Origin of the sequence: Gordonia sp. UCD-TK1 (assembly GCF_001691435.1) — a bacterium.
Classification (GTDB): domain Bacteria; phylum Actinomycetota; class Actinomycetes; order Mycobacteriales; family Mycobacteriaceae; genus Gordonia; species Gordonia hongkongensis.
On record NZ_LZMP01000015.1, the window covers coordinates 1 to 57,182 of the forward strand.

At 65.6% G+C, this 57,182-nt stretch carries 56 protein-coding genes and 1 pseudogene; 35 read left to right on the top strand and 22 right to left on the bottom strand.

The window, feature by feature from the left end:
• Positions 1–579 precede the first annotated feature (579 nt).
• From A9310_RS10440 to A9310_RS25130, 6 genes are all read right to left on the bottom strand, one after another.
• Positions 580–1,368, bottom strand: coding sequence for a DUF1883 domain-containing protein (locus A9310_RS10440; protein ID WP_065630550.1), 789 nt, complete (start codon positions 1,366–1,368; stop codon positions 580–582).
• Between the two features lie 506 nt (positions 1,369–1,874).
• The gene (locus tag A9310_RS10445) at positions 1,875–2,567 is read right to left on the bottom strand and encodes a DUF3800 domain-containing protein (protein WP_065630551.1); all 693 of its coding nucleotides are present in this window, start codon (positions 2,565–2,567) and stop codon (positions 1,875–1,877) included.
• Positions 2,568–3,024: 457 nt separating this feature from the next.
• Positions 3,025–5,514, bottom strand: a complete 2,490-nt coding sequence (locus A9310_RS10450) for a DEAD/DEAH box helicase family protein (RefSeq protein ID WP_065630552.1) — start codon at positions 5,512–5,514, stop codon at positions 3,025–3,027.
• 1 nt (position 5,515) lies between these two features.
• Entirely contained in the window at positions 5,516–7,507 is a 1,992-nt protein-coding gene (locus tag A9310_RS10455) for a site-specific DNA-methyltransferase (RefSeq protein ID WP_065630553.1), read from the bottom strand.
• A gap of 127 nt (positions 7,508–7,634) precedes the next feature.
• Positions 7,635–7,934: a DUF4839 domain-containing protein gene (locus A9310_RS26580; RefSeq protein ID WP_139104590.1), complete on the bottom strand. Its 300-nt coding sequence runs from the start codon at positions 7,932–7,934 to the stop codon at positions 7,635–7,637.
• Between the two features lie 484 nt (positions 7,935–8,418).
• Positions 8,419–9,210, bottom strand: a complete 792-nt coding sequence (locus A9310_RS25130; protein WP_065630554.1) for a hypothetical protein — start codon at positions 9,208–9,210, stop codon at positions 8,419–8,421.
• On the opposite strand from A9310_RS25130, the gene A9310_RS25870 reads away from it, so the two are divergent.
• Genes A9310_RS25870 through A9310_RS10475 form a run of 3 tightly spaced genes read left to right on the top strand, consistent with a single transcriptional unit; the run spans position 9,209 to position 11,864 of the window.
• Positions 9,209–10,465, top strand: coding sequence for an SMP-30/gluconolactonase/LRE family protein (locus tag A9310_RS25870; RefSeq protein WP_302621811.1), 1,257 nt, complete (start codon positions 9,209–9,211; stop codon positions 10,463–10,465). The two genes, A9310_RS25130 and A9310_RS25870, sit on opposite strands and share 2 nt — an antisense overlap.
• Positions 10,466–10,506: 41 nt before the next feature.
• Positions 10,507–11,196 (top strand): helicase associated domain-containing protein, encoded by a 690-nt coding sequence (locus A9310_RS10470; RefSeq protein ID WP_065630556.1) that lies wholly within the window; start codon positions 10,507–10,509, stop codon positions 11,194–11,196.
• A complete protein-coding gene (locus A9310_RS10475; RefSeq protein WP_065630557.1) occupies positions 11,196–11,864 on the top strand; it encodes a helicase associated domain-containing protein in 669 nt (222 codons plus the stop codon). Before A9310_RS10470 ends, A9310_RS10475 begins: the two co-directional genes overlap by 1 nt.
• A 179-nt stretch (positions 11,865–12,043) precedes the next feature.
• On the opposite strand, the gene A9310_RS26135 is transcribed toward A9310_RS10475, so the two are convergent.
• Positions 12,044–13,360 carry a DUF3883 domain-containing protein gene (locus A9310_RS26135; protein ID WP_217492964.1) on the bottom strand — a complete coding sequence of 439 codons (1,317 nt, stop codon included), beginning with the start codon at positions 13,358–13,360 and terminating at the stop codon, positions 12,044–12,046.
• A 49-nt stretch (positions 13,361–13,409) separates the two neighbouring features.
• Here A9310_RS26135 and A9310_RS10485 point away from each other — a divergent pair, with 49 nt between their 5' ends.
• From A9310_RS10485 to ligD, 3 genes are all read left to right on the top strand, one after another.
• Positions 13,410–14,039, top strand: coding sequence for a DUF6308 family protein (locus A9310_RS10485; protein WP_065630559.1), 630 nt, complete (start codon positions 13,410–13,412; stop codon positions 14,037–14,039).
• 458 nt (positions 14,040–14,497) lie between these two features.
• Entirely contained in the window at positions 14,498–15,580 is a 1,083-nt protein-coding gene (locus tag A9310_RS10490; RefSeq protein ID WP_065630560.1) for a DUF1524 domain-containing protein, read from the top strand.
• 310 nt (positions 15,581–15,890) lie between these two features.
• The gene (gene ligD, locus A9310_RS10495) at positions 15,891–16,826 is read left to right on the top strand and encodes a non-homologous end-joining DNA ligase (RefSeq protein WP_302621812.1); all 936 of its coding nucleotides are present in this window, start codon (positions 15,891–15,893) and stop codon (positions 16,824–16,826) included.
• 102 nt (positions 16,827–16,928) lie between these two features.
• On the opposite strand, the pseudogene A9310_RS26290 reads toward ligD, so the two are convergent.
• Positions 16,929–17,127: pseudogene (locus tag A9310_RS26290) on the bottom strand (hypothetical protein).
• On the bottom strand, positions 17,124–17,450 hold the full coding sequence (locus tag A9310_RS10500; RefSeq protein WP_065630562.1) for a hypothetical protein: 327 nt from the start codon (positions 17,448–17,450) through the stop codon (positions 17,124–17,126). Before A9310_RS10500 ends, A9310_RS26290 begins: the two are co-directional and overlap by 4 nt.
• Positions 17,451–17,783: 333 nt before the next feature.
• On the opposite strand from A9310_RS10500, the gene A9310_RS10505 reads away from it, so the two are divergent.
• Complete coding sequence (locus tag A9310_RS10505) at positions 17,784–18,266, top strand: hypothetical protein (protein WP_139104580.1); 483 nt, start codon at positions 17,784–17,786, stop codon at positions 18,264–18,266.
• 87 nt (positions 18,267–18,353) lie between these two features.
• Here the strand turns inward: A9310_RS10505 and A9310_RS10510 are convergent, their stop codons facing one another.
• The 3 genes from A9310_RS10510 to A9310_RS10520 are packed head-to-tail and all read right to left on the bottom strand — an operon-like array spanning position 18,354 to position 19,799.
• Positions 18,354–18,623 (bottom strand): hypothetical protein, encoded by a 270-nt coding sequence (locus tag A9310_RS10510; protein WP_065630564.1) that lies wholly within the window; start codon positions 18,621–18,623, stop codon positions 18,354–18,356.
• Positions 18,624–18,677: 54 nt separating this feature from the next.
• Complete coding sequence (locus tag A9310_RS10515; protein ID WP_139104581.1) at positions 18,678–19,121, bottom strand: hypothetical protein; 444 nt, start codon at positions 19,119–19,121, stop codon at positions 18,678–18,680.
• 6 nt (positions 19,122–19,127) lie between these two features.
• Entirely contained in the window at positions 19,128–19,799 is a 672-nt protein-coding gene (locus A9310_RS10520; protein WP_065630566.1) for an MspA family porin, read from the bottom strand.
• A gap of 398 nt (positions 19,800–20,197) precedes the next feature.
• Here A9310_RS10520 and A9310_RS10525 point away from each other — a divergent pair, with 398 nt between their 5' ends.
• A complete protein-coding gene (locus tag A9310_RS10525; protein WP_139104582.1) occupies positions 20,198–20,830 on the top strand; it encodes a type IV toxin-antitoxin system AbiEi family antitoxin domain-containing protein in 633 nt (210 codons plus the stop codon).
• 88 nt (positions 20,831–20,918) lie between these two features.
• Here A9310_RS10525 and A9310_RS10530 read toward each other — a convergent pair whose 3' ends face one another.
• The 4 genes from A9310_RS10530 to A9310_RS25145 all read right to left on the bottom strand — a co-directional run bounded on the left by A9310_RS10530 (position 20,919) and on the right by A9310_RS25145 (position 26,823).
• Positions 20,919–21,821, bottom strand: coding sequence for a DUF2637 domain-containing protein (locus A9310_RS10530; protein WP_065630568.1), 903 nt, complete (start codon positions 21,819–21,821; stop codon positions 20,919–20,921).
• Positions 21,822–22,246: 425 nt separating this feature from the next.
• Positions 22,247–23,032 carry a ParA family protein gene (locus tag A9310_RS10540; RefSeq protein WP_065630570.1) on the bottom strand — a complete coding sequence of 262 codons (786 nt, stop codon included), beginning with the start codon at positions 23,030–23,032 and terminating at the stop codon, positions 22,247–22,249.
• A gap of 429 nt (positions 23,033–23,461) precedes the next feature.
• On the bottom strand, positions 23,462–25,474 hold the full coding sequence (locus tag A9310_RS10545; protein WP_254661223.1) for a hypothetical protein: 2,013 nt from the start codon (positions 25,472–25,474) through the stop codon (positions 23,462–23,464).
• A gap of 500 nt (positions 25,475–25,974) precedes the next feature.
• Positions 25,975–26,823, bottom strand: a complete 849-nt coding sequence (locus A9310_RS25145; protein ID WP_083207342.1) for an alpha/beta fold hydrolase — start codon at positions 26,821–26,823, stop codon at positions 25,975–25,977.
• A gap of 106 nt (positions 26,824–26,929) precedes the next feature.
• Between A9310_RS25145 and A9310_RS10550 the strand changes: the two genes are divergently transcribed.
• Complete coding sequence (locus tag A9310_RS10550; protein WP_065630572.1) at positions 26,930–27,460, top strand: ImmA/IrrE family metallo-endopeptidase; 531 nt, start codon at positions 26,930–26,932, stop codon at positions 27,458–27,460.
• A complete protein-coding gene (locus tag A9310_RS10555) occupies positions 27,457–28,650 on the top strand; it encodes a DUF6545 domain-containing protein (RefSeq protein ID WP_065630573.1) in 1,194 nt (397 codons plus the stop codon). The genes A9310_RS10550 and A9310_RS10555 overlap by 4 nt, the downstream gene beginning before the upstream one ends.
• Here the strand turns inward: A9310_RS10555 and A9310_RS25570 are convergent.
• The 3 genes from A9310_RS25570 to A9310_RS10570 all read right to left on the bottom strand — a co-directional run bounded on the left by A9310_RS25570 (position 28,633) and on the right by A9310_RS10570 (position 30,678).
• Positions 28,633–29,067, bottom strand: coding sequence for a hypothetical protein (locus A9310_RS25570; RefSeq protein WP_139104583.1), 435 nt, complete (start codon positions 29,065–29,067; stop codon positions 28,633–28,635). The genes A9310_RS10555 and A9310_RS25570 overlap by 18 nt on opposite strands.
• A gap of 11 nt (positions 29,068–29,078) precedes the next feature.
• A complete protein-coding gene (locus A9310_RS10565) occupies positions 29,079–29,759 on the bottom strand; it encodes a helix-turn-helix domain-containing protein (protein WP_254661224.1) in 681 nt (226 codons plus the stop codon).
• Between the two features lie 400 nt (positions 29,760–30,159).
• Entirely contained in the window at positions 30,160–30,678 is a 519-nt protein-coding gene (locus A9310_RS10570) for a helix-turn-helix transcriptional regulator (protein ID WP_083207343.1), read from the bottom strand.
• A 610-nt stretch (positions 30,679–31,288) separates the two neighbouring features.
• On the opposite strand from A9310_RS10570, the gene A9310_RS10575 reads away from it, so the two are divergent.
• The 25 genes from A9310_RS10575 to A9310_RS26315 all read left to right on the top strand — a co-directional run bounded on the left by A9310_RS10575 (position 31,289) and on the right by A9310_RS26315 (position 52,741).
• The gene (locus A9310_RS10575; protein WP_139104591.1) at positions 31,289–32,878 is read left to right on the top strand and encodes a cutinase family protein; all 1,590 of its coding nucleotides are present in this window, start codon (positions 31,289–31,291) and stop codon (positions 32,876–32,878) included.
• A 60-nt stretch (positions 32,879–32,938) separates the two neighbouring features.
• On the top strand, positions 32,939–33,832 hold the full coding sequence (locus A9310_RS10580; RefSeq protein WP_254661225.1) for a hypothetical protein: 894 nt from the start codon (positions 32,939–32,941) through the stop codon (positions 33,830–33,832).
• Positions 33,833–33,953: 121 nt separating this feature from the next.
• Entirely contained in the window at positions 33,954–35,174 is a 1,221-nt protein-coding gene (locus A9310_RS10585) for a hypothetical protein (protein ID WP_254661226.1), read from the top strand.
• 40 nt (positions 35,175–35,214) lie between these two features.
• Complete coding sequence (locus A9310_RS10590; protein WP_065630577.1) at positions 35,215–36,060, top strand: hypothetical protein; 846 nt, start codon at positions 35,215–35,217, stop codon at positions 36,058–36,060.
• The gene (locus A9310_RS10595; protein ID WP_065630578.1) at positions 36,057–36,659 is read left to right on the top strand and encodes a DUF6668 family protein; all 603 of its coding nucleotides are present in this window, start codon (positions 36,057–36,059) and stop codon (positions 36,657–36,659) included. Before A9310_RS10590 ends, A9310_RS10595 begins: the two co-directional genes overlap by 4 nt.
• 19 nt (positions 36,660–36,678) lie before the next feature.
• A complete protein-coding gene (locus A9310_RS10600) occupies positions 36,679–37,014 on the top strand; it encodes a hypothetical protein (protein WP_065630579.1) in 336 nt (111 codons plus the stop codon).
• 15 nt (positions 37,015–37,029) lie between these two features.
• Positions 37,030–37,278: a hypothetical protein gene (locus A9310_RS10605; protein ID WP_065630580.1), complete on the top strand. Its 249-nt coding sequence runs from the start codon at positions 37,030–37,032 to the stop codon at positions 37,276–37,278.
• A 149-nt stretch (positions 37,279–37,427) separates the two neighbouring features.
• Complete coding sequence (locus A9310_RS10610; RefSeq protein WP_254661227.1) at positions 37,428–37,901, top strand: hypothetical protein; 474 nt, start codon at positions 37,428–37,430, stop codon at positions 37,899–37,901.
• A 36-nt stretch (positions 37,902–37,937) separates the two neighbouring features.
• A complete protein-coding gene (locus tag A9310_RS10615) occupies positions 37,938–38,348 on the top strand; it encodes a hypothetical protein (RefSeq protein ID WP_065630581.1) in 411 nt (136 codons plus the stop codon).
• Entirely contained in the window at positions 38,348–39,193 is an 846-nt protein-coding gene (locus A9310_RS10620) for a hypothetical protein (RefSeq protein ID WP_065630582.1), read from the top strand. The genes A9310_RS10615 and A9310_RS10620 overlap by 1 nt, the downstream gene beginning before the upstream one ends.
• On the top strand, positions 39,184–40,731 hold the full coding sequence (locus tag A9310_RS10625) for a hypothetical protein (protein ID WP_065630627.1): 1,548 nt from the start codon (positions 39,184–39,186) through the stop codon (positions 40,729–40,731). The genes A9310_RS10620 and A9310_RS10625 overlap by 10 nt, the downstream gene beginning before the upstream one ends.
• The gene (locus A9310_RS10630; RefSeq protein WP_065630583.1) at positions 40,728–41,036 is read left to right on the top strand and encodes a hypothetical protein; all 309 of its coding nucleotides are present in this window, start codon (positions 40,728–40,730) and stop codon (positions 41,034–41,036) included. The genes A9310_RS10625 and A9310_RS10630 overlap by 4 nt, the downstream gene beginning before the upstream one ends.
• A complete protein-coding gene (locus A9310_RS10635) occupies positions 41,033–42,523 on the top strand; it encodes an SCO6880 family protein (RefSeq protein ID WP_065630584.1) in 1,491 nt (496 codons plus the stop codon). The genes A9310_RS10630 and A9310_RS10635 overlap by 4 nt, the downstream gene beginning before the upstream one ends.
• Positions 42,524–42,536: 13 nt before the next feature.
• The gene (locus A9310_RS10640) at positions 42,537–43,829 is read left to right on the top strand and encodes a hypothetical protein (RefSeq protein WP_254661228.1); all 1,293 of its coding nucleotides are present in this window, start codon (positions 42,537–42,539) and stop codon (positions 43,827–43,829) included.
• On the top strand, positions 43,777–44,406 hold the full coding sequence (locus tag A9310_RS26295) for a hypothetical protein (RefSeq protein ID WP_254661229.1): 630 nt from the start codon (positions 43,777–43,779) through the stop codon (positions 44,404–44,406). Before A9310_RS10640 ends, A9310_RS26295 begins: the two co-directional genes overlap by 53 nt.
• The gene (locus A9310_RS10645) at positions 44,403–44,714 is read left to right on the top strand and encodes a transposase (protein ID WP_065630585.1); all 312 of its coding nucleotides are present in this window, start codon (positions 44,403–44,405) and stop codon (positions 44,712–44,714) included. The genes A9310_RS26295 and A9310_RS10645 overlap by 4 nt, the downstream gene beginning before the upstream one ends.
• Positions 44,711–46,744, top strand: coding sequence for a transglycosylase family protein (locus tag A9310_RS26460; RefSeq protein WP_065630586.1), 2,034 nt, complete (start codon positions 44,711–44,713; stop codon positions 46,742–46,744). Before A9310_RS10645 ends, A9310_RS26460 begins: the two co-directional genes overlap by 4 nt.
• A gap of 10 nt (positions 46,745–46,754) precedes the next feature.
• Complete coding sequence (locus tag A9310_RS10655; protein ID WP_065630587.1) at positions 46,755–47,354, top strand: hypothetical protein; 600 nt, start codon at positions 46,755–46,757, stop codon at positions 47,352–47,354.
• Positions 47,351–48,091: a hypothetical protein gene (locus A9310_RS10660; RefSeq protein WP_065630588.1), complete on the top strand. Its 741-nt coding sequence runs from the start codon at positions 47,351–47,353 to the stop codon at positions 48,089–48,091. Before A9310_RS10655 ends, A9310_RS10660 begins: the two co-directional genes overlap by 4 nt.
• Positions 48,088–48,792: a hypothetical protein gene (locus tag A9310_RS10665; protein WP_065630589.1), complete on the top strand. Its 705-nt coding sequence runs from the start codon at positions 48,088–48,090 to the stop codon at positions 48,790–48,792. The genes A9310_RS10660 and A9310_RS10665 overlap by 4 nt, the downstream gene beginning before the upstream one ends.
• Positions 48,792–50,606 carry a type IV secretory system conjugative DNA transfer family protein gene (locus tag A9310_RS10670; RefSeq protein ID WP_065630590.1) on the top strand — a complete coding sequence of 605 codons (1,815 nt, stop codon included), beginning with the start codon at positions 48,792–48,794 and terminating at the stop codon, positions 50,604–50,606. The genes A9310_RS10665 and A9310_RS10670 overlap by 1 nt, the downstream gene beginning before the upstream one ends.
• Positions 50,603–51,076, top strand: a complete 474-nt coding sequence (locus tag A9310_RS10675; protein WP_065630591.1) for a DUF4913 domain-containing protein — start codon at positions 50,603–50,605, stop codon at positions 51,074–51,076. The genes A9310_RS10670 and A9310_RS10675 overlap by 4 nt, the downstream gene beginning before the upstream one ends.
• Positions 51,069–52,004 (top strand): hypothetical protein, encoded by a 936-nt coding sequence (locus tag A9310_RS10680; RefSeq protein ID WP_065630592.1) that lies wholly within the window; start codon positions 51,069–51,071, stop codon positions 52,002–52,004. Before A9310_RS10675 ends, A9310_RS10680 begins: the two co-directional genes overlap by 8 nt.
• Positions 52,005–52,034: 30 nt before the next feature.
• Entirely contained in the window at positions 52,035–52,442 is a 408-nt protein-coding gene (locus A9310_RS10685) for a hypothetical protein (RefSeq protein ID WP_065630593.1), read from the top strand.
• Between the two features lie 38 nt (positions 52,443–52,480).
• On the top strand, positions 52,481–52,741 hold the full coding sequence (locus A9310_RS26315) for a hypothetical protein (RefSeq protein WP_065630594.1): 261 nt from the start codon (positions 52,481–52,483) through the stop codon (positions 52,739–52,741).
• A 101-nt stretch (positions 52,742–52,842) separates the two neighbouring features.
• On the opposite strand, the gene A9310_RS10695 is transcribed toward A9310_RS26315, so the two are convergent.
• The 3 genes from A9310_RS10695 to mobC form a co-directional block, all read right to left on the bottom strand.
• Positions 52,843–53,838 carry a PASTA domain-containing protein gene (locus A9310_RS10695; protein WP_065630595.1) on the bottom strand — a complete coding sequence of 332 codons (996 nt, stop codon included), beginning with the start codon at positions 53,836–53,838 and terminating at the stop codon, positions 52,843–52,845.
• 743 nt (positions 53,839–54,581) lie between these two features.
• The gene (locus A9310_RS10700) at positions 54,582–56,639 is read right to left on the bottom strand and encodes a relaxase (RefSeq protein ID WP_065630628.1); all 2,058 of its coding nucleotides are present in this window, start codon (positions 56,637–56,639) and stop codon (positions 54,582–54,584) included.
• 5 nt (positions 56,640–56,644) lie between these two features.
• Positions 56,645–57,142: a plasmid mobilization relaxosome protein MobC gene (gene mobC / locus A9310_RS10705; RefSeq protein WP_065630596.1), complete on the bottom strand. Its 498-nt coding sequence runs from the start codon at positions 57,140–57,142 to the stop codon at positions 56,645–56,647.
• Positions 57,143–57,182 lie beyond the last annotated feature (40 nt).

Here is a 57,182-nt window from a genome sequence, read left to right on the forward strand (position 1 = left end):
CACTCTAGTAGCGATGCTGACCGCGTTCCAATCTATTTCGGAATTGCTCGCTCCGAACCACTGACACCCGAGATCGCAGCGATGATCGACGACCTTAGGTCCAAGTCCCCTTCGCTGGGGCCAAGGCGAACGCGTCGATTCATACGGGAGCAGATGAACCAGCGCAAAGCTGCACCCGAGTTCTCATCTCTGGGTGAGTGACTGACTACGGCACAGTCCAGTCCTCGGACGCTGCATACAGACGAGGCGTGTTCGTCCTAACGGGACTTGATCTGTTCGATATTCACGGTTACCAGTACGCTGGAGTCCACCTCCGACGCCGTACCCCTAGTTGGTGTCAGATTGTCGGGTGACAACCTAGTTGAGACTTGGCCACCCTAGTCGAGACCTGATGACACGGACGTGAGACCTGCCCCACCGTGACCTGGGAACCTTTCGGCACTCCCACACGGCTGCCGTCCGGGCCGAGCCCAGTCCCGCCCAGCTCGACCGGGGGTCTTATCAATCCGTGACTTGACCCGGCGGTCACAGAGCGGGCCGGCCCAGACCTGCTGGTACGGGGCTGGGCCGGGCGCGCGATCAGGCCGCCTTGTCTCCGATCACCACAGCCGCGATCTCGTCGGCGATCGCCTCAATCTCATGGGTGGCCGTGGACAACGCCACCTTGTCGGCAAGGGACGGGCTATAGGCGCGGACCTCGTCGGCACCCACTTCGTGCCAGATCGGGAGAATTGACTGCTCGCCCGCGTTCGTGCGGGTGACGATCCCATCGAGTTCGTGGTTTGGCCAGCCTTTGCCAAAGAACGACGGCGACAACACCACGAGACCAAACCGGCTCGAGCGGATGCCCTGATCGATACGCCGACGTAGGCTCGAACCGATGCGGAGTTCTGCGACATCCAACCAGACACGGACGCCGCGCACGGCAAGCGCGTCACGGAGCGGTATCGCAACGCTCAGCTTGTCCTCGGACGCGTGAGAGAGAAAGACGTCCCACGTCTGGCCAGCCATGATGTCGTCCGAAGGCGGCTCAACAACGTCGTCGCGAACCTCGACCCGCCGAGCCGGATTGTCTTCGCGGATCGTAGGAAGAGCGCCACGGGGTGCGGGCTCAACACCGACTCCCACGCGGTAACGACCTGCGTAACCGCCGAGGTCGGTAACGATGACCCACCGGCCAGAGCTCGGGATCGTCAGCCGGACCGGCGAGCGCTTCGCGAGACCACCGGTGTACCGGTAGCGGCGACCGGACTTGTAGTTCCGGTACTCGGACTGTGTCATCAGCTGGACGTTGGCCTGACTATCGAGCGTGACAACGGCGGTCGCGCCCTTCTTCTGATGGCCGAGGTCGTGGACGGTGTGTTTCACAGGGCGCTCCTGTTGTTGGGAACGACGATGGAACCCCTACCCCCGAGTTGTTGTAGCTCGAGAACCCGCGTTGTAGCCTGTCCTTACAGCGACCAACTGTGAGACAGAACCCGGACGAGGTTGATCCCGTTCGGGATCTTGTCGTTCTGGGGTCAGTCTATCGCCCCTACCATCGACACAACAGCTTGCAAATAACATTCGTGAGATTCCCTGGTCGCGATCAGCGTGTCGCCACTGATCGGCGTGTCGACCATTGCGATCGACTGCGCTCAGTGGGCCTAGAAGATGCGGCGCATCTCCCGGTCGAGTTCGTCAGTGGCGCGGCGCAGGCCATTATCGACCTCAGCAGCCTGCCGGCCCTCGCCGACCCAGGGGCCCGGGATCTGCAAGAGCATGTCGACAGACCGGCCCACGGTAAGCGCTGTGTATTGATTAAACCTGGGGCAGAGCGTAGTGTTGCTGTCGCAGACCCCCCCACACCTGTGGATAAGGGGGTCTCGCTGTATCTAGGGGGATTTTATTTCCTGCGGGACGCGGGAAGGGTCTCGCTCGGATAGAAATTTCTCGTACCACTGCCACGCGAACTCGTTGTGAGCATGACGATCGACGTGCGAGTTTGCCGACCACGCGACCAGGTCGGCCATCTGCACCAGCTGCGATGCGGCGGAGTCGATATGCACGGCATCTTCGATGAGTCGTCTCCTACGCAGGTCGAGCCCTCGATGCGTGGTTCGGTATGTCGGATCGTTGCCGTCGCCGTCCATGAACACCAGGCCGAGGCCGCCGCTGTCAGCGAGCTCGACCTCAATTTGGGCGACGAGGTCCGCATACAGGTCTCGCTTGGTTGTGGCGATCTCGCCAGGGTTGCCGCGACGGTAAACAGCACCTACCCGCAGTCCCTCCGTGCAGCGCAGTGTCTCCAGACAGACCTCAGCGACCTCGCGGCCGAAATCCTTCCAATACTCGACGCCGGCATGGACGTGCCGGTCGGGGACGCCCCTCGAGATACGGCCGCGACCATTCACGTACTCGGTGGTGTGTAGCTCCTTGGTGACCGCGATCCTGTACTCGCGCCACAGCATCTTTCGGGTGTCGAGCCACGAGGCGAGCACTGAGCTCCAGTGGTCGGGAGGAAACTCGATCCACCCGTAGACGTGGAGGCCGCTCGCGGGGTGCCCGGAGTCGTCGACGTAGATCATCCGCTCGAGATGGGCTGGCACATCACGATCATGACCGATGCCGGCGGCGCGCCCACCGTCCGCCCCGGTGCGGCGGCTTCCGGCTGTCGACCTCACGTCCCATGAGACGTAATCGGGGGGCGGGTAGACTCCGCTTCTGCAGGTACCGCGTGCGGGCGGGCTGAGCCCTACGCCACCTTAAATCTGGATGTCGCACCACGATATGGGAGTCGGGGTCGGCCCATCACCGACGCACATAAAGTCCATGCGGTCCGTGGGTTCTTGCACCGCAACGGATTCGTGATGGCGGCTGAGAACGTCACATCGTCAGACCACACCGTTTCGCTGCCGGCCACCCCAATTCACGCGGGCGTCATTCGGTCGCGATAAGCCTGTCTAGACCCCAGTCTTTTGCCTCGGGTCGGCTGTCATCCAACAAGGCCGGACTGTCGCGCGTCGTCGTAGCAGCCGACGAGGTTCACTCAGGGTTCGTCGCAACAAGTAGCCCGGCCCAGGAGCCCACGGCGCCCCTGATATGGGTCTCGGTCGCGAAGACGTAACGCCAGGCGCCGAACTGTCCGTCGTCGCGGACTGAACGGGCCCACTGCTCAGCGGCCTCGCGCTTCCGCAGAACGTCTGCGTCGTTTGCGTTCTTGTCGGACTTGCCCTCGATGAGCCAGTACGTTCCGTCCGTGTCGAGGGCTATGAAGTCCGGGAAGTACGAACCATCGGTGGTTGGTATGTAAGCGGGCCCGTTGGTGTAGACACGCAGCCACCACACGATCGCGGGATCACGGTCGAGCAAATGCGCGAGCGCCCACTCCGTTGTCCCCGCATCGAAGGATGCAACCGGCATGACGTTGTGCTGCCAGCCGACGAACTGGAGGTGCTTCACGAACGAGTCGTTGTAGGCGTCCCTCGCGTTTGGGTCAACTAGCACCGGCTCGACCGGGAGGGTGATGGGCACGAGTTCATGCTTCATCTGGGTCTTTCGACCGGCGTAGGCCTCTTTGACCAAAACAGCCATACCTGCGACGGCCTGCTGGCGGCGGATCTCGCCCCACTCGGCCGTCTCGGTCTGAACGGTGACACCAGCACCCTTCAGGAACGCCTTGACTAAGCGACGTGCGGCATTCTTCTCGGCCCGCTCCTGCATGACGCCGGGGTGACGGAAGATCGCCGCTGTTAGGTCCTCCCTGATTGTGTCGATCCCCGTGAGCGCCTGCTGGGCTTCGGCGTGCGCCTGCGGAGTGACCTTGATCGTGACGTCCTCCCCTTCACGCGACGCGACCAGCGCATCACGAACAAGGAAGGTCGGCACCTCGGTGATGAACCGTGCGCCTGCGGCCTCCGCATCTCCGTCGGCGATGTCGGAGAGGCTGAACGAGGCGTACGCCAAGCGGGCCTCACGACGGGGAAACGTGATCTGGGGAGCGCCCGCTGTCCGTCCTTGCGGCTGCGGGGTAGGCTCCGAAGTCCGAGATTCGGTCTCGGCAAGGAAGAGTCCCGGTTGCTCCTCCCCCGACTGGTCCCCGTCGTCAGCCATCGTGAACGTCACCTGATCGTCGAAGCCAGGTTGGGCTTCTGTGTCGTTTTCTTGCTCGGTGACAGGCGTTACTGCTGCGGCGGTTGGCTTCGTCGGGTCCGGCACGGGAAGTCCGCCCGCCGTGGTGGCTGCGCCCTGGGCATCCACCTCGACCGCGGCGGGCGGCGTCTGAATCCTCTGTCGCAACACGTCTTTCTGAGCCAGCAACTGCTGATACGAGTCGTGAGCCACGAGGTCGACCTGATCGACGGGCAGCGAACCAGTTCGGGTGCCGAATGGAAGTCGGAGGCCGCGGCCCAGGATCTGTTCAGTGAGAGTTTGGGATGCTAGCTTCCGCAGGGCGACGATGACGGCAATGTTCTTCACGTCCCAGCCTTCGCGGAGCATGTTGACACTCACGATCGCGCGGATGGGGGACGTTTCGGCCTCGACCTCCGAGAGGGAGGTGAGGGCCTCGTCGGACGACTGGGAGGTGATCTCCAAGACGGCTGATGGGTCGCCGATGTAACCCTGCTGGGCGAGCAACTGGCCGACCTCGCTGGCGTGTTCAATGCTGGACGCGACAACGAACAGAACTGGCCGGACAGCGGGCGCTTCGAGATTCAGAGCGCGGAAAGCCAGGTACGCGGCCTCCTTGACGCGCAGCAACTGACAGGCGTCGCCGAGTTGCGTCCGCTCGTCCTTGGTACCGTCCTTGCGGTAGACAATGACGGGGATTTTGACGTGACCGTCCGCTATGGCTTCGCCGAGCGTGTACTGGAAGACCACCTTGGCGAGGTCCGCCTTGTTCGGTGTCGCGGTCAGGCCTACGAGACCGACCGGTTGCAGGTCGCGGATCGCGCCCGAGAACGCCTTGGCCTTTTCGTGGTAGACGTGATGCTCGTCGGCGATAACCAGGAGGTCGTCGGCGTGTTCCAGGTATGAGTAGAGGTCGTCGCCGAGGTTCTCATCGGTATCTCGCACCTTCCGCGACACCTTATCGGTGGGTCGGATTAGCTGCTGAACGTTGAACACGAACACCTTCAGCTCCTCGGAGTCGCGTAGCGCGGCACCGACGGCACCTGTCTGGAAGTTGTCAGGTGTAATCACGACCGGCTGATGATCCGCGCCGCCCACGTACTTCGCGGACGCGGCGTCGAAGTTCGCCAACGTCTTGTTCTGGATGACGCTGCCCGGCGTCACAACCAGGACGTGACGGATGCCCTGCGCTGCCACGTAATCGACGAGGGAGGACATCAGGTAGGTCTTCCCCACACCGGTGGCGAGATCGGTCACCAATTCAGGGAGCGCAGCCGCTTCCTGGGTGGAGTTTGCCAACGCCTTGACAACCGCCTCCAACGCACGCTTGTTCGGGTCGCGGAGGTCGAAACGCGCAGCGATCTCGTTGATTAGTGCCTCGTCGTAGGTGATGCCGACCGTCATGTCACTTCACCGTCCTCATCAGAAATAGGTCTCGAGGCGCCTTCTTCATCCGTGAGCCCGGCGACAACTCCGTCAGCAGCGACTCCGCGTCGGCAAGCACCACCTTCGCCACAACGACAGCGCGCTCTTTCTCACCGAGGTGCTCCAGCACCGTGCGAACGACGACCTCATCTGCCACGCCATCAATGACGGCCAGCCGCTGCCGTCCGCGGACACCGCAGAACACTGGGTGGCCAGGCGTGAGTGTGAATCGCAACTGGGCGGCGACCGACTGCGACCACGCGCCGTTCGTGGCTTCGGCCGACAGGTACACGTCGCCGTCCTCGTCGTCGACCTCATACATCGACGGCCCAACAACGAGGTGAGTGAATCCACCACCGCCGTGCCAGATCTGCGTCTTCGTGGGCTTCGTTCGTACAGCATTCCTGAGGGCGTTCAGCGTGGCCTCGTCGAGGTCCATCTCAGCCGTCTCCACGTGCTCAATCACCTGCTTCAGAAGGCTCGCGAACTCGTGAGCTTTGTCTGGAAACATCCCTTCGGGAAGTTCGACTTCCTCACCGGACCTGTTAATCCATGGCACACGGGCGTGCTCGTAAGTGACGCCGCCGCCGTCGGTCCCGTTCACGACACTCGTCAGCCGGGCTCGGGTGTACTTGGCCACCGTTGCATCCCGCATCTCGCACGTCAGCCAGCGGCGCCCCATCTTGTGGGCGACCGCTGCGGTGGTTCCGGAGCCTGCGAAACAGTCCAACACGAGGTCACCGGGGTCTGTTGCGATGTGAATTACTCGTTGCAGCAACCGCTCGGGCTTGGGGGTATCGAAGGCGTGGTCGCCGGGGAAGAGTGCCTTAATCTCCGACTTCGCTGTGCGGTTCGAGCCAACCTCGTCGAATCGCCACCAAGTGGTCGGAACAGACCCACCCTTCGGGATGCGAAGTTTGAACCCGACTCCGCCTTCCCCACCGGATCGCAGGATGATGTCGGGCCAATTGCCTGCCTCGTATCGTTTCCGGGCCTGCCGCGCCGCGTCTTTTAAGGGCGCCGCGAGCATGACCGCGGGAACAGAAGGGCGAATCTCCTCGACGCCGATTCCGCACACATTGGCACGCGCCTCAGCGTCATCGATGTCCCGCAACTCGTAGGGTGCGTATTCGCCCATCTGCGCGAGAATCCAGTCCTGGGACTTTGCCCAGTGCCGACTTTTCGTTGGGTAGATGAGCCGACCCGTGATCGGGTGTTGGATCGCGTGGATGTAGTCGTGGTGCTTCCTGTCACCTCGAACGGTGGTTGGACCATCAAACCATCGCCGGGGATCTCCGTCCGGCGAGGTGTACTTGACGTCTAGAGCCGCCGCCCGCTTCATCCGGTTCGGAACCCACGCTTCGCTCTTTCTGTAAACAAGCAGAACGTCGTGAGAGATCGAGAAGCCTCGGTTGTTGCTGCGGGTGTTATCGGCCTTTTGCCAGGCGACTTCGGCAACGAAGTTCGCGGCACCGAAGACTTCGTCGAGCACAACGCGGCACCGGTGCGACTCGACATGGTCGAGGTGGACCCACACAGACCCGTCCGAAGCCATCAACGGCTTGATCTGGCGCAGACGGTCTCGGAGCATCGTTAGCCAGATCGAGTGCTCGATGTTGTCTTCGTAATTGTCGAATGTCTGCCCTGTGTTGAATGGCGGGTCGATGTACACCAGTTTCACGCTGCCAAGGTATTTGTGTGACCACTCGGGCGTCTTCGCCAGCGCGTCGAGGACGTGCATCGCGTCGCCTGTTACGAGGAGGTTGTCCCTGGTCGGCTTCGGGAGGCCATCCGGGCGATTTTCTGGGGTTGGAACTTCGATGCGGTCAACCTCACGGATGAGCCGGACTTCACGGACTCTCGGGTCGTCGCGGTCCGTGAAGGTGTAGTCGTACTTGCCGTCGCCGGTCGACAGGAGCGCCTTGTCTTTGTCGGTCCAGGTCAGCTCCAACCGGCCTTGATGCTTGCCCATCGCTCACCCGTCTACGCAATCCCAGGGGCGCCAAAGTCTGCCCCTCTCGGTCGTCGATCCTAGTGGTCGCCGTGAGTGGCGGAAATTTCCGAGTAGGCCGAGAGGCGACCACGGGAACTCATATGTTTCAGATTGATGTCACCCGACAGTAGCGGTCGATTTCGGGCGTGATGCTCAGGTTCGTCTCCACGCCGATCGTGTCTGGCACTGGTCCGTCCCAGTGAAGATCGTTGGTGGCGTTCTCATCACGGCACTGAGAGCCCGACCCGGGCGCCGCCGCAGCGTCGCCCGCGTTGATAGAGATTTCGCATCTTTGCGTCCCGTGCGGTGTCGTCTCGCCGATTCTGCCGGGGAACCTGCTCGTTTGACCACGATGAGCCGCAGCAAAACGCTGCGATACCCGGCGACCAGTACGCGGCCATGAGATCTATTTGCTACTCACGGAGAGGCTCTCTGGACGGAACCCTGCATAGTGCGAGGGGGTGGGCTCCCTGCCCACCCCCCTTCGAAGCTACTTAGAAACCGTCACGAACAGCTGCGCTGCCATGATGAGGATCTGAATGACGCCCACGATCACTGTGAGTGCCAGCATGTTCACCTCCCCTCCGAGGTCCGTATGAACTTCTCTCATCCACCGCCGGGCATGGATCAGCCCCGCGGCAGCAGAATTCATAGGAGACCCTCAGAGTTGGAGGGACGGTTAACTTATCAGGCTGATCACCCAAAGACAAGCAGAGGAAGGAAAAGTCAGGTCGTCGAGTTGCCCCGCGCCGTTTTGAGACCGCAGTCGCGATCCCCACCTCGCGCGCACTCACGCTTCTGGGCCTCGAGTGGACCTCGCGTAGATCGGTCCAGAATTGATCCGCAACCATCAGCAATCATGTGAGGCAGGCTGCGGATACGGCAGTCGGTCACCGCGTGAATGTGATGGCGTATCCGGCCAGACCATTGATCTGCAGGTTGTACTCAACACCGTCAAGCGTTGTCATGGTCCAGCCGTCCTTGACGCTCACCGACTCGCCCACAGGCATCCCTTCAGCACGCCCGACCGCGAACGAGTCGATGTCGCCGTCGGTCACTGACTCAACGCCGGTTCCGCCTTGTTCGACGTTGGTGGCCTGCCCGTGGATCATACCCACTGCTAACTCTGGCGAGGTGTTCTTGATGGTGACCGGGAAGTAGACGCTCACGGCCTGCGGAGGCCGCTCATACATGATGTCCGCGTCCTGACTCGGCGTGAACTCGACCGGTGCGCCCACGGTGATCTCCAACTCCACCTCGCCCGACCGCACACTGTCGCGGTAGATCGCGGTCTGGCCGAACTTGCATGTATCTTCAACCGGCGTCGTCTCGCAGATCATCGGGTCAGCCGTCGAGGAGGGTTCCGCCTCTCCTTCCGGAGCAGGCTGCGCGGTGTTCGAGGCCGCCTCGGCATCGGCCTGGGATGCCGCGCTGTCGTCTTCCAATAGCGCCCCGGCGGTGATGATGCTGACCAGGATGACAGCGGCGCCACCAAGTGCGGCCCATAATCGCCAGGGCGGCTTCGGCTTTGGTCGACGGAAGGTCATGGTGGTTCGCAGGCGGCCCTCCTGCTGGGTGACCAGCTCCCAGCCGTCCTGCTGCTTGCTTGCGATCGTTTTCGACTCGGTGCCCCGGATTGCCTTGATCTCAGTGACCTCGTACCGTGTTCCCTCGCCGGCCATGCTCTTCCCGTCCTTCGCTAGCAGTGTTGTGGTGAACCCGTATCCACGGACAGGGAATACAGATGCAGTGTGCACTATCCGGTGCGCGTGCCCGACAGGTCCACGGCCAGTCCGGGAACTCAGCGTTGATCAGCTGGACGTGTGGTCGGGGCTCGTCGATCTCGGCTTACACTTCGTGGTCGTGCCACTGCGGAAACAGGGACTCTCCCCTGCCAGGCGACAGATTCGACCACCCCGCGGCGACCAGCGCCCGTCTGAGCTACCGACAACCACGCAACTCCAACCGCTTGGCGTGGGAACGGCCGAAGATGTGGTGGTCGACAGAGATGGGTTCTTGATCTGCGGCGTCACTGGTGGTGCGATCGTGCGAGTCCACCCTTTCACCGGCGAACTGGAAACCATCGCAGACACCGGTGGCCGGCCGCTGGGCCTGGAGGTGTGCGACGACGAACGGCTGATCGTGTGTGATGCGCACAAGGGGCTGTTGCGGGTGGATCAGGCTACGGGCGAGATCGAGACGTTGGTCGACCAGGTCGATGGCGTTCGGCTGCGGTTCTGCTCGAACGCCACGGCCGGCCCGGACGGCACGGTGTGGTTCACCGAGTCGACTGACCGGTTCGACTTCGAGCACTACATGGGCGCGCTGCTGGAGCACCGGCCGTCGGGACGACTCTTCCGCCGCGATCCGGACGGAACAGTGACGACGGTCCTCGATGGCCTCTACTTCCCCAACGGGGTTGCCCTCGCACCTGACCGGCGGTCGCTGCTGTTCACCGAAACGGGCAACTACAGCCTGTCTCGGCTGTGGTTGACCGGGCCCCGTCAGGGCGAGGTCGAGGTGCTGCTGTCGAACATGCACGGGTTCCCCGACAACATGTCGCGCTTCGCCGACGGCCGATCGTGGATCGCGATGACCAACCCCCGCAACACAGCGCTCGACCGGTCAGCAAACTGGCCCGGGTTCATCCGCTCGGCGATCTGGCGGCTCCCGGACGTCCTGCGCCCCAATCCGGAGGCGATCGTGTGGGCGGTGTGCGTCGATCCCGACGGCCGGGTGGTTGATGAGGTCCGCGGCGTGCATCCGTCGTTCGACACCTCTACCGGCGCAGTTGAACACGACGGCAGGTTGTACCTGGCGAGCGTGTGGCAGGACTCGCTGTTGTCGATCGACCTCCGCGACAGGGACTCGGATGATCTGACGAGTTGCGCCGCTCGTGCAAACACTCTGTGGCGCAACGAGGCCGATGATCGGTGACGCTGATCCGGGGTGCTGATCGAGTGAGCTGGTGAGCTGCGATGAGTAGTTATGAGGAGCGGTTCGAGGCGGGGATCGCGCATCTGCGCCGCTACGTCGCGGCGCACGGTTGCAGCTCGCCGCCGCACGGGGCGATGATCGACGGGTTTCTGATCGGGAGTTGGGTCGGCAGCCGGCGTACCGAGTATCGCCGGGGTCGGTTGTCGGCCGAGCGGATCCGCCGTATCGAGACCGAGTTCCCCGACTGGCGGTGGAATGTACGGGAGGCGATGTTCGACGTCGGGTTGGCGCATCTGCGCCGCTACGTCGCCTCCCATGGGACGAGCCGCGTGGGCTTCGACGAGGTGGTCGACGGATTCCCGTTGGGGCAGTGGGCGCGGGATCGTCGCGCCGACTACCGCACAGGCCGGCTGTCGGCCGAGCGGATCGAGCTGTTCGAGCGCGAGTTCCCTGACTGGCAATGGACCCCTCAGACCGCAGTATTCGCGGCCGCGTTCGAGACCGGGATCGAGCACCTGCATCGCTACGTCGCCGTGCACGGCACGCCCAACGCCCGCCGGCGTGATGTGATCGACGGATTCCTGATCGGCACCTGGGTGCAGAGCCGCCGCGCCGACTACCGCAAAGGCCGGCTGTCGGCCGAGCGGATCCGCCGCCTAGAGACCGAATTCCCGGACTGGCAGTGGACCATCCGAACCAGCTCGACTCAGGGCACGATCGGTGAGCTGTGATGGGTAGTGCTGAGGACCGGCGGTTCGAGGTCGGGATCGAGCACCTGCACGACTACGTCGCCGCACACGGTTCGACATCTCCCCCGCGCGGCGCGAGGATCGACGGGTACCCGATCGATGTGTGGGTGGACAGCAGGCGCACCGACTACCGCAAGGGCCGCCTGTCCGCTGAGCGGATCGAACGGCTCGAGACCGAGTTCCCGGACTGGCGGTGGAGTGTGTACGACGCGCAGTTCGACGTCGGGTTGGCGCATCTGCGTCGCTACGTCGCCACCCATGGGACGAGCCTCGTGGGTCAGCACGAGGTGTTCGACGAATTCGCCCTCGGACAGTGGGTGACGAATCGTCGCGCCGACTACCGCAAAGGCCGGTTACGTGCGGACCGGGTCGCGTTGTTCGAGCGCGAGTTTCCGGATTGGCAGTGGTCGCCGCAGGTCGCGTCGTCCGCGGCCGCGTTCGAGGCCGGGGTCGCGCACCTGCATCGGTATGTCGCCGCGCACGGCACCAGCAACGCCCGCCATCGGGCTGTGATCGACGGGTTCGCGATCGGGCAGTGGGTCGCCAACCGGCGCGCCGACTACCGTAAGGGCCGCCTGTCGGCCGAGCGGATCCGCCGCATTGAAACCGAGTTCCCAGACTGGCGGTGGACCACGCAGCATCGCTCCTGACCGGACATGAGGTCGACGGGGCGAGAAGCGCAAGACGCTGACGAGGGAGCCGGCGCACTACTCTCCCGCCCCAACGGGCCGGGCGATCGGTCCACTGAGGTCAAGAACCGCTACACCAGCCGCCGCAAGGTCCGCTGTCATCGACGTTCTGCGTGATCGTGAACAGCTGGGTCGGTCGGTCAGACGACATCACTGTCTCCCAGGTCCCAACGGTATTGCAGCGCAGTCAGAGTGCCGGTGTCCGGGTCGAACGGCATGATGAGCACCTCGCCGGCCTCCTGGTCTACGATCCCGTCGCTGGTGAATCGCATTCCTGACCAGATACCAATGACGCAGTTTCCGCGGTGTCGTCGGGCATGCTCGACTTCGCCACGAGTCAGGAACACCGCGTCTCCGTTGCTCTGCGTGCCCTTCGCTTCGAGATAGAGCGTTTGCCTGCCTTTGGTGGCGACAGCGTCGTAAGGCCCGTCGTAGCGGGTGTCGCGCACCACCCATCCCTCATCTCGGTAGTGGTCCATAAGCCAGTCCTGGGCTGCGTCCTCGATGGCTTTGCGTCTGGCGGCGTCGTCGAGCCTCCCCTGTCCCCCACCTGGTGGGTGGGTGTTGCCGACGTGCTCTGACCACATCGCTTGGAGGTCAGCGACCACATTGGAGTGGATCTCCGTGCCGCTGCTCATCGGTGTCCAGTTCTGTGCGGGAAACTCCTCCTGGAGTTGGTCAGTCGGCAACATGTCGTCGGGTTCGACGAGTCGGTCCCACAGGACATCGACGTAGTTGGTCGTCGCGCCGCTGTTGTCCCAGTGCGCGTCGGTGTAGATGATCTCGTCGTGAACTCCCGACGGATCGGCGAAGTCGACCGCCTCGCCGCTGCCGATGAGACCTCGCCCTCTCGTCCCCTGACGCAGCAGAAACACCCGGTCCCCGCGCCGGATTCCCGTCCTTCTGCTGCCGGTCGACCACCGCCCATCGACTGTGTGTCCTTCCTCGGTGGTCAGAACACACTCGTGGTAGTCGGCCCAGTCCGAGTTATCGGGATTCCAGGTGAGCAAGAATGCGCGATGCCCCGCAACGGATTCCGAACTCCCCGCGGTTTCAGGCTCCGCGACGTAGTTGATGGCATTTCGGCCGCGGTGGATCGTTGGTTGATCGACGAGGAGGTCATAGAGGGGGTCAGCGGAGGTGAGCGGTTCGCCGATCAACGCGATCTTGGTGGCTTTGGGGCCGGGGTCGGAGACCCGTTCGTAGCCGTTGATCTTGTATGCCGCCACTGTCCGGTCATCGTGAACGAACGTCGCGTAGGTCTCCTCGGCAATCCTTGCCTCGTTGAGGTCCCACCGCCCGCGGTTGTGCTGCCACAATTCCCGGTCGCCGACTGACGGGTCGAAACCGCACCATGATCGACCCAATGAGTCAGATGCGATCTGCTCGGGTGTGTGATCGATTCGGTCGCTTAATCTGATTTGGATCACCATGCCGTGAGTCTTCCAGACGCGCAAGCGCTTCGGCTCGCTGTTCTATCGGGTGTTACGTGGCAGGGTTTGGATCATGACGATCATTGTCCCGACGACGCTTACCATCGATGACCCGCGCCCGGCCGCAGCGGTGCTGCGCACCTACTTCGGCGACCCATACCCTGGCACCGCTTATACCGGCGCTGTCTTCGACAGCTGGGATTCCACCGGCACGCGGGAATCTGACTCCGACGTCTTCACTGCCGATGACCTCGTGGCCATCGGTTTCCTTTCTGTCGATGCCGGACCCGCCGCCGCTCGAGCGCTCCTCCTCGAGCGCCGTGACGAATTCTCCAGCTACCTCGCCGCGGTGGGACCCGATCGCGACCTCGCCGACGAACCAGGCCCTCTCGATCCCACCTGGCCCGCGTGGGTCCTCGACACCCAGCTGCGCACTGTCGCTGGCATCGGCGCCACCATCGCCTCCAAGTTGATCGCCCGCAAACGACCTCGTCTCTATCCCATCTGGGACACCGTCGTGGTCGACGTCCTCGGTACCCGAGGCGGCGCGCATCTGGTGCCCATCCACCAGGCACTGACAGGAAATCCCCCGCTTCGGCAACGTCTCCGAGCTGCCAGAGACGCCGCAGGCCTCCCTGAACACATCAGTGAGCTGCGCATACTCGACACCCTGGCGTGGATGCAAGGAAGCAGCAGATCATAGCTGGGCTGAGCCGTGTGTACAGCGGGCAATTGTGCGGCCCGGGTCGCCTTCCGGCACATCATTCCGCGACGCGGGAGTATCGGGGCACGTGAATTTCGGTGTCGTAAGCCAGCATTCGTTTTAGATGCCGTCGCGCTGTGCGGTACCTACGAGACGACTACGCTGGCTGCCCAGACCATCGCGAGACTGCCCATGGACCAGGCCAATCGCTGCATCGAACCAAGTTCTGACCGATAGTGGACCATCCGAGCTCACACCTGATCGACGGCGGCGGAGGCAACGGATTCAAAATCCGTCCAGTGTCAGTTCGAGTACGGCCGAGGGCACCGAAGCAAACGTGGGACAGGATTGTCCGGTTTCGTAACGTTGTCCGAGTGGGTTGCTATAGCTAGGTGACATTGCATCGGCCATTGCGTGCCGGTCGCCGTTTTCGTGAAAGGCTCTCCCGCTCAATGGCTATGCCACAGGTCTCCCCTGCCGTCTCCTCGACAGAGTCGCCGGCCACCCCTTCACCTCGCAGGATTCGCCCTCGGGTCCTGGTCGGTAGCTGTGCCGCTGTCCTGGCCCTGACGTTGGGGGCGTGCGGGACGACCGAGACGACCACCGAGCGGGTCGCTGACACCTCGACCTTGCCTGCGACCTCGACCTCGGACGCCCCGACGTCGGAAGTGTCGTTGCCCACGGCAACACCAGTGGTCACAGTGTCGGCGGCGCCAGCCGCAAACCGGGCGCTGGCCACACTGGACACTCTCGCGGTGAAGGGTCGCGCACCCAAGACCGGGTACGACCGGGATCTGTTCGGGCAAGCCTGGACCGACGACGTGAACGTCGACAGCGGCCACAACGGGTGCGACACCCGCAACGACATCCTGCGCCGCGATCTGACCAACATCGTGCTCAAGCCCGGCTCGAACGGCTGCGCCGTCCAGTCCGGGACACTCGCCGACCCCTACACCGGTCGGACCATCACCTTCACCCGTGGTCAGCAAACCTCCTCGGCGGTGCAGATCGACCACGTCGTCGCTTTGTCGGATGCGTGGCAGAAGGGCGCACAACAGCTCTCCCCCGCTCAACGGGCCGACTTCGCCAACGATCCGCGCAACCTGCAAGCCACCGACGGTCCCACCAACCAGCAGAAGGGCGACGGTGACGCCGCGACCTGGCTGCCGCCGAACCGCTCCTACCGCTGCACCTACGTCGCCCGTCAGGTCGAGGTCAAAGCCGCCTACAAGCTGTGGGTGACCCAGGCCGAACGGGACGCCATCACCCGCGTCCTGACCAGTTGCGGCGCCGCGGTACCGGCACCGACGACCCGCCAGGTTCCCAACACCCGTACCTCGACCGCGCCGCCGATCCCTGAGCCGAGTTACACCCCGCCGACGACGACTTACAACCCGCCGCCGGCGGCTGAGGCGCCGTCGTCGGTCTACTACGCCAACTGCTCGGCAGTCCGCGCCGCGGGCGCGGCCCCGATCTACGCCGGCCAACCCGGTTACAGCAGCAAGCTCGACCGCGACGGCGACGGCGTCGCCTGCGAGTAGCGCTGACCGTCAACGTCACTCGAGAGGAATACCGCGAGTTGGTCCGCCGTTAAGTGGTGTGACGGTGGCGGGCTCATTGCCCCGGGCCTCACCCCTTTTCGCCGCCGCGTGCGGCCACACGCCGAGAGGCGCACTGACCGGCACCGTCCATCTACACACTGAGGCCGTCGACCCACTCGGGTCGGCGGCCTCAGTCGTCAACCAGCACTACCGTGTCTGCGGTCACCGCGGGATGACTGTGCCCTCGGGGAGATAGACACCGACCGGTGGGTGAGCGAGGACAGTGGAACATATGGCTTCGATGGCGCCGATGCTCGCGACCCCAGGTCGGGCTCCGTCAGGTTCGGGCTGGTCGTGGGAGATGAAATATGACGGTCAACGCTGCACAGCCCGGGTTGCCGGCGGTGAGGTGTTGCTGTTGAGCCGCAACCTGAGCCCGATCACCTCGACGTATCCCGAGATCACAGCTGCTCTGCGCACGGCGAGCGGTGGCCGCGACGTCGTGGTCGACGGTGAGATCGTGGCCCTCGACGCTACGGGGCGACCGTCGTTCTCGCTTCTGCAACGACGCATGCACACCCCACGGCCGGGCCGCCGGCTCCTCACCGACGTCCCGGCCGCGTTCTATCTGTTCGACGTCCTGGAGCTCGACGGCAAGGACGTTGCACCGCTGCCCTACCTCGAACGCCGGGAACTGCTCGACTCCGCGATGACGAGCGCCAGGGCGGTGCAGGTCACCCCGTATTGGCCTGACAGCTCGGCTGAACCGATGCTGGAGCTCGCGAAGCAATTCCGCTTGGAGGGCGTGGTCGCCAAACGGCGGGCGTCGAATTACCTGCGCGGCCAACGGTCGCCGTCGTGGGTGAAGGTCCCGCTGCGGCTGAGCGCGGAAGTGATCGTGTGCGGGTGGACCGGCGGCCCGACTGCGGTGCGGTCGCTGCTGGTGGGCGGGTATCGGCCGTCAGGTGAGTTGGTCTACCTCGGAGAGGTGGGGACCGGATTCACCCAGCAACAGCGCCGCGAGATCGCCGACCAGCTCACCGCGGTGGCCCACCCTGGCCATTCCTTCACCGCAGAACACTCCCCCACGAGGATCAGCAACGTGCGATGGGTGAAGCCGGTCCTAGTCGGCACCATCGAGTACCGCGAGATCACCCGCCGCCTCCGACATTCCTCATGGAAGGGCTTCCGCACCGACAAAACCCCAGACGAAGTGATCTGGCCCGAACCCGCCGATAGGTCCTGACCTCAGCTGTCCCCGGACCGCACGCAACCACACTGGATTCTGGGGCAACCGACCCGACCGGGGAGGGCGGCAGCGCAGCGCAGCGGAGTCAGCTTGTGTCTTCTACGAGAGTTGCTCGACTTGGCCGCCAACCTCGGAGGCGTACGCCTGGGCTTCGGCCGCTTCATCGTCGGTATAGACCCGAACGTCGGCCAGGCCGGCCGGGTGGCCGCACGATCAACGTCAGCTCACCCATCGTCACGCGACCCCGTTTGGGCGCGACCCGATTAGTGGGGCCGACCCCATCGGTATTCTCGGTCATTGCTCGGTGGCATCCTCTCGCGGTCGCAGGGCCTCGGGCGGTACCCACATCGTGATGGTCGCGGACGAGACGTGGTTGGCGCTCTCGACCGGCATCTGACATACACCGCGCCACAACCCATTTGAGACCTGCAACCAGGCCAAGAGTGACGCGGGCATGGTCGGCTCGATGCGCGCGCCGGATGCGCGTACTCGCAGCGACACTCCCCCGCCGGCCGCGTAAGACCGGCCGCAGGACGGGTCCGCGATCGCCATGTCGATCAGCACGGGCCGCGGCGGGTCGAACACGCGCAGTGTCCGGGTGTCGGGCCAGTGATCGAACATGCTGACAGTCTAACCCGTGATCGAATGAGTGTTCGAGGGACGTGTAGTCTGCTCGAGTAGGCGGGGGTGTGCCCGGATCGGGAAGTCTGGGACCGCACGCGCCCCCGCCGACCTCCTATCGCTTACCTACCAGCGGGCCTTGCAACCGGCCTCGGTTGATCACCGCAGCTCGAAGCCACGTACACAACGAGGGCGCATCCCGCCGCCTTAGGCGACGTTGTTCCACTGTCCGATTCTCCGAGAACCGCTATCGCGCAGGGTTTTTGACATTGTCAGGCGATGTAGGGTGAGTGGGTTCGCAACTGCGCGAACGCTGATCGGGGAGATTCATCTATGAAGCTTGCACATCGTCGTATTGGAGCAGTGCTCGGGACAGTGGCCGGGGCGGTGTTGGTGTCGGTACTGGTGACGGCAGAGGCCTCCGCGGCGTATCCGAAGGGATGGAGCGATTCGACGCCATGTTCGGATGTTGCTGTGGGGTCACTAGTTCCGATCACCGACAGTGCCAATCACACCACGAGTCCGTCGCCGTGGGTTAAGGCCAGCGCCCACCAGTTGGGGTACGCGACGGGGTATCAGTCGTTTGTCGTGTCTTTTGAGCAGGCCAGGGTTACCAGCGTGGGTCCCTGCCAGAATGGCGCCCAGGTCGTCGGCAAGGTCTACGACAGCGGCACTATGACCACCACGAACCGTGTTGACTGGTCACACAACGGTGGTGTGTCGCCGAATGTGCTCAACAGCCGCAAAGACCCAATCTCGTTCTCTCAGCTGACTTGCTACAACAATTGGTGCGCACCGACGGGCATGGTGCAGTAGCCCCTTCGACGCGTACAGGACAAAGAACTGCGCCCCGCCCGGCAATCGTGCCGGGCGGGGCGCAGTCATTGGGATTCTTACCAGTGATCACCAGGTGAGCTGAGGCTGCTTCGTGGGGGCCTGGTAGGTGCTGAACTGCCAGCCCTTGAATCCCTGAGTGCAGGCGGTCGCGCCGAGGTTGGGGTTCTGCGCAAGGACCGTGTTGCGCCATGCATCGCACTGGACGAGGCCGTCATAGGTGTAGGTGTTGGCCTGCGCGGGTGCGGCGGCGAGGCCGCCGACGAGCGCGGATGCGCCGATACCGGCGACGACGGCCCCGGCGACCACGGTGGCGCGGATCTTGGTGGTGATGGTCATGCTGACATCTCCTTCATTCGGATGGGATTTGTTGCTACACAACGGCATGTGCGGTCAGGGCAGGTTGAATGAACCGGCTTCGGGAACCTGCGGTACGGGTTCGCCGAGGACGAAAGCACCACCCGGTAGCGGCGCTTGGTCCTGGTCTTCGTCACCGTCGGGCAATCCTCCTGGTGGTGGGCCAGCGGGCAGCACTTCGGTGATGGTGGTGTTGTAGGTGGTGCTGCCGCCATCGGCTGGCGGGTTGGTCGGATCAGTGGGTTCAGTGGGGTCGGTCGGCACCGTCGTGGTGGTGTCGACGAGCTGGCGGTCGACGACCACACTCGGCTGTGGTCCCGCTGGTGCTCCCATGCTGGCTCCGCCGGCAACGATGGCGGCGGCGATGACGCCGGCGCCCAGCACTGCGGGCACAGCGACATGCAGCCAGGTCCGGCCCGTTCTACTCGCGGCTTCGTCGAGTCGGTGGCGCCCGCGTGGTGTCGAGGTCTCATTTGCCATCGCTGGTTACACCTTCCAGGCGGGGCCGTAGGTCACGACCTCGGACTGACCGGCGCTCGTGCGGACGGTCATCTTGGTGTACTGCCGGATGGTCACCGGCCCGACTGCGGCTTTGACAAGCATCTGGACGCCGCCGAAGTCGGCGTAGGCCAACGCCTGTCCCATGGCGCCCTTGACCAGTGGCACGGTCTTGATGCCGCCGTGCTCGACGGTGAACGCGACTGTCTGGGCCGGGATGACGTTGACGGTGGCAGTGAGGCCGCCGTCCACCGGACTCGGGGTGACGGGCGTGGGGGCCTTGATGTTGATGTTGCCGCCGACGCTCAGGCTCGGGGTGCTCAGGGTGATGCTGACACCGGAGGCGGCGAAGCTCACCGGGTAGCCAACCTGGTAGCCGGATTCGAAAGTGGCGCCTTGGATCAAAGTGCCGCGGGGGCCTTTGATCGTGGCCCGGGTCTTGCCGCCGAGGTAGACATCGCGGCTCATCGGCGAGGAGTCCAGCGGCTGATAGGTGCGCATGTGGAGCTGGCGTTGCTCGACTGCGAGGTAGATGCCGTCTTGGGTCTTGAGATAGCGCGAGCTACCGACCGCGCTGGCGGTGCCCTGGGCACCCACGGTGAGTGTGAGCATGAGGGCCAGGGCCCCCATCAGAACACGAATGGTCCGTCGCCGGATCATGAAAAGGTCTCCCCTGCTGTCTATTCGATGCACGCAAGTGTCGGGAGTCCGAACAGATGGCGAGAAAGCAGGGGCGTACTAGTCGCCCCGTGTTCCCCCCGTGGGTAGCAGTGGATTCCCCGAAATTCGCTGCACCTTGCTGATTCTCGAATGAAAGCTAGCACAGTGAGACGACAAGCTCGCGACCGTATCACGAGTGAGGCGCAGGTCACGCCTCGCGGTATCGAGCCCGCCAGTTTGGCGTTGTCGTCTGGTCGGACGACAGAGCTACCGGGGCGGTGAGTTGACCAGTCAGCCATGTTCGGCGAGACGTTCTGCGGTTCATCAGCCGGATCACCCACGCTGGCCAGATGATTGACTCAATGGAGACCCACCTCGACGACAACTGATCGGCCCCCGTGACCCCCGCTTCCCTACCCCGCCTAAGTCCGCTGTTAACGCGGCAATGGCTCACCATCGACGGCGTGCTGGCCCAGCAGTGGGGGTTCATCACTACCGGCCAGTGTCTACGGCTCGGTGTGACGCACACCCATCTCAAACGGTTGCGCCAGGCCGGCTACCTCGAAGGGGTTGCTCACGGGGTGATGCGCCGACCGCACAGGATCCGGTCCGGTGATCTTCATGCCGCCCGACTGGCATGGGTCGCCGCCGGCAAAGACCTGTTCCCGGCCGAGCGATTGGCAGCCGAGTGGCCTGACTACGTCGTTACCGCGACTACCGCCCTCGCACTACACGGCCTCGCCGAGGCTGTCTCGCCTCCGCAACTGGCGGTCATCAAGACCGGAAAACCGCGCGAACGGTCGAGTACCGCTGACGTACTCGGCCTCGAGCGGCCGCTGAGCTGGGGCACCGACGTCACCATGCGTAGAGGGCTCCCGGTCGCTACCCCAGCGTCGGCGATCAACGCTCTCAGCACAGTCGGCCGAGACCTGGTCGACGACTTCGCCACCTATCTGGACGGGGTGGCGGCAGCCGCGGATGATCGTCGTGATCGTGAGGCCATCCTGGCGGCCATCGCTTCAGCGACCTGACAAGGGGAAATCCAAGGTCCGCGGTCCGCTACCCACCTCCGAGCGCTCGCGCACTTTTGCCTTTCCCCGCTCCCGTTTCTGCGCACGCTCATGACGCGTCTACGAGCGTTGACTGCACGCCTATGCGCGTACGCTCGCTGTCCGAGACGACTTCTGGGCGGCACTCAGCCGCGAGTTCCATCCATCGTCCGATAGTTGTTCTGTGCACACCTGTGAGCACGGCGGCGTCTTCGCGGGAGACGCGGAGGCGTTCGGCGACGAGCACGCGAGCGACGGCGCGCTCATCGTTTCTCAGCCGGCCTTTACTGCATACGAGACGAGCGAGTTGCAGGTCGTCTTCGGAGACTTGTTCGTCGACCTCCTGAAGGCCGATGAGGTGCGCACCAGCGACAGGTTGTGCTTCGACGTGGAGCGGCGGGGCGGTGACCTGCGAGTGTGCATAGGACGCACTCGTGTCGAGCGCATCCCGTGCACGCACCGACATGTCCGTGCCACTCTGCGCGGCGGGCTCGTCGTGGTCCCTGGTCTGTTCAAGCTCTGGCCCACCACCAGTCCAGACGTGCATAACGAGTCCGTGGATAGAGGCGAGCAGAGCTAGAGGTGCGACGATCGCGATAGCCACGGCCATGAGTCCGCGCATGACGCCCTGGTCGGTGGCGAGAAATGCATGGCCGGCGTTACCGGCGACGCTCACTGTCGAGAAGATTGCGAGCATCGCGAAGTGGTAGTGCCTACCGGCGTCGTCGCGACGTCGCGTCGCGACGTAGACACACCAGGTGGCCTGCAAAATGAAGACGTCGACGACGACAGGCAGCAGAGGCGTCAAGGGCTTAGGGATGGCGCCGGACATACGTGCGAGGTCGGTCAATGCGCTGAAACTCAACGTGAATGAAGCACCGACAACAATCAGGCTGAGAACAACCGCGATCGCGACACTCGCGGCGCTCGTCGCGCCATTGTCGGCGTTGCGGGCGTGGGTAGGGTCGGACATAGATCAACAGCTCCATTTCTGTTGGTCGCCGGTCCTGGTGGTGCTCCAATCACCACCAGGACCTCCAAGAATTAGCAGTGCTAGCGTCCCTAGCTAGGTCAGCTAGCAGCCGTGTTTCCGCAGGTATTCGTCCAAGGCTGCGTCTGTGATCGATTGCAACGAAACGTCCTTGTTGCCTGTCTCGTACCGCAATTTGCCCACTGCGCGGACTGCACGCGCCTTGACACTCGGGCGGATGCGCACGTTGTGCTGTTCCGTCATCTTTTCGACCTCTCCCCCGGTCTGCCGCACGTCCGGAGCGGCCGCGAGGGGCGCTTCCGCAGGTTGGGTAGGCGCCTCCGCCGCGGCGGCCGGCCGGGCTGGTCTTTCGGGTAGGTCGTCAGCTGGATGGTGCCGGCGAATTGCTGGGGCTCGATTGACACCACTCATGATGCCGTCTCCTTTGCACTGAGATCGAGTTCGTCGATGAGGTCGGAGTACGCCAGTTGCAGGGCAAGCGATTTGCCCCCGCGGTACTTGTGTATCGGCGTGTGGGCGCTGTGCGCATCTTGGCGCGCAGCGAGCTCGGGAACCGTGGTCGAGGCGACCAGGTCGCCGTAGGCTGCCCGCAGTTCCTGCTCTCGGAAGGTGTGCTCGCCAGTGTTTCGCTTGCGACTGATGACGACCTTGTCGAACGAGAGCTGGGGGTTCGGTCGACGGGTGACGCTTCGGATCGTGTCTTCGAGATTGCTGACCCCTCCTACGCTGTCGATCGTGGGCTCGGTGACGGCAACAACACCATCGGCGGCGCAGAGCACGGCGAAAAGGAGCTTGCCCAACGAAGGCGGGCAATCGAACAGGACCACCGCGTACGGGGACAAGTCCACTCCCTCGAATGCGACGTCCAGGCGGAAGATCAGGTCGTTCGCTCCATCGGCCTCGATGTTCGCCAACGACACACTCGCCGGGATGAGATCAACCAGATCCCACGGAGTCGCCACCACAGCATCACCCGCGGTGCCCTCTTTGGTTTGAGCCATGAGGTCGTAGGAGGTAACCGCGTCGTCCGTGACCTCGACACCGAGGCCGGTGGTGGCGTTCCCCTGAGGGTCCATGTCGACCACCAGCACGTTCTGCCCTCTATTACTGAGAGCGGACGCCAGACCAAGGACAGTTGCGGTCTTTCCGACGCCCCCCTTCTGATTCGCTATCGCGATTCTGCGCGGTTGCATTTCAACTCCCTCCTCAACTGGCGGCTACTACTGCTAGCAACCTAGCTACGCTAGTGTAGCTACGTTAGCGACTGAAGTTAGTGCAACACGCACAGCGACTGTAGCTTTGGTAGCTAGAACAGCGGTGCGTGTTATGACAGCGGACGTTGCTAGTGACCCTTCGCTAGTTAGGAATGCTAGGGCAGCTTGTACCTGCGAAATCCCTGGCAGCGCCCCTGGACAACACGATGCTCGGAGCTGGCCCCGCTCCTGTTCGGCCCACCACACCTATTGCCGGGGCCCGGCGGCCGGACTCCCCGCGAGGGCTGCCGGTCTCGTCAACTTACTGGCCATAGCATTGCTAGCTATAGTAGCTGCACTAGCACAGATAGCGGGTGCGAGTTCGGTTTGGCGTGGACGTCGCTCGTGGTGCCACCAATCGGACGACCTCTAAGGATGATCCTCTAGCTGACGGCGTCCGGGAGCCCGGTCGAAAGGACCGTCATGCGCGGTGAGCATTGGAAAAAGACTGCCTTGCTCGCGTCCCGCCACGTCGGCGTGGGTGAGTCTGCTTCGGAGAACCTTCAGACCGGCGCGCATGCGGGCACGCTCACCAGGTCCTTCCGCGTGGTAAGCCTTGCGTTCGCCCACGATCCGCGCACGGAGTTGTTTCGCCCGCTCGAACGCCCCGCTCGAGGTGGCCGCAGCGTCGACAGCCTCTGAGCCGGCCTGGTCAGGGGCGACAGTCCAGCGCGTTCCTTTGCCCGTGCCAGTCCGTGTGACCAGCCCCAACGAACCAAGGGTGTGTAGGAGACCGAGCACTCCCCATCCGGTACCGCCGGTGGGGAGGGGGGACTTTGCTGTCACCTCAGTTGTGGGGATCGCTTGTCCCTCGCGGGACAGCACTGCCCATAGTCCGTGGGCGTGGTGCCCTAGTTGCCCCCAGAGGGGGTGCAGCCGTAGGGGGTCTGTGACGTCATGGTCACCATTTCCACGGTAAAACTCATCTGGCACCCGCAGCGAGTACAGCGCGGCTTCGTTGACTGGTCCGTCCCGCCAGTCTCGGGTCCGCACGAGCAGGCCGCGCTCCTGGAGGCGTTGGAGGTGGACGAATGCACGGCTGTCGCAGACCGACATCCAGGTCGCGAGGCAGCGTTTGGCGATCGGGCGATCTACGAGGCCGTGGCCGTCGGTGTAGCGGTGTGTGATGACTGCGACGGCAGCCGCGACCAGGTCTGGATCGTCCCAGGTGGCGACCTCGGTCAGGGCGTCGTCGACGAGTTCTTGGTCGGCGGGGTCCAGCGGTGGCCGGTGGGTACTGGCACGCTCAGTGATGCTCCGCCAGTGCGCGGCACACGCTGAACGGCCGCGCCGGCGGTTACCGTCGCGGTCACGGAACTTCGCAAACGCTGGGCAGTGCGCGTAGAACCATCTCACTGCGGCGAACGACCGCAGGCCCACGTCCCAGAGCACCCATGCCGCGGCCGTCGCCGCGGCCGAGCGGTCTTCACCTCCGGTGTCGTTGAGGATGCGCCACTGCTGCGCCGAGATAGACGTGCGTCGCCGCCAGGCTCGCGGTGCCTGCCATTGCAGCTGATCCGCATCGTCGGTGTCAGGTGCCAGCTCGTGCATCTGTGCAGCCGAGGACAGCGCGACCATCGGGGCCGGGGCAGGGGAGTGGGGGGTGAGGTCGTCGGTGATTGCGGCGCGGACTCGATCGCCGGCATGGGCGACGACCTCGCCGATACGTACTCGCTTAACCTGACCGTCGCGGCGATGGACCTCTACCTCGAGGCCGGAGCGATACACCTCGGCGTCGAGCTGCACGCACCACCCGTCGTCGTGGCGGGCGAAGGTGGCCTGCACGGGTCCTGGTTCGTCGCTGCCGAGGGCAGTGCGCAGCCTCTCGGCGGTCTGGACGGTGGTGATGGGTGTGAGGTCGTCGTTGACCGGTGTGCAGTGATGGCCGCCGGGTTTCAGCGAGGCGCTGCCCGGCAGACGTAGCAGATGTCCTTGGCTCAGCACGTCGATGCGACGAGCCGACAGATTGAGGTGGCGGCGTAGATCCGCAAGGAACTCGCGTATTCCTCGCTCAGACGCAGGGGAGGGGCATGCGAGGATCACATGCAGGGAGTCCGGGCTACCGGACCTAGCCAGATAAGCGGTGGTCGCTGAGTAGTCACCGAGCACATCGCGTAGGCGTGGCCACACCTGTTCTGCGCAACGGTCGAGGTCGATCACTAGTAGATCGCTGCGTATCGGGGCCACGACCGCCCAGATGGCCTTGCCGCTGCCGGCGTGTTCGGCCTCGGTGATCAACTCAATCGGGTTACCGCTGCGCTCTCGACGAGCCTTATTGGCCGTCGCAGTGCCCGCCAGCGCGAAACTCTCACCACCCGGCGCGGGCAGCAGCCGGTACACCTCGGACCACCGCGACTCGGTAACCGAGTCGTGATCCGACACGCGTTCATCAGAACTAGCGCGAACAAAAGGGTACGCGCTACCCTGAGACCAGTCCTCCAAGACTGTCCCTTCGGGGTCACACTGAGTGCGAGATTGCCGCTCACACTCATAAACTTCGCGAACGCCCTCGGTTGCCGCCGGGGGCGTTTCGCTATTCAGCTATGCCGTTATGCGCTATCACGCAGCGGTAGAACCTCCTTCAACGGTGGTACGCCGGGAATAGGCTGGCCCAGATCATTCGCAACGAGGGCGCCCAAGTAGTCGACAACATGCATCCCGCGGGCCTTCGCGGCCGACTGGATCGTTGTCTTCAATGCCTCTGTCGGAGACAGACTTAAAGTCACCAAGGACTTGCCCGAGGGGTCTTTGCGCGGTCGACCGGCCATGGCGGCCATTCTTCCGCGCAGAAATGGAAATCGCGGGATCGACACGCCGTAGGTGTGCGACATATCGCTAACCCTACGGCAAACCTCGGTTAAACCTCGCTCGCAGGCGACAGGCTATCGCGAAGCGTTGGACTCGACTTGACGACGGATGGCTGCGGCTAGCCTGACCGGATGGGTCTCAGGTAGCCAGTGCCCTCCTCCTTCGATCTCTTCGGAGAAGGTGAGATCACGGACGACATGCGACGTGCGTTCGGCGACCGCGCGCGTATAGAACGCGTCGGTACTTCCCCACACATAAGCGGTGGGGGGCGGGTCTGTCTTTCCTACCCGCTTCGGCCTCTGCGGTGGACGCACCTGCTCGATCATCATCTGCCGGTACCAGTTCAAAGTGGCGGTAGCAGCGCCCGGTTCCTGCATTCGCTGCTGGTAGTACTGCGCTCGTTCGACCGGTAGGCCCGTTGACGCAATGAACTGGGCAAGTCGATGGCGAAGGAAAAGCTCGGGAAGCGCCGGAAGCGCGATCGCGGCGATGTACCAGCTCCGTAGCGCCTGAGCAGAGTGCGTGAATGACCACGCAAGGGCTGCCGGGTGAGGAGTGGAGACCACAGTCGCTGAGGCGATCCGGTGAGGATGCGTTTTACGCAGTGTCCACAGGAGCGCCCCACCCCAGTCGTGACCGACGACGTGGGCTGTGTCGAGGCCTTTTGCGTCGAGAAGAGCCACAACGTCGCTCACCAGCTGGTTGGAGCCGTACGCTGACCGGCCCGAGGGACGGGCTCCTGGAGAATAACCGCGCAGATTCGGGGCGAGCGCGCGGAAGCCGGATGCGGCCAGAATCTCAGCGACAGCCGTCCAAGAGGTCGAATCCTGAGGGAAGCCATGCAGCAGCACTATCGGCTCGCCGTCCGTAGGGCCATGTTCGGTAACCTGTAGCGTCAGTGAATCCGAGGTGAAGGTATGCACTGGGTGTTTGGGTCCTCTCGAACGGGGGCCTCGGGCGGGGTAAGCGCACCCCAGACTGTCAGACGTTGTGTGTAAAGGTCGATAGCGGGTCTAGGGGTATTGAGCTATGACCGGAACTTTCTTGCGGCGACGTAACGCTGCCGCATCGTCCGGCCACATCGAACAGGTGTTGGCCCAGATTCCTTTGATCCCACCGTGGACGGTCGATGAGTTCTGCGCCTGGGTAGAGGAACGCTACGACCGCGAGATCAAGTTGTCGCCCTGGCAAACCGAGGCGCCCGAGGCCGGCGAACCGGGTTCATGTGGCTTGCTCTGGGTCACTCGAGACGCGTTCATTATCAACTACGACGACACACGCAGCGAACGCCACCAGCGCCAGCAAATCTTCCACGAGATCGGGCACATTCTGTGCGACCACCGCGGCGACTCGTGGAACCCCGAGGCGATGAAGGGTTTAGCCGAAGGCCTCGACCTCGCGATGGTCGAGCGCGTGCTACACCGCAGCGTGTTTGACTCGGCCGAGGAGATCGCCGCCGAACTCGTCGGTACGCGGTTGGCGGTGCTCAGTCGCATGCAACGCGGCGACGGCCGGTTCGATCGGATCGCTAGTGCGTTCTTCGAACCTGTAAAGCGATGACTCCGAGCCAAACCCTCATCGACCAGACCACTACCGCTGTCCCACTCGAGATAGTCGGTACTGGCGTTGGCTTCGGTCTGCTACTCATCGCGTACAGAATGCTCATCATTCGGGACCGTCGACCGACGACGACCGCAGCGCACTGGTATGCGCTGTTCATTGGTGTCTACGCCGCCCTTCGGATCGGAGTTGTCCACGATTGGGTCATTGCCCATCTGCACATAACGCTGGGCGACGTCCGGCTCATCGGAGCGATGCTGCAGGTGTGTTCGGCTGCTGCGCTTCTTCTTCTAGGCCTGTGCTGGCGATCACGGACCGGCGACGTCCGAAAGTGGGTGCGGCCGGCCCTGACTGCGGGCGTCGTTGGGGTCTGCATCGCTCTGTTGGTCATCCACGAGCCGATCCGTCAGACCGGCCTAGCCGTCGAAGAGCTGAATGGCTCCTGGCGCACCGGGGCCTACCTCACCCTGCACAGCTTCCTTTTCATTCCAGCCGAGCTCGTGGTCGCTGCAACCCTCTGGCAAATGGCGAAATCGACAACCAGCGCGCGCCGCCTGTTGGTGACGTTGCTCTCGCTGGCGATTGCGTTTAGCGCCTTTAACCTGCTCCTCGTGATGGGAGCAGGCTGGTTGATGAGTGCTGGCGTCGATGGCCCGCTCACCGAGCCCCGTTCCATGGTGCGCAACGACCTTGCGTTGTATCCGACGCTTTTGCCGTGGATACCAGTCGGTATCCCGGCGGTGGTGGTGGACATCCGTCGCAGACTCGGATTGAACCGCGGACCTGCGGATCGAATGGCTCAGCTGCGGCCTCTATGGAGCGACCTCACCGCTGTTGCGCCCGCGTATCGTCTCGCTGAACTTGGACCTGACGACGGCTTGCCCAGCGAGGCCGAGCGCGAATTCAGGATGCGTATTGAGCTGGAAGAAATCATCTTTGCGGTCTCACGGTACTTACCGCCAGATACCGTGTGGCCCGACACTCCCGACGGACGCGCCCATGTCTTAGGAGAGGCGTGCCGGAAGTTCGCGGAGCAGCACAGGGCCGCTGACGGCGACTCCTCCCCAGAATCAAGGATGCTGGTATCAGCGGCGCGGCCCAGTTGGGCTACCAATGATGCAGAGCTGGAGGCCGTTGCGAATGCCTGGGCCGCCCAGCACCCTGCTGCTCGCCTAATCGGCGTCGGGTGAGCTCCTTTTCGTCATAGCGTTTAGGGCTGCTTTGAGCTTAGAGATGAGCTGTGGATCCTGATCGACGTCGCGTGTCGCTATGTGCTGGACGCCCAGATCGCGAGCTTCACTGAGGAGTTCGAGTCTCTCGTGCATGAGCAGAACTCGATCGACCTCATCGGGGGAGAGCGAGGCATGTTCTGGGGCAAGGTAAGCGACGTCGAAGAGGCCGAACACGGCAGCCAGCGGCGCAACCAAGTCGGTCGGCACGACCGTCTCCGAACCTTCACGTAGTCCGCGGATTAGGTCTTCGGGCACTGGTGCATTCACCGTAGTGGATACTTTGTCCGCTATCTGACGGTCGGTGAGCGGCGGTTCATGCCTGCTATGCCCAAAAGCGACGAGCCTGCTGATGCGCTCGTTCAGAGGTGGGATCACATTTCCTGCTTTCACTGACTGCGCGCAAATCGGCGTTCGTACCGCTCACGCTCTTCATCTGACGGGTTCTGGTAGTAGCCGGCCAGCCACCGAAGGTACCGAAGGTCGTCAATATCCTCAGCGGTCCCCTGACTGGGATTCGACCGGAGATGATCATCCAGGGCGATCACGAGATCGGCTAGGTTGCCTTCTCTCCGAAAGCTTTCGGCAAGGCGGATAATCCAAGCTCGGGTGAGCCTGTCGATCGTGTACCGCAGTTCGGAGATGCCCGCTTGGACGTCGTCAGCCAGATCGTCAGGTAGCGCGTCGAGCGCCCGGCCGTTACGGGTGAGTTCCGCTAGCGCGTCGGTACGCAGAACGACACCGTGCTCGAAGGCCGTAACTGGCTGGGCTGGCCTGGTGCGAGGGTCAGTTGGCTCTTCTCGTGCAGACGCGCTGGAACCAACATCATCTCCTGCGATTGGAGTCGGTTCTCCGCCTTGGAAGGCCCGACCCGCGCTGCCGGGCACCCACTGAAGCGCTTGATCAAGTTTTCCGAAGGTCACGAAGTCCGGCTGTGTTATCTCACCGTGCTCGAGCCTCCGCACCGTCAGGCTGCTTGGTCCTCCAGCCTCGCGGACGGCGGACTGAGACATGCCGAGCTCTCGGCGCCGAGCCTCGACGAGCCGTCCGAAGCGCTGGTTGTTGGCCACACCTCGCACCCTATTCGGTTTTGTGCGGCGTCTTCGTAACGAGGTCGCGCTTGACACTAAACCCTCGTCTCATGGCCGGAAATTCTCAGGCGTCGGTCACGTTAGCGTAGCGGATCAGGGCATCTAGAGGTAATGTACGACGATGTTATGCACATGTTACCCCTAACTGTCGATATAGCGCACTTTCTTGCGCCACGACTACCCCCGCAGACGTGTGCCGAACGAGGAGTCTCCAAACCTGGCGCCCGGCAACCTGAGCCGAGGATTGTGACGCGAGCGGGCCTAAGCGGGCGTGCCGGGAGAAACGCGAGAGGGACCCGCCTGTGACCACGAACAGTGATCGTTCAAACCGCTTAACGCCCATACCCGGGATCGAGAGGGACCGACAGGCAATGCGCGCTCAGAACCTCGTGGTTCGAGGCGGCTGGGTGCGTGTGCGCTCGTATGAGTCCTGGACTTCATCCCTAGAGACCCCCAAAGCGACAGCCAGTGCGCCGCCAGCACTCTCGGACAAAGGACGATGCCCGCGTTCGAGCGCAGCAAGCGTGGAGGTGGGTATGCCCGCGGCAGCCGCCAGCTCGGGCTGCGTCAGCCCGGCAAGGATACGTAGATCCGAGAGCAACGCATCGGACCGATCTATGGAGACAACCGCGGCAACTGGAGCTTCAAGCACCTTGAGCACCGCTACAAGTTTGTCGATCTGGGGGGAGGACGTGGACGACTCCCAGTATCGGATGGCGTTCTCGCTCACTCCCGCCACTCTGCCGAGTTCACCAGGGCTAAGCCCGCGGGACCGACGCAAGTCAGTTAGGGCTTGCGGATCGAAGCCCCTGATCACCTTCCGACTCAACCGTCGGACCTCGTCCTGCGTCGATAGGTCACGACGTTCGATCTTCTCGGCCCGCTTCCTTGGTGTCACACTGTGTAACTATAGTTCGGTGTGTTATTTTGAGGTCATAGAAGGAGGTCGTTCCGCCAGATGAGTTGATTGGCAGAAGGAAGAACATACCGACGGGCCGGGTGAGGCCCAGATTTGCCGTCTAACCTCACCCGGCCCACCAGCAATTTGGATACCTAGCTCGGTTGCCGTTGGAGCGGCAGTGAGTTCGGCGTTTCACATTCTACCGCCGTTGCGCGGCGTGAAACGCCTAGCTTGTCGTTCCTGCTGCTGCCTTTCTCAGACAGCGAGGACGCGACGTGACACATCTGGTGGACAGTACCCAGGGTCGGCGCGAGGCCGACTTCTGCGCCAATCCCGGGATTGAACTGCTGGGCCGGACATCGTTCGAGTGCTCCGCCCGGCGCCCGGGAATGGTGTGCGTGATCGGCTCGGAGGCCGGGCCGGGCGCGCTACTCAATTCGGAGCCCCGCTGTGCGGTGGGGCATCTGCTGGTGCCTACCGGACCTCCGGGAAATGAGCTGAGTGCGTGGCGCCATGCATGGCACACGGCATACCCATTCGGATTCGGGGGTGTGCGGTGAGGCGACGTACACGAGACCGCGCGCTTGCGTTCGCGGCCGCGGCCACGATGGTGGCGGGGGGAGCCACGTCGGTGGCGGCTTCGCCGGCTGCCGCTGCGGGTGTCTGCCCGGAGCTGTATGTGCTTGGCGTGCAGGGGACTGGTCAGTCGTCGGCTGATGCGAGTCCTACGACGGATTCGGGGATGTTGTCGGCGGTTATGAAGCCGCTGCTGACTATGGCCGGCTCACTGGTGCAACGGGCCTACGTGCCGTACCCGGCGGGTTTCGGCGGCGCGACGGCCGGGTCGGACATGAAGTTCGACGAGTCTGTCACCGAGGCGATGAAGCGTACGAACTCGATGCTCAAACAGATCTCAGATCGGTGCGACGACACTCACTTTGCGCTGACGGGTTACTCGCAGGGAGCGTTCGCCCTCGGCCGGGTTGCCCGCGACATCGGACAGGGCAGGGGTCCGGTGCCCGCCGACCGGGTGGCGGGGGTGTCGCTGTTTGGTGACCCGACGCGGCCGAAGGCGTCTCCGCTGTTCCCGGGCCGCGAGGGTGCGACCCGCCCTGACCCGGCCCCGGGTACGTCCGGATCGTCGTTGGAGACGGTGCCGGCGCTGAACCAGCCGATGCCTGAGGGCGGCGGTATCGGCCCGGTCGCGGACTCGTCCAGCGACTATGGCGACCTCGCCGGCCGGGTTGCGTCGTACTGTGCCAGCGGCGATTTGGCGTGTGACGCTCCGACCGATGCCCCCGTTACGCATTTGGTGACCAACATCGTTGGGCAGAGCAAACTGGATCAGGACGATCCGGTGCAGACGTTGACCTCTCTGGCCGAGGCGTTGGCGTTGACTACGGTCAAGACCGCGGTCCCGCTGATCAACGAGGACGTTCAAGGCGAAACGCTCGACGAGTTGTCCTATCAGCCGAGTCAGTCGATTTCGCAGCGGTTGGCGGTGGCATCCGATCCACGAACCCCGTTGCCGTCGACCGGCGATGCGCTCAGCGCGTTGGTCAAGGTCGGCACGATCGGCCTGAATGCAGTGGTCACGGTTGCGAAGGAAGTGCTGACCCCCGCCACGATCACCGCGTTGGCGACCACTGGTCTCGCGAATCCGCCAGCGGCGCTGGCGATGCTGGGTGCGAAAGCACTCGAGGCGACGGTGAAGCTGGTTCCACCCTCCACGGTGAACCGGTGGGCTGACGAAGCGTTCACTGCGGTCAAGCAGAACATCTCCGACAACTCCGAACTGCTCGACGTGTCGAACCTGGTGCGTTACTGGCAGACCGCGCAGCAACACGGCAGCTACACGAGCAACGGGTCGACCGCCGCTGGCGTGTCGGCTGCGGCCTACACGGCGACATGGTTCGCCGCACTGGCCGCGGATCTGGCGGGTAAGACGTTGCCGCAGTCGTCGACTGGCGGGGACACCTTGTTCGCCCCTGACACCGCGTTGCCGTCGTCGGCGGCGGTGGTCCCGACGCTTCCCGACACCACGACGAGCGAGGTCACCTCGCCGTCATCATCGGAATCGGCGACGTCGTCGGAATCGACAGTCACACAGTTCCCGATGCCCTCCTCGGGCACGCCGAGTGCCGAGCCGGTCCCGTCTGGGGTCCCGGCTTCGTCGGCTCCGGTTCCCGCCGCCTGACGCGGTCGGAAGCGGTCTCTGTTCCTTCATCCCGATCCCGAAAGGGGGAGGAGAATTTTGTTGACAACCAACAACTCTGACCACACTGAAACCGACTGGTTCGACACCGTGCCGGCGTGGGCATCCACCGGCGACACCCCGGCCCAGCACCTGGCCGACGAGCTGATCTCAGCGGGACTGGTCGGCCCCAGGAAGGGTCAGCCAGAGGACTTCGCGACGTCCGGCGATGAATGGGGCTGGCTGGGCGCCCCCGCCGTCGAACCCATCCCGGAGCCCGAGTCGGTCGAGCCTGATGTCGACTCCTACCGCGAGCCCGAACCGGAGAGTCCCGCCGAACCGCAGGCCCCGGCGGAGGTGTTCGTTGCACCGATCGCTTCAACACCGCCTCCGCCACGACGGCCGCGGCCGCAGGCGTCTCGCCGTGCTGTCATCGCGGCTGCGGCGGTGGTTGTGCTCTTTTCCTCCGCTGGAATAGCGCTGTTGTTCAACATCTTTGGCGGAGCAACGCACAGTGCTGGAACGCGTGACCCGGTGGAAGCCCTCGGCGGTGGAGCGGCTGCGAGCGCACCGCCGGTCGTGGCCGACGAGTGCCCGGAGGGCGTCGAGGGTCCGGTGACGGTGGGCAACGATGCCGGCGACCAACGCTCAGGACCGGGTGTGATCAAGGCATTCGACCACGCGTACTACGTCGAGCGCTCGGGGGCCGCCGCGCGCGCCGTGGCTACCCCGAACGGGGTCGGCACCACCCAAGCCTTGCAGGCCAGCATCGACGCGATCCCCGCCGATACCCGTCACTGCTTGACGATCACCGACCGCGGCAACGGCCTGTTCGCCGTCCAGCTCACCCAAACCCCTCCCGACGGTGGGCAACCCACCGTGTACCGCCAGCTCATCCAGACCGTCCAGGCCGGAGGCAAAACCTGGATCTCGTCCATCAGAAAGGACACCACCTAGCCGCCTGGACCAGCACCACACCCACCCGGGTCCACACAACCCCATGGACCCCAACGCATCTGAGGATCGAAAGGACACAGCTATGACAAATGGAAAACACAGCATCCGGGGAGGACACAGCGTGGCCCGGCATCGGGCGATTGCGGCCGCGGTCGTGGTCGGGGCGCTGGCCACCGGCCTCGGCGCCGGGCCGGCGCTGGCAGACCCGGAGCAAGGCGGGACCACCTCGAATCCGCAAGCCCCCGAGCAGGGCGGCACCACATCGAATCCGCAAGCCCCCGAGCAGGGCGGCACCTCCGCGCCACCGGCCCCGCCGGGTCGCGGTTTCATCCCGTCACCGCCGCAAGAGGCGCCGTATCAGCCCTACGTCGCGCCGCAGACCTATACCGAGCCGACCTATGAGCGGCCGTACACCCCGGCGCCGTCGCGGCCCTACACCGCGCCCCGTCCGACGCCGCCGGTGAAGCCGATCGCGCCGCCGCCGGAGATGGTGCGTATCGGCAACATCGTGAGGCCCGTCGATGAGGTGAAGAAGCAGTTCCCTGGGATCACCCAAGCTCAAATCAACTCGATCAACGAGTGGTCGGCCTATGGCGAGGCGAAGATCGCTCAGGGTCTGATCAGCGTGGGCGTGTCCGAGGACGAGGCGTCACGCCAGGCCGCGGCGACGATCATCGGCGTGATGGGCGGCGGCACCGCCGGGGCGCTCGCCCTCGGTGTTCCTGCCGCAGTCACCGGTGCCGTCGGCGGCGGCCTGATCGGCGCCGGGATCGGTCTGGGTGTCGGCTCCTTCCCTGTCCCGGGACCCCAGACACCCGGCGCGGCAGCTATCGGCGCCGGCATCGGCGCGGCCGCTGGCGCTGCGGCGCTGGGCATCCCGGCCGCGGTTGTCGGTGGTGTCGCGGGCGGCGCCGTCGGCGGTCTGCTCGCGCATGCTCTCGGCGCCGGGGACCCGGGTGCGAACCCGGCCCAGCCCCGGCTTCCCGGCCAGCCCGAGCCTCGGCCGCGCACCGCCCCGCAGCAGGCACCGCCCGGCCCCAACCAGTTCGAGGTGCACCTGGCCGCGCCCGACGCGGCGCGGGCAGGGCTACCGGCGGTGGACTACCAGGTCAACGTGCGCGGCGATGTGTCCGCGTCGGTGAACGTGGCCGGTCAGACCGTGCGCGCCGGGTGGTCGGGCGAGCAGGCCCGCGCACCTTACAACGCCCTCGGTGCCGGCGGCGCCAAGGCGCAGGAAACGGTGCGGCAGTGGACCGAAGAGGCCACCGGTCAGCTGAGCAAAGCCGTGCCCGGCATCCATGTCGCCTGGCCTGGCCAGCAGAAGACACCCGCTCACCACTGAGGCGCGGCAGCTTCCACCTCGAGAGAAAGGAATACCCACCATGAGCGAACCAACGGCATCGGCGTCGTGGTTGACCGAGACCGGACACCGCCCCCTGATCGGGGTCGGCGGGCGCGCACCCGAGCCCACGCGGGACGTCGTGCGTGACCGGCCGGTCATCGTGTGCGGGACCAGCGGGGGCGTGGGCACCTCGGTGGTGTCAGCGTTGCTGGCCGACTACCGGGCCGCCGAGCTGGGGGAGCGTTCGTGGTGGGTTGACCTGTCGCACACCGATGGCGACATGGTCGAGCGCTTGGGCGCCGACGAGCTCGGGAACAAGGGCTGGTGGCAATCGGGGCGGGGGACCACACTGTGGTCCCCGATCGAGGGGTCCTCGATTCCCACCGCCCTCTACGCGTCGCCGTCTGAGGGGTCCTCGATTCCCCGGGCCCTGTATGAGGCATCGACCACCGGGGCTGCGATCCCGGTGGTCGATGCCGGTACCCGCGCGCACGCCGCGGCCGCCACGATCCGCGATCACCACCAGACCGGTGCAGCGACACCGGTTCTGGTCCTCGGGCCGCGCCCGGACCTGATCAACCGCGCACGGCGGGTGTTCTCCCTCTGGGAGGCCGCAGGCGTGCTCGAACACACGGTGCTGGTTGTGTGCTGCCAGATCCCGACGCTCAATCACGCCGCGCTGACCGACATGCTCCACGATGCGATGACCGGCCATGCGGCGGCGGTGGTCGCGTTCGACTACGACCCCGTGCTGGGGTCGGGCACCACCCTCGACCTCGACGCCCAAGAACGGCTGTCTCCGCGCACGTGGGACGCCCTCGCGACACTGGCCGAGCTGACCCGCGACGGCGGCACGGCCATCAGCCACCAGGCGGTGTCGCGATGACCATGCTGGGCCACACCGCCATCCGACTGTCAGTGCGTACCGAACCGTTGCCGGTCACCGGCGAATTTCCGCCGCTGTTCGCACTGGTGGGCGCTCATGGCGGTGCCGGGGTCAGCACCCTTGCGACCATGTGGGCGCCGGCCGCCGACACCAGTCGATGCTGGCCGACCTCGCCGGCCACCACCCGCCGGGTGCTGGTGGTCGCGCGCGAGCACATGAGCGGAATCGCCGCGGCCGCCGACGTGCTGCGCGCCGCCCACGAGGGCACCGCGCCACTCGGCGTGCAGGTGTGCGGGCTGATCACCGTGGCCGCCGAGCCTGGCCGGGCAAGCAAAGACGTCCTGCGTTACGCCCGCACTGTCGCTGAGCTGGCCCCGCACTCCTACCGCATTCCGTGGCTCAAAGCGCTGATCCCGCTGCTGCACCGGCAGTTACCGACCTGGCGGCCCACCGACGGAGTCAAGGCCACCCGTGCCAGCTCCGACGGCGTACTTGCCTCGGTCCCCAGCGCGATCGCCGCCGTTGGGCAGCAGATTTGCGACGACTTGGCAGCCGATCACGCTGCCGCACACAGCGACCCGTCATCGACGGTCGCCTAACCGAAGGAAGAAGAACGCCATGGGAATCGTCCACACCGCGTACGGACAGGTGCAACTCCTCGCCACCGACGTCCATCTCCTCGCTGCACCTGGCGACGGGTTCAACACCGCCGACATCGAGGTCGCGCCTCAAGCCCCGCCCGGGTCGGAGAAGTTCATGCTGCTCGTGTCCTGGGTCGGGTGGGGTGCCTGCCTTGCCGCGGTCGCCGCGTTGATGATCGCCGGAGGCAAGTTCGGCTTCGACCGTCATCAGGGCACCGCGGACAGCGAATCGGCTTCCAAAGTCGCCAAGACCTGCGTCGGCTGCGTCATCATCGCGATCGCCGGCGCTCTGGTCGGTGCGCTCACAGCCTGATGAAGAGGACAACACATGCTGGTGACGCAGCTCGCCGCCGACCTACCCGACACGGTCACACAGCCGTTCGAGCTACTGCTGGGCTGGATCTTCTGGCTGATCTGCCTGGCCGGAGTGGGGCGCCTGTTCTGGATCGGTGGGCAGATGGGCCACGCCCATCACAACCCGCACGCCGAACCCCCCGACACCCCGCTCGGAGTCATCGTGGGCTTGATCATCGGGTCGTCGGCGGCAGGGATCGCCGGCGCTCTGGTGTCCTTCTGACCCGACTGCTTGCGACCCTGTCTCCGCTGGTCGTCGCGGCGAGTCTGCTCACCGGTTGCGGCGGCGATCCGGACCCGGCTGCGCAGTCATCATCGACCCCGGAACCGACCGCACCACCCAGCGACGTCACCTGGACGACGTTTGGCGGTGTGAAGGTGCCGTGTGCCGACCAGGGCCCCAAGGACTGCTACGGGTCGGCTCCAACCGGTTATGACCACACCGGTGCCGGGGCGGCGCTGGCCGCGATCTCGGCGACCATCCGCATGTCGATCGCCAACGACCAGGTCTGGCCGACGGTGGTGGGCACACTCGTCGCACCGTCACCGGCGCGCGACCAGTGGTCCATCGACCGGGTGCGCATCTCCATCGTCGGCCCGGTCGCCACAGGCAAGGCCCCACAAGTCGAGGGCTACACCGTCGACTCCTACACCCCGCAGGCGGCCACGGTCGGCATCATCACCCGCCAACCCGACGACTCACTGGCCCGCACCACCGCCACCGTCCGCTGGTCACTGGCCGGCGACTGGCTCCTGGAACTGCCTCCCACTGACAACACGACCCCACGGGTTCAGGCCATCGACACCGCGCCCGCCGACATGATCGACCTCCCCAACCCCTCCTAGTCACCGAAACCGGTGCATCGCACAAGGAGCCAGCACATGACTTCCGCCCTCGGACTGACGCTCTATCCCCTGCCACCCGCCCTGCGCACGACCCTGACTACCAGCACCGGCCTGAGCGTGGTCGGTGGCGTGTGCAGTCAAACCGGGTTGTGGATCGACAACGGCACCCTCGGTCTGATCGGTATGGGTGCGATCACTGTCGGGTTCATCGCCGCGGCGGTCGCGTCCATGACCGACCGGCACGGCCACCCGGTTCCCCGGTGGTCGAGCACCGGCGTAGCGCTGTTGTCGGTGCCCACGCTGGTGGTGGCGGGGATCGGCCTGGCGGTGATCGGGTGGACTGGGCTGGCACTGACCGCGTTCGTTCTGGCGGTCTGCGCACTCACGGTGAGCTTCTATGCGGTGCCCGCCGGTCGCGAACGCACCGTCGTAGGTGGTGACCAGTGATGAGCGACAACGACACTGACACCACGAACAGCCGACGGTGGAACCGGCCTATCGTGTGGATTGCCCTTGCCCTGGTGGGTGTGGCGATCGTGGTCGCAGTCGGTTATGCCGGCTCCCGCCTCGACAGCGCCGACGACGCGGCACCGCCCCCACCACCACCGCCGGTCAGCACACCGGCGGTGCCTAGCGGTGATCCTGGCCAGGACTACCTCGGCAACGACGTCGACGTCCTCGGCCGCGGTATGCGCATCCCCGCCGCCCCGAACGGCCATGTCCTCGATCAGGGGGCGAAAACCTCACCGGCACAGCTGACCAGCCCGCTGCGCGCACCGCAGGGCTTGGAGTGGCAGAAGGTGTACGGGGTGCCGATGCCGTTCAGCACCAGCGACGGCCCGACCGCGATCAGCCCTGACGGCGTGCCCTCGGGATTCAGCCGCACCCCCCAGGGCGCGGCGCTGGCCAGCTTGCAGATCCTGCTGCGCGCCACCTTCGGTCCGCACAATGTGCGTCAGGCGGTCGTGGACAGTTCCGTGGTCGGTCCCGCCGATCTGAAACAGCAGATGCTCGCGGTCACCAATGACCCGCAGTATCAGACGATGCCGGCCGCGGTGCAGATCACCCCGGACCGCTACACCGAGAACGCCGCCTCCATCCGATGGGCGTTCGGGCCGTTCCCCGCGCCCGAGGAGTTCCCGACGACCAACGGCACCGTCTACGGCGGCGGCCACATGCCAGTGGTGTGGGACGACGGCCGCTGGAAACTGCGCATCACCGAGCAGATGCTCTCCACCGACCAGGGCCTCATGGAGTACATCGACAACCCGGCGTGGTCGACATGGTTCTGACCCACACCCCATGGCCGCGGCGCCTACTCATCGCAGCCGTCCTCGCCGCCGTGCTCATCCTGCGTGTTCCGCTGGGCGGCGACGCGGCCGAGGACCCAGGCGCGCAGATGGTCCCGGTCGCCGCGGCGGCCCCCGGTGTGGTCGACAACCTCAAAGAGTGCGCATCGAGCCCGTTGGGTCTGCTCACCGGCCCACTGGCGTGTGCTGGCGCCAAGTCGGCCACTGGTGCGTTCAAAGACGCTGCCGGTGAGGGTTTCAAGTCGATGGTCAAGTCGATGGCCCAGGGCTGGGTGAAAATACTCCAGCTCACCTTGGCGTGGTTCATCAAACTGCCCACCCCGCAGTACGCCCAGGACTCGGTCGTCCAGGAGATCCAGAAGGCCACGGTGCAAATCCAGCTCTACGGGCTGGCGTTGTCGATCCTGATCGGGTCGTGGCGGCTGGTCATGGCACGACGGCAGGCGGTGATGAACGAGGCGCAGGAATCGTTCATGGGCTTGGCCAAAACGGTGTTCGGGGCGTGGATGTTCGGCGGGGTGCTCACCGCGTGCACCGCGAGTAGCGACGCCCTGTCGAACTGGCTGCTCGAGCAGGGCACCAAGGACAACGAGAACCTGATCACCAACCTCGCCGCAGCCAATCTCCTCACCCTCGGCTCGGGGTTGATCCTGATCGTCGCGGTGTGCGGCATCCTCGGCGGCATCTTGCAGGCGGTGCTACTCATCGGCCGCCAGGCCATGCTCGCCGTGGTCGTCGCGATGATCCCGGTGGTGGGCAGCTTCGGCGGCACCACCATCGGCAAGATGGCGTTCTCCCGCCTCGTCCAGTGGACGATCGCTCTGCTGTTGTGGAAACCCGTAGCCGCCCTGGTGTATTGGGTGGCATTCAAGCTCGCCGGCCACAACGTCGGGTCCATTAAGGACGCCCAGATGGCGCTCATGGGTTTGATCCTGCTGTCACTGACGGTGCTGGTCCTGCCCATGCTCACCAAGCTGATCTCAGCGGGCGCGGCGATGTCGGGCGGGTCGGGGTTGCAGGCCGGAATGATGGCCGCCGGCGCGGTCACCGCGGCGGGAACGATGGTCGCCACCGGCGGCGCATCCGGCGCGGCCAGCGCGGGATCGGCCGCTGGCGGGTCGACTGCATCGATGTCCGGGGCGTCGATGGGGTCCATGGGCGGACCCACCGGACCCAGCTCCGGCGGACTGTCCGGAGGCACCGGATCATCCGGCGGACCCTCAGGTTCCGGCGGTGGGGGATCGGGCAGCGGTCGCGGTGGCACCGGATCGTCCGGGCACGTCGGCCGCCACGGCGGCGGCACCGGCGCTCCCGGCGACGCCAGCACCGCCGCGGGTGCCGGCAGCGGACCCCAACCCGCCACCTCATCCTGCGGCGGGGCGAGTACCAGCGGCACCGGATCAGTCGGCATCGGCGACGTCAGCCAAGCCACGTCCTCAGTCATGAGCGCATCGCAAACCCTCTTCGACGACAACTACGAATCGTCGTCCCTGGCCAGTGAAGGGGCCCAGTACCGATGACCGATAACACTATTCGCAACTTCAGCGGCGTCCGCAGCGTCCTGTTGCCGAAGCTAATCCCTGAGATAGTCATCGTGACCGCTATGTCCACGGTCTTCGCCGCGGATGCGCTGGGCTGGCTCTGGGTGCAGAACATCGCATTCCTCACCCTGCTGATCGCGATGGTGTGGCTAGCGGCCCGGATCGTCAAAAGGGGCGACCGCGGTTGTTTCCCTGTCCCGGTGGCCGGTCCGCCGATGGTCGCCCACCTGAGGGTAGTCCGCGACGAGAGCGAGACCTCGAACGGTCGGGGTGATCGGCCGTGACCGCGCCGGGGGCGAACGAGGTCCTGCTATACGGGCGGTGGGAGAAGCCGCAATCACCCGGCCTGTTCGGGATGTCGTGGGGCGCCACGTTGTTCGCCGGTGGCGTGCTGATCGTCGGGGTGTTGCAGYTCATGGTTCTCCGGTCCTTGGCGATGACCGGCGTCGTGTTGTTGGCCGGCGCAGTCGTGTTGGTGCCGCTGGTGCAGAAACGCCGCGGCCGTACTGGTTGGGAGTTAATGATCGTGAGATTTGCGTTCTGGAGCGCCAAACGTAAGGGACACACCATGTTCCGTGGCGGTGTGTTCGGTGTGGTGCCTGGTCGGTGCCAGATGCCCGGTATTGCCGGGGATACCCGGTTGTATGAGTACGAGCTGAGTTCGGGCCACCGGTTCGGGCTGATCCATGCCCGTGCCAAGGACCACTACACAGTGGTGCTCTCGACCCAGCCCCAAGGCCAGGAACTCGTCGAGCAGTCCCAGATCAACAACTGGGTGCGCGGTTGGGACGACTTCCTGTCCGGGCTGGGTAAGACCCACAACGTTGCCGGGGCGATGGTCGTGGTCGAGACCCTGCCCGACAACGGCACTCGTATCGCCGCCGAGGTGCGGGCGATCACCTCGAAAGAGGGACCGGAGTTCTCCCGTGAGGTGATGGCGCAGACGGCGCTATACCGGATGTCGGCGAAGGTCCGCAACGAAGTGCGGGTGTCGATCACATTCCGTCGGCAGCGCGAAGCAGACAGCAACGAGGTCGCCGACCAGGGCGCGGCAATCGGACGTCTGCTCTCGACGATCGTGGGTCGCGCCGCCGCGGCGGGTCTCGATGCCACGCCGATGAGCGCTGGCGAGTTGTGCGCGGTGGCCACGCGCGCGTTCCGTCCGGAGCTCGACCGCGAGCTGGAAACGATGCTCTCCCGCGACGAGCAGGACGAGTTGCGGTGGGACCGCACCGGGTGTGCCGGCGCGAAGGCCGAGTGGGATCACTACGTGCACAACGGCTACCGGTCCGTGACCTGGGAAATGGCCGACGCCCCGGCCGGCACGGTCACTCACGAGGCGTTGCGGCCGCTGCTGGTGCCGCGGATGGACATTCCGCGCAAGCGGGTGGCGATCGTGTACCGCATCCACAACGAGGCCGAAGCAGTGAAGCTCGTCGACACCGACTTCAAGAACGCGCTGTCCGCCGAGCAGGCCAAGACCGGTATCGGCTCGGCCGCGGCGTCGATCCGCGTGGACAACACTCGCGCGGCGCGTGTCGAACAGCATCGCGGCGCCGGGCTGACCCGGTTCGGCATGTTGATCACACTGACCGCCCCGCGCGACGCCGACCATCCGCAGCTGGCCGCCGAACTCGAAGGCATGACCTCGGCGGCCCGGATCGGGGTGCAGCGGGTCTACGGCGGGCAGGACTCGGCATTCGCCGGCAGCCTCGGGCTGGGCATCCTGCTGCCCGAGTACGCCACCGTCAACAAACGCCTGAGCGCGTGAGGGGACCGGCGCAATGACCCTTCTGAGCACTCGTCCCGGCCAGCGCGGCACGGCCACCGCCGACACCGCCTCTCTCGAACCGATCCCCGACACCGTGCGCATCGGCGGGGTGCTGGTGATGACCGCCATGCGCTACGAAGCCCTGAAGATGGCGGCCGCCGACGAGACCGGCGGACGGTGGGCGACCCGCCGCGCGCGGCAACGTTTGGCGGCCGAGAACCGTCGTCGCGAACGCGCCATCACCCGCGTCGTGGAGCAGGGCGGGTTCGACATCGACAGCCCCGACCCCGGGCACCGCGGCACGGCGAAGCCGGGCGGGGGGCGTACGTCGATCGTGCTGCGGATGCCGGAGTGGCGTGCCACCAGCGCACAGGTGGCTGGCGGGTTCTGGCCGTTCTCCATCGGCGCGTCGTCGCCGCTGCTGGGCACTCCGCTGGGCGCGCATTTGCAGACCGGGCAGGACTTCGGCTGCGATCCGCTGACCTGGTTTCTCGCCGGGCTGATCACCGCTCCGATCGCGTTCGTGCTCGCGCTCAACGGTTTCGGTAAGTCGTCGCTGGTGCGGCGGCTGGCTGAAGGCAACATGGCACAGGGCCACACCTCGTTGTTCCTCGGCGACATCAAACCCGACTACGCCGACTTGACCCGCGCCAACGGCGGCCAGGTCATCACCGGCGGCTACGGGCATCAGCAGATCAACCCCCTCGGCGCGGGCGCCCTCGGTGAGGTCTTGGACCAGCTCCGCGAGCGGGCCGCGGCGATGGAGGCCGACCCGCAGGCCAGTCGCCGGGGCCTGGACAAGCTGCACGAGCAGATCACCCAGGTCAGTGCCGATCTACGGTCGCGGCAGGTCGCCACCGTGGCCGGCCTGGTGGAGATCAACCGCGGCCGCGCGGTGGAGGACTTCGAGGACACCCTGTTGGGCTCGGCCCTGGACATCCTGTATCAGCCGGTCGCGCAGGGCGGTAAGGGTTTCACCGGCGCGCACCCGCCGATCCTGGAAGACCTCTACGGCGTGGTCAAGGCCGGATCGGCGAGCCTGTACGAGGACGCCGCGGTCGAGAACCGCCGAGGCCTATGTTGCGGCGACGGCGAACCTTCTGCGGTCGTTGCGCGCGTTGGTGCGCGGGCGTCTGGGCCGGGTGCTCAACGGCCAAACCACCGAGCCGATCAACGTCAACGCCCCGGCGGTGTGTGTCGATGTGTCCCGGGTCCCCAAGGGCGACAAGAAACTCAAGGCGGCTCTGCTGCTGGTGTGCTGGTCGGACGGGTTCGGCGCGGTCGAGGCCGCCCACGTCCTCGCTGACGCTGGGTTGGGTCCGCGACGCACCTTCCAGGTCATCATCGACGAGCTGTGGCAGGTCATCGGCTCTGGTGCCGGGATCGTCGACCGCGTCGACGCGCTCGTACGGTTGAACCGCTCGGATGCGGTGTCGCTGATCATGATCACCCACTCGGTGGCCGACCTGTCGGCGTTCGAGTCCCAGGCGGATGCGAACAAGGCCATCGGGTTCCTCGAGAAGGCCCGACTGAAGTTCATCGGACCGGTCGGTACCGAAGAACTCGACCGGCTCTCCACGGTCACCCACTTCAACGCTGCCGAACGGGCGCTGGTCACCTCCGCGGCGTCCACGCCGCCGCCCTCGGAGTCGGTACTACGCAAGCTGCGTGCCCGGATGCGGGCCGGGGACGACGCCTCGACGACCTCGGCGGATCGGCCGCGCCCACACGGTCAGGGTGTGTTCCTGCTCAAGAGCGGTGAGGACGACCGGCCCGGTACCCCGTTCCGGTTGAACTTCACCCCGATCGAGGCCGACGGCGGCGTGCACAACACCAGCGGCCGGTTCACCGGTGTCAGCACCCGATCCGGTGATGCGGCATGAGCGCGCCGGAGTTCGATCGCCGCTACGGGTGGATCGACCCCGAGATTCGGGAACTCGCCGTCGCCGCGGTGCGGGAAGTGTTGCCGCATGTGCGGTCGCTGTGGGCGGCGTGCAGCGAAGTGTCCCAACAGTTCTCGGTGCATCCGAACACAATTAAGAACTGGTACCAGAAGGCGGTCGCCGACGACGAGGCCGCTCCGCAGGCCGGCAGCAATCTGGAGCTGGCCTCGACACGTGAGCAGTTGCGCGCCTTGACTCAACTCAACGCCGAGCTGATCGCAGCACTCAAGGACCGGGCTCGGTCATGAATGACGGGGCCAAGGGGGGTCTGGCCGCAGCGTTGGCGCTGATCGTGGCGATTCCGCTGATTGTCGTCACGATGCTCAGCACCGTGGTGACCGACTGCGAGACCCCGGGTTCGGGCGCGGAGTCGAGCGGTGGTGGCACTCCTGGTCAGCGGACCTTCCCGATGAAGAAGGGCACCTACATCCTGACCTCGGGGTTCGGGCCGCGTGGCGGCACCATGCATCAGGGTGCGGATTTCGGGTCTCAGCCCGGGGTGCCGATCTTCGCCGCGTTCGATGGCACCGTCTCCAAGTCGGGCGAGGCCAGCGGATTCGGCCAGTGGATCGTGTTGTCGCACAACATCGACGGCAAGCGCGTCGATACCGTGTACGGCCACATGTTTCCCCAGGACCTCATGGTCAAAGCAGGCCAGAAAGTCACCGCCGGGCAGCAGATCGCCCGCGCCGGATACAACGGTCAGGTCTCCCCGCCCGGCCCTGGCGGTACGCACCTGCACTTCGAGGTGTGGGAAGGGGGCTGGGGCCAGCGGGTTATCGACCCGATGCCGTGGCTCAAGGACGCCCGCGAACCAGGCAGCGCGCCGCCGCCTGCGGCCCCGGCCCCTGGTGGTGGGGGAGCGGGTGCGGACGTGGTGAGCGTGGCCGACTGGAACAAGGTCGCCGAACACGAATCCGGCGGCAATTGGGCTATCAACACCGGTAACGGCTACTACGGCGGGTTGCAGTTCTCGGCGAGCACCTGGACCGGGTATGGGGGAGCGAAGTACGCCCCGACCGCCGACAAGGCCACCCCGGGTGAGCAGATGGAGATCGCCAACAAGACGCTACGAGGTCAGGGCTGGGACGCCTGGCCGGCGACCTCACACAAGGCCGGGGTCCGCACCAAGAAGCCGGCCCCGGACGGCACGTTCGTCGACAGCGCACCCGCCCGCGCACCACCACCCGCGCCACCGGCAGCAGGTGCACCGCGAGATCAGGCACTCGGCGCGGTCACCGACAGCAGCGGCGAACTCGACGTGTCCAAGCCGATGGCTTCCCGCCTGGGGTCAGAGGCGCACTTCCAAACAAACACCGTGCGGCTCGTCCGCGCTGTCGCCCAACGATTCCCACAACTAAAAACGATCGGCGGATGGCGCGCCGACGGCGGCGGATTCAGCGACCACCCCGACGGCCGCGCCGCCGACATCATGATCCCCAACGACGGCCGCGACCCCGCGAACGTCGAGCTGGGCAACCGTATCCAGCGCTACGTGATGGACAACAAAGACGTCTTTCACGTCGAATACACCATCTGGCGGCAGTACTACCAGCCCGCCCGCGGCGCCGGGAACACGATGCCCGACCGCGGCGGCTGGACGGCGAATCACTTCGACCACGTCCACGTCACCGTCGACCGTTCCCCGCTCTACAACGGCGAAGACCTCGGCCGGATCCGCGATCGCGGCGGCGACAGCGGCGGCAGCAGCGCCGGATCAGATGACTGCGAACCCGAAGGCACCCCTGGCGGTGGCGGGGGTGGCACCGTCAAGGTCGGGACAGTGCCGGCGGACTGGGCGCGCTGGTACAACGAGGCCGGGAAGATCTGCCCGCAGATCACCTCCTCGCTGTTGGCCTCGCAGGGCAAGCAGGAGAGCAACTTTCAGGCGACCGCGGTGTCACCGGACGCGGCGATGGGACCGGGCCAGTTCATCCCCTCGACGTGGGCGACCTACGGCAAGGACTACGACCGGGACGGCCGGGTCGACCCGTACTCGCTCGGCGACTCAATCATGGCCCAAGGCCACTTCATGTGCGACATCGCCAAGCAGGTCGATGGCTGGATCGCCTCAGGTGCCGTCGATGAGCGCAGCGGACCGAACAAAGACCGCCGCGACCTCTACCTGGCCGCCTACAACGCCGGCCCGGGCTCGGTGCAGTCCTCCGGCGGATTTCCCAACCAGCATCCGCGGCACTTCTCCGAGACCCGCCCCTACGCCGAAACCATCATCCGCAACGAGCCAGCATTCCGCGACTCGCTGCCCGAGGAACGATAGGAGTCCCGTCATGCACCGATACCTGCGCACGGGCGTGCGGCTGGCCGTGATCAGCTGCGCAGCGCTGGTCGTGGCGCTTGTGCTCAACGCCTGCGGGGGCTCGGACCCGCAACCGGACACCCACGACGATCACAGCGGCCACGATCACAGCCACCAGCTTCCGGTCGGGGACGGTCCCCAGCTCCGCGACAGCCCTGATGAGTCGGCGACCGAAGCGCTGCAACGCATCTACAGCTGGGAACCGGCCACCGACGCCGATTCCGGCGACGGGATGCGCCGTGCAGTGCCGTGGCTGTCCGGGGCGCTGCACACCGTGGCCACCCGCGGCGACGACGAGTCGGTGCGGGCCTTGCCGCAGTGGCAGCAGTGGCGCACCAACCACGACATCGTCGTTGCCGCAGTGAAAGTCACTGCGCGGACCGACCGACCCGGCGACCTCGACGTCGAGCGCCGCGCCCTGGTCACCCAGAACGTCATGCACGCCGACGGCACCACCACACCGTGGCGGTTGATGACCTTCGACATCGCGCTCTCCCGTGATGACGACCAGCGCTGGCGGATGTGGCGCATGGACCTGATCGACACCACGACGTTAGGAGCAGCACAGTGAGCGTCCCCTACGAGCCGAACAACCCGTATGGCGACGGGTACGACGCCTACGGATACGACTCGGCCGGATTCGACCGCGACGGTTACAACGCCTCCGGCTATGACCGCTACGGGTTCGACCGGTACGGGCGTGACCAGATCGGCCGCGACCGCGACGGGTTCTACCTCGACGGGTTCAACGAAGCCGGATTCGACGCCGACGGCTACGACCGGGCCGGGTTCAACCGCTACGGCTATGACCGCACCGGACACGACCGCACCGGCCGCCGCTCACCGGCACCACCGCGGCCGCCGACAACCCGTGAGGGGGTGGAGGGCTTGGTGGGCGGGACCGTGGTGACCGTTGCCGTCACGGCGACCGTGACCGCGCTGGTGGTGTGGCTGCTGCGGTATCTGGCAGACCGCACCCCAGCCGCGTTGTGGGAACACCTCGCGAGCACACCACCGGTGACCCCAAGCCCGGCCACCGCCGCGATCACCGCCGCCGCACTCGCGGTCGCCGGCATCGCCGCGATGGTCGTGATGACCGTCTACACCCCCGGTGGGGCCGGCATGTTCCGGCTACTGCTGGCCCTGGTCGGGGCGTGCCTGGTCATCGCGATGGCCAGCAGCCACGACGCCGCGACATGGCTGGCCTCAACAGTGATCGTCGTCGCGGCCGGAGCCGCGATCGCCGCGCTGGCACCCACCATCGGCCCCCGAACACCAACCGCTACAACCGGGAAGGAACTGCGATGAGCACCACGAAGAAGGACCGTGCCGCCAAGGACGTACAGGACTGGAACACCGCCCGAGACTCGGTGCGCGACAACGCCGACACGCTGACGGCGATGACCAGCCACTCCGAGCTGTTCACCTGGGCCCAAGACCACGGTATCGACACCGGTTCGCTGTTTCGCAAGTGGAAGACCGAGCTGCGCAAACAACTCCACATCGACTACGACGCATTGCGACAGAAGGCGTTCGACACCCGACTGGCCGAGATGGCGGCCGCGGCCGACACCGCACCACAGGTGCTGCTGTACGCCGCCGGAGACAGCGAGGTCAACTCGTTCGCGGTGTGCTCCGAACACGGCGAAGATCCCTGGTACGGGGAGTTTTTCGACTACGACAAAGTCGACGACCAGGACAGCGCCGACCTCGCAGCCGCCCGTAAAGCGATCTACCTCGCCGGCCAGGCCCGCGAGGACAAGGGCCTGGACCTGATCGGGTTGCGGCTGGTGGTGTCCAACCACCGCGTCACCACACAAGCGTTGCAGCGAGACATCCTGCGCTACAACGTGTTCGTCACCATCGAAGTCGTCGACAACGGCGATGACAACCCTGCGCTGGAGGTGTGCCGGATGCCCGGCTTCCGCACCTGGCGAGAAGTCTCGCTGACCGACCTACTCGCCACCGCCGACCTTGCGGCCGCCCCGGATGAGAGTGAGGTCGCCTGATGGCCGCCACACCGGGCACGACCACCGAACCCACCCGCAACCACTCCGACAAACTCATGTTCGCCGGTGTCGGTGCCGTCGTGGTGGTATCGCTGCTGAGCTGGGCGGCCTTGCATCTGGCCGGCGGGCAGACGGTACCGGCCAACCCGTTCGCCGCACCGATCGAGCTGGTCACCGGCGGCCTGCGCTGGTCGACCGCGGCCACGGTATGGCTGATCGTCATGCTGGCGCCGGTCGCCGCGGCAGCCGGATACGCGTTGCTGCGCTGGCAGCGCAGACCGAAACGTTCGCGCGTCGACACCGCCCAGCAGCACCTGGGCAACGGCACCGACATCGAGTCGGTGACCGAAAAGTCCGTCGCCGCCAAGGCCAAGAGCCTCGGGGTCGACCAGGACGCGGCCCCGGCCGGGTTTTCCAGCACCATCGGTGTGCCGCTGGGCAAAACACTGTCGGGAACCCCGATCTACGGATCGTTTGAGGACATGCACCTCGACATCTGGGGACCCCGCCAGGGCAAGTCCACCTCGAGGATCATTCCGGCGATCTGCGAGGCCCCCGGGGCGGTACTGGCCACGGAGAACAAGCGCGGCAACCTCGACCACACCCGCCTGGTCCGGGAGTTCCGCGACGCCACCGGCGCCCCGACCCGCCAGGTGTGGGTGTTCGACCCCCAATCGGTCGCCAACGAACAACCGTGGTGGTTCTGGGACCCGCTGAGCTACGTCACCGACGAGACCCGCGCCGAAGAACTCGCCCAACTCTTCGCCGCCGGAGACGACGGCCAGGAAGCCAAGAAGGACCCCTACTTCGAGCCCGAGGGCGAAGATCTCCTGGCCAACCTCATCCTGGCCTCCGCACTGGCCGGCGAACCGATCACCACCGTGTTCGAGCGGCTGGTGGTGCGAGCCGACGGCCACGACGCCGTCGCGATCCTGCGCGAGCACGACTACCCGATGGTCGCCCACGCCCTCAACGCCCGGCTCAACCTCACCGACAAGCAGGCCGACGGCATCTGGGGAACCGCGATCAAGACGGCTAAATGCCTACGTGGGCGCAACGTTCGGCCGTGGGTCTCGCGCACCGGCCCCGACGACCAGCGACCCCACCTCGACCTCGCCAGCTACATCCGACGCGGGGAGACGCTGTACTGCCTGTCCCGTGAAGGTGTCGGCTCGGTCGGCCCGCTGGTCGCGGCGTTGACCATGGCCACCACCAAGACCGCCGAGGCGATCGCCACTGCCTCCCCGGGCGGGCGGCTGCCGGTGCCGCTGCTGTGCGCCCTCGATGAGGCCGCCAACGTTGTGCGCTGGCCTGACCTGCCGAAACTGTACTCACACTACGGGTCCCGCGGAATCATCATCATGACCATCCTGCAATCGTGGTCCCAGGGGATCGGGGTGTTCGGGGAACGGCCGATGAAGCTGCTCGAATCGTCGTCGAACATCTACATCTACGGCGGCAACGTCCGCGAGACCACGTACCTGGAAAGCCTGGCCAAGCTCGCCGGACAGTACGAGCGCCGCGCGCTCAACGTGTCGCGGTCCAGCGGATCAGGCAACAGCCGCGGCTCGCAGTCAGTCTCGGAGCACACCACTCGCGAGAACATCTTCACCGTTCGGGATCTCTCCTCGTGGCCACGCGGCCGGATGCTGCTGTTCTCCGCAGGCAACCCGCCCACGATCCTGCAACCCGTCCCGTGGATGGACAAACCGTATGCACCACTGATCCGGCAGTCCCTGGCCGAGTACGGCCCACAGAAACCCGATGAGGGGCCGGCGACCGTCAACACCGCCGACGAGGGCGACGCAGCATGAGCATCCTCGACGACGACCTCGTCATCGACGACGAGTTCGCAGACGACGACGAGCTCGACGATGACACCGCGGGCGATGCTCCACCACCGGAGACCGAGTTCGGCTCGGTGTATGAGTTCGTTGACGACCACCTCGTGGTGCTCTACGCCCGCCACGTCGAGGCCAAACCCGGACGGCTGTGGTGCCCACGCTGGTTCGACCACGCCGAGGCCGTGTCACGGCTCGAAGCGCTCTGGCGCGCCTACGAATCGCTGCGCCTGGACCCCGCGACCGGGATGAGCGTGTGGTGGCGCGATCACGCCGACCACCACATGGCGGTCCTCATGTCCGCCGACGGCCCGTTCGAGGGGTGCAGCGCCGACAAAGGCCACCGCCGGCCCCCGCCACCACTTCCCACCGAACCCATGACCGACGACGCCCTACGCGACGCGATGAGCGTCACCGACGAACAGGACTGGTCCGATGAATGAGCACGAGCAGGAAACCCGCGAACTCGAACAAGGCATGGAACGTGCGCTGGCCGTGGCCATCGCCCACACCTCCTCGCTCATCGAATCGTGGGCGCGGCGCGCGGCGAACAAAGCCCGCGGGGCCGAGCACACCGACACCGACCGGGAGGCGCAGTCACCCGGCGCAGCGTTCATGCGTCTGGCCACCGACGCCGCCGACACCCAGCAACAGGTGCGCGCTGAACTCGCCCTCGCCCAACCCAATGCCGACTACTGGAAACACGCCAGCCCCGACGAACTCGCCCGCAAAATCCGCGAGGACTACGGCATCGAGCCCGCCCGGTTGGGGGAGCACACCCACGACCGGCACTGGGCTGAACGGGCCGAGGGCCGCAACGTCGTCGACCTATACGCGATGGCCGACCGGTACGCCGAGCAGAGTGCGACCGCGGCCGCCGTCCGCGACAACCTCGCCGACCTCATCCGCGACTACGGACTCGACCCCGACGAGCTCATGCGCAGCTCGCCGCATGAAGCCGCCGAACGCTACACCCAGTCGCGCGCCGAGCACTGGGCACCCGGCCAGGCCCCCACGCAGAGCGCCGACGGCCGCGACGCCACCGACCGCGACGGCGTCCACGTCGCCGCGCTGCTGACCCAAGCCCAAGCCGCCGACCTCGACGCCGAACAGGCCGCCGAGCTCTCCGACCTCGCCACCGAACGTGCCGACGCCCTCACCACCACCGGTGTCGACGAGCAGCCCGGCCCGTCGCGGTCAGACCGCGTCGCCGCAGTCAGCACCAGCGACAGCGGCAAAGCCGCCACGACCGCCGCCCGTGACCACCCCACCAACCCACGCCTGGCCACCGCCAGCACCGGACAGAAGCAAACCACCGCCCGCCGATCCAGCACCCTCACCGCCGACCGGCAACGCGGTCGCGGCCTCTAACCACCTATCCCGACCGAAAGGAACAGCGCAATGACTCAGTTCGATCCCAGCACCCTGCTCGCCGAAATCGAAGCCGACGACGCCGCCGAGGCCCAGGCGCTAGCCGAACGGCAACAACGCCGACGCGAAGCGCTCGAACCGGCCGCCCGGCTGGCCGCCGAGATCGCGACCACCCGCGAACACTTCCTCGCCGAGGACCGCCAACGGCTGAGCCGCCTCGCCGACTTGGTGAAAGAAGCCAAGAAGAACGGCGCACCGCCGGCCAAGCTCGACCAGCTCGACTTCGCGCCGCTGACCGCCCAGGCCCGCAGCGGGCGAGGCCGTTCCGCAGCGTCCAAACCCCGCGCACGCCGGACCGCGAGCGCCCCGGAGAAGCCCACCGAGCCCGCGCAGGAAAGGAGCGATCAGACACCACCACCGGTGTCCATGGCCAGCTGACCTACCGACCACAACCACTCACAAACAGGAGACATCAAATGAAACTCACCACGACCACGAAGCGCGTTCTCGCCGGCAGCCTCGCCGCCGCCGCTCTCACCGCAGGGGGCGCCGCCCTCGCCGCTCCCGCAACAGCTCAACCGCTGAGTTCCTACAGGGACTGGGGCACCTTCGGACCCTTCAACGGCATCGTTGCCTGCGAGGCTGCGAGCGCGAGCAACGCCGCGTGGGTCAATGAACAGCCGTGCTACCGCGGGCTCAACGGCACCTGGTACTACCGGGCACAGCTAGGAGCGTGAAATAGACCCAAGCTCTAAGGGCCGGTGTCACCCAACAGGTGGCACCGGCCTTGCCTTGTGCGTCGACATCCGGCGCTTCGGATGCAGGGGCGCTCAGTACCTCACCAATTGTCGCCAGGAATGACTTGAGCAGCCTTTGATCTCAGCTGGTTGTACACCGAGACCACTGCGGGGATGGGATCTGGCTGGCGGGAGAGTGCTGCCGTTTGAGCGTCATCGAAGTTGGCCTCAGTCAAGATCTGCCAGGTCCCCACATTGAAGGACTGTCGGCCCACACCAGTGTCTGGGTTGAGGAGGTAGCCGCCGCCCCCGGGATACTTCACCACCGTCCCCCTGCTCCCGATCATCATGTCTGTCGCGTACCTATCGTCTGGATTGACAGTCACGGCCTGTGTCGCTGCGTCGCGCGCTAGGTCTGGAGTGGGGTAACTGTTCAATTCAATTGCAAGTCCAAGGTCGTCGTTCGCGCAAGCAAGCTTCACAGGACGGAACCCATTCTCGTAGTCACCGACATCCGACCGCGGAGCCTGCAGCTGATCGCTAAAGACTCTCGAGTCAACGGTCACCCCGGCGAGGATCTTGCACGGATTGCGCTTCGCCTCGCGGTCCGCTCGCGAACTCGCCTTCTGCTCATCAAGCTTCGAGCTATCGCCGGCGGCAGCAAGGAGTTCGGCGTATCTAGCATCAGAGGGCTTCGCCGCTCCCAACACTATCGGCGCATCCGTCGGCACGGACCTGTCCGGGGGGAGGCTCTGCGCAACGACGACCCAGTTGGACTCGGCGAAGATCGTTCGGTCCTCGGCCGCATCCTCGGTGTCGACGTTGTCGAACCCTCGCTCATCGAGGAGGGCTGTTGCTTCGTCTAGCGGCGTACCGATCAACTGGGGAACGATGGCAGTGCTCTTGGTCTGCGTCGAGTATTCACACCCAGATACCGCCGAGATGATCAGCGAGACAGCTACTAATGCAATTACCCGGCTCGGCGTAGACGAAGAGGGACGCCGGGCGATCGACCTGAAAGCCGTTCTGTTCCGGTTGTACACATCGAGGACCTGTGCCCTGCGGCGGCGAGCGGCCTCACTCTCGTTCTGGTTCACTACAGTCACTCCTGCTGGTCGTTGAGCGCAACACTAGACCCCTCGGGAGCGCCGCGGTCTGAGTTGCCCCGCCGGCCACGATCTACGTCAATATCGTCAGACACCGTGTCGCATACTGCTTCTGACCTCGGCGCGAACGTCACACGACCAAGTGAGACGAGACGATCTTGCTGACGCCAGATGATGATGCAATGAATGCACGCGCGCGACGCCCCGTAGACAAGGCCCGGAATCGCCGCAGCCACCGCAGTGAGAATGTGCAAATCAAGCACGTCAGCCTCCTGAGCATGCTGGCGCCACCCCAGGGGATCGCGCCAGACGCTTCGAGAGGTCAAGCTGCGGAAGGGGCGCAACTCTCGCGGCCCCCGAACTCACTGCGCATCCGCACACTATGCGGATTCCGGCGAACTGCTGGAGCGGTTCTCATCAGTGGTCCCTCCGGGACCATATGATGGGTCTCTTGTACCCGTGGGGCCTCTAGTGCCCGATAAGTGAGTACCTGCCAGCAACTACGGATGTCTTAGGCCCGGTCAACACCGGCTTCAACACCCATATCCCGTACCTGCAGCAGTCGGTCCCTGGGGTGACTGTCACACGTACTGGGACGGACACATCAGGACGCTCAGCGCCCAGATGCGGAACAGTTCGTTCGAGCACAGAGTACACCGAGTGCTGCCCCAGCCGCATTCATGTCAGTGACGCTCTCTCGTCTTGTATTGGTGAGCTGAGACCGAGTGCGGGGACTACCGTCCACGGTCGGGATCATCCAACCGCGTAGGCGTTTGACGGGTGCGCGCCGCGGTCGGGCTGGCAACGGTGCGAGAAGGCGCAGTTCCGGTCCGTTCGCGTGGGGGAGTGTAGGACTGGCCGGCGTAGTGACGTTCGGTCGCACCGATCGCGGCCCGAATCTGAGCGGCCTGGCGGGCGTGACCTTGGGCGGCCACGGCGTCGCTGATCGCTGCACTGGCCGCGAGGACTTGCTTCATCACGGCGAGCCACAACAGGGTGGTGTCGTCGCGGTTGGCCGCCAGCATGGTCGCCGCGACGCGTCGCGCGGAGGTGCGGCTGCGCGCCGCGGGTGCGCGGGTCGGGCGTCGGTGCCCCGACACCGAACTCAGCGAGTCAGCGAGGCGGTTGAGGTGCGCGGCGTCGACAGGGTTGGCGGTGCGTGCTGCGGCACCGACCGCGGCCGCGGTGTCGGCCGCTGCCGCGTGCCAGCCGCGGGAGGTCTTGTCGCCGACACCGGTCACGGTGCGTTCCCACCGCCGGGCATCCTCGTGCACACGCGCAGCATCCGGGCTCGACTGCCGGGTGCTTCCAGTGTCGCGACGGGTGCGAGTCCACGCCGCGGCCGCCAGTCGACGATGACTCTCGCTGTCGGGCCAGCGGCCACGCAAGTCCTTGAGTGCGAGGCCGTCGCCGAGGTAGCTGGCGTTGCGCCAGATCGGTTTTCCGTCGGCGTCACCGGTGACACTCGGGTGCAGCGCGACGACGTAACCCGTGACCTCGGTGGTCGAGCCTTTGGCGAACCGTGGGCGCGCCAGCAGATCGGGGTGGGCGCGCAGTGCGCGCGCGTAGTCGGCTTCGGTCGCCGCCGTGCGGGCGATCGGGGAGAGGATGTCGCGCAGCCGCGCGGACACGTCGACATCCTCACCGCTCGTGGTTGTCTCGCGCTCAGTGGGCGTCGTGTCGGCGGTGTGCGCCTCTGTATGTGAGTGGGTGGCGGTGTCGCGACGGGCGTGCGTGCCGGGGGTACGTTCGTCGGCGTGGTCCCACGCCGAGCGCGCATCGGCGCGGGACTTGTCGTCGTCGATCCAACCCTCGCGCAGGCGGGGGAGGGAGAGGTCTTCGGCGAGCTTTTTCCCGCCGTGCATGACCGGCTGGCCGTGCTTGTTGGCGTACTCCGAGGCGGGCAGGCCGACGCTGAATCCGGTGACCGCGCTCGGGTCGGTTTTGTCGTAGCGGGCCGACCGGATCACCAAGCCGTCGGCGCGCACAAGGCGCACGAACTCGGCTTCGCTCTCCGCGGCCGCCGCCGCGACCCGGACACGTCGCGCCAGGATCACCGACGGCGCTTCAGCGATACGCGGCTCGGCACCGTCAGCGCCGCGGGTTGCGGCGTCTTGGGCGTGCGACCGGCCGCGTGCGGCCATGTTCTTGGTGTAGCTCGACAGCACTTCCATGCCGTACTTGGCTTCCAGATCCCGGGCGATGCGTTGTGCACGGGCGTAGTCGCCTTCATTGCCGCCGCGGGTCGGGTGCGGACGCCACTTGGCGACCACGCTGCCGTCATCGCGGACACGTGATGCGGCGATGTGGATGTGGTCGCCGCCGTTCTTGGTCACCCCGTGGCGGATGGCGACCCAGCGTGCGTCGGCGGCGTCCGGGTCGTCGAAACCCATGCCCTCCATAAAGTCGTGCGCGATCGCCGACCACGTCGCATCGTCGAGCGCCGCAGCATCCGGCGGCAGCGACAGCGAGCAGTGCCACACGTTTTCATCGCGGGTCGCTTCGGCGATCGCGGCTTTACCTGTGACGCCGCGCTCTTGGGCGGCTTTGAGGGCGGCGGTGTCGCGTCGAGTGACCTCGGTACCGAACACCACCCGCGCCTCATCGAGTGCATGACCCAGCTCGTGGGCGTCGCTGCGGCCCATCTCAGCCCCGGCACCGCCGGCGGCGAACACCGCCCGCGAGGACGCAGCAACCACATGCGGATTGGTGTGCTCATTGGCCTTGCCCGGGCCAGCCAGATACATCACCAATCCCTGCATCCGCGCGCCCGACGAGATCGCCGGAATCATCGGCACTAGACCGACCAGCCTTCACCCTCGGCAGCGGTGATCGGACCACTCGGTGCGTCCCCCGCCCCCTCGGCGGCGGGCTTGTTCGTCGCGGGAAACGACACCCCGAACACCTCACCGAACGCATCTCGTACCCGAGCCGACGCCCGGTGCACCGCGTCCACCGCGGCCTCAAAATCGGCCGGCACCTCACGCTCGCTATTGGCGTGCCGAGCGATCTGGTTCATGTTCACCGCGATCCCCGAGAGCAGATTGCGGATGTCGGTGGCTTCCTTCCACGCCGCGACTTTCTCGGTGTGATTGACCGGCGCACCACCGGCAGGGGACAGGGCACCGGTGACCAGCAGCCGTTGGACCGTCATGCCGGCGTCGTCGGCGCGGTTGCGCAGCTCCGCCTCCTCGACCGGGCTCACCTTGACCACGAACCGCTCTTGCCGCCCGCCCGGATGGTTGCGACGACGTCGACGACCGAACGCGCGGTGAGTGTTCTCTGACTCCGCCATCGCGTGGCCCTCTCTGTGCGTCGTTCCCGGCATCCGCCGG

What these genes read in the sequence shown, in the direction of transcription:
- A9310_RS10445 (WP_065630551.1), bottom strand. Translation starts at nt 2,567, where the DNA reads ATGATCTACGTCGACGACTCCGGGCACCCCGCGAGCGGCCTCCACGTC.
- A9310_RS10450 (WP_065630552.1), bottom strand. Translation starts at nt 5,514, where the DNA reads ATGACGGTCGGCATCACCTACGACGAGGCACTAATCAACGAGATCGCT.
- A9310_RS10455 (WP_065630553.1), bottom strand. Translation starts at nt 7,507, where the DNA reads ATGGGCAAGCATCAAGGCCGGTTGGAGCTGACCTGGACCGACAAAGAC.
- A9310_RS25870 (WP_302621811.1), top strand. Translation starts at nt 9,209, where the DNA reads ATGCTCTTCCCGTCCTTCGCTAGCAGTGTTGTGGTGAACCCGTATCCA.
- A9310_RS25130 (WP_065630554.1), bottom strand. Translation starts at nt 9,210, where the DNA reads ATGGCCGGCGAGGGAACACGGTACGAGGTCACTGAGATCAAGGCAATC.
- A9310_RS10470 (WP_065630556.1), top strand. Translation starts at nt 10,507, where the DNA reads ATGAGTAGTTATGAGGAGCGGTTCGAGGCGGGGATCGCGCATCTGCGC.
- A9310_RS10475 (WP_065630557.1), top strand. Translation starts at nt 11,196, where the DNA reads ATGGGTAGTGCTGAGGACCGGCGGTTCGAGGTCGGGATCGAGCACCTG.
- A9310_RS10485 (WP_065630559.1), top strand. Translation starts at nt 13,410, where the DNA reads ATGACGATCATTGTCCCGACGACGCTTACCATCGATGACCCGCGCCCG.
- A9310_RS10490 (WP_065630560.1), top strand. Translation starts at nt 14,498, where the DNA reads ATGCCACAGGTCTCCCCTGCCGTCTCCTCGACAGAGTCGCCGGCCACC.
- ligD (WP_302621812.1), top strand. Translation starts at nt 15,891, where the DNA reads ATGCTCGCGACCCCAGGTCGGGCTCCGTCAGGTTCGGGCTGGTCGTGG.
- A9310_RS10500 (WP_065630562.1), bottom strand. Translation starts at nt 17,450, where the DNA reads ATGTTCGATCACTGGCCCGACACCCGGACACTGCGCGTGTTCGACCCG.
- A9310_RS10505 (WP_139104580.1), top strand. Translation starts at nt 17,784, where the DNA reads ATGAAGCTTGCACATCGTCGTATTGGAGCAGTGCTCGGGACAGTGGCC.
- A9310_RS10510 (WP_065630564.1), bottom strand. Translation starts at nt 18,623, where the DNA reads ATGACCATCACCACCAAGATCCGCGCCACCGTGGTCGCCGGGGCCGTC.
- A9310_RS10515 (WP_139104581.1), bottom strand. Translation starts at nt 19,121, where the DNA reads ATGGCAAATGAGACCTCGACACCACGCGGGCGCCACCGACTCGACGAA.
- A9310_RS10520 (WP_065630566.1), bottom strand. Translation starts at nt 19,799, where the DNA reads ATGATCCGGCGACGGACCATTCGTGTTCTGATGGGGGCCCTGGCCCTC.
- A9310_RS10530 (WP_065630568.1), bottom strand. Translation starts at nt 21,821, where the DNA reads ATGTCCGACCCTACCCACGCCCGCAACGCCGACAATGGCGCGACGAGC.
- A9310_RS10540 (WP_065630570.1), bottom strand. Translation starts at nt 23,032, where the DNA reads ATGCAACCGCGCAGAATCGCGATAGCGAATCAGAAGGGGGGCGTCGGA.
- A9310_RS10550 (WP_065630572.1), top strand. Translation starts at nt 26,930, where the DNA reads ATGACCGGAACTTTCTTGCGGCGACGTAACGCTGCCGCATCGTCCGGC.
- A9310_RS10555 (WP_065630573.1), top strand. Translation starts at nt 27,457, where the DNA reads ATGACTCCGAGCCAAACCCTCATCGACCAGACCACTACCGCTGTCCCA.
- A9310_RS10575 (WP_139104591.1), top strand. Translation starts at nt 31,289, where the DNA reads ATGGTGGCGGGGGGAGCCACGTCGGTGGCGGCTTCGCCGGCTGCCGCT.
- A9310_RS10590 (WP_065630577.1), top strand. Translation starts at nt 35,215, where the DNA reads ATGAGCGAACCAACGGCATCGGCGTCGTGGTTGACCGAGACCGGACAC.
- A9310_RS10595 (WP_065630578.1), top strand. Translation starts at nt 36,057, where the DNA reads ATGACCATGCTGGGCCACACCGCCATCCGACTGTCAGTGCGTACCGAA.
- A9310_RS10600 (WP_065630579.1), top strand. Translation starts at nt 36,679, where the DNA reads ATGGGAATCGTCCACACCGCGTACGGACAGGTGCAACTCCTCGCCACC.
- A9310_RS10605 (WP_065630580.1), top strand. Translation starts at nt 37,030, where the DNA reads ATGCTGGTGACGCAGCTCGCCGCCGACCTACCCGACACGGTCACACAG.
- A9310_RS10615 (WP_065630581.1), top strand. Translation starts at nt 37,938, where the DNA reads ATGACTTCCGCCCTCGGACTGACGCTCTATCCCCTGCCACCCGCCCTG.
- A9310_RS10620 (WP_065630582.1), top strand. Translation starts at nt 38,348, where the DNA reads ATGAGCGACAACGACACTGACACCACGAACAGCCGACGGTGGAACCGG.
- A9310_RS10625 (WP_065630627.1), top strand. Translation starts at nt 39,184, where the DNA reads ATGGTTCTGACCCACACCCCATGGCCGCGGCGCCTACTCATCGCAGCC.
- A9310_RS10630 (WP_065630583.1), top strand. Translation starts at nt 40,728, where the DNA reads ATGACCGATAACACTATTCGCAACTTCAGCGGCGTCCGCAGCGTCCTG.
- A9310_RS10640 (WP_254661228.1), top strand. Translation starts at nt 42,537, where the DNA reads ATGACCCTTCTGAGCACTCGTCCCGGCCAGCGCGGCACGGCCACCGCC.
- A9310_RS10645 (WP_065630585.1), top strand. Translation starts at nt 44,403, where the DNA reads ATGAGCGCGCCGGAGTTCGATCGCCGCTACGGGTGGATCGACCCCGAG.
- A9310_RS26460 (WP_065630586.1), top strand. Translation starts at nt 44,711, where the DNA reads ATGAATGACGGGGCCAAGGGGGGTCTGGCCGCAGCGTTGGCGCTGATC.
- A9310_RS10655 (WP_065630587.1), top strand. Translation starts at nt 46,755, where the DNA reads ATGCACCGATACCTGCGCACGGGCGTGCGGCTGGCCGTGATCAGCTGC.
- A9310_RS10665 (WP_065630589.1), top strand. Translation starts at nt 48,088, where the DNA reads ATGAGCACCACGAAGAAGGACCGTGCCGCCAAGGACGTACAGGACTGG.
- A9310_RS10670 (WP_065630590.1), top strand. Translation starts at nt 48,792, where the DNA reads ATGGCCGCCACACCGGGCACGACCACCGAACCCACCCGCAACCACTCC.
- A9310_RS10675 (WP_065630591.1), top strand. Translation starts at nt 50,603, where the DNA reads ATGAGCATCCTCGACGACGACCTCGTCATCGACGACGAGTTCGCAGAC.
- A9310_RS10680 (WP_065630592.1), top strand. Translation starts at nt 51,069, where the DNA reads ATGAATGAGCACGAGCAGGAAACCCGCGAACTCGAACAAGGCATGGAA.
- A9310_RS10685 (WP_065630593.1), top strand. Translation starts at nt 52,035, where the DNA reads ATGACTCAGTTCGATCCCAGCACCCTGCTCGCCGAAATCGAAGCCGAC.
- A9310_RS26315 (WP_065630594.1), top strand. Translation starts at nt 52,481, where the DNA reads ATGAAACTCACCACGACCACGAAGCGCGTTCTCGCCGGCAGCCTCGCC.
- A9310_RS10700 (WP_065630628.1), bottom strand. Translation starts at nt 56,639, where the DNA reads ATGATTCCGGCGATCTCGTCGGGCGCGCGGATGCAGGGATTGGTGATG.
- mobC (WP_065630596.1), bottom strand. Translation starts at nt 57,142, where the DNA reads ATGGCGGAGTCAGAGAACACTCACCGCGCGTTCGGTCGTCGACGTCGT.